Below are 57,305 nucleotides of genomic sequence, written 5' to 3'. Positions count from 1 at the left end.
AAGTCGGCGACTTGTGTGAAGTGAGCAAGGCCGACGGCAGCCTGTTATTGGCCGAGATCGTGGGTTTCACGCCCGATTGCACGCTGCTCAGTGCGTTGGGGGCGCCCGACGGGATTCAGGTCGGGGCGACGATTCGCCCGCTGGGCATTGCCCACCGCATTGGGGTCGACGACAGTCTGTTGGGCTGTGTACTGGATGGTTTTGGTCGACCTTTGCTCGGCGATGCCCTGGGCGCTTTCGCAGGTCCCGACGATCGCCGCACGACCTTGCCCGTCATTGCCGATGCCCTGCCGCCTACCCAACGCCCGCGTATCAGCAGAGCCTTGCCCACCGGAGTACGAGCGATCGACAGCGCCATCCTGCTGGGCGAAGGCCAACGTGTCGGCCTGTTCGCCGGTGCCGGTTGTGGCAAGACCACGCTTATGGCCGAGCTGGCCCGCAACATGGATTGCGATGTGATCGTCTTCGGTCTGATCGGCGAACGGGGTCGGGAGCTGCGCGAGTTTCTCGACCACGAGCTGGATGAAACCCTGCGCAGCCGCTCGGTCCTGGTCTGCGCCACGTCGGACCGATCGAGCATGGAGCGTGCACGTGCCGCGTTCACGGCAACCGCCATCGCTGAAGCGTTCCGTGAAAGGGGCCAGAAAGTGCTGCTATTGCTCGATTCCCTTACTCGATTTGCCCGTGCACAGCGTGAAATCGGCATTGCCTCAGGGGAGCCTCTGGGGCGCGGCGGCCTGCCGCCTTCGGTGTACACCTTGCTGCCACGTCTGGTGGAGCGCGCGGGCATGAGCGAGAACGGCTCGATCACTGCGCTTTACACCGTACTTATCGAACAGGATTCGATGAATGACCCGGTGGCGGACGAGGTGCGTTCGCTGCTGGATGGCCATATTGTGCTGTCGCGAAAACTGGCCGAGCGTGGTCATTACCCGGCCATCGACGTCTCCGCCAGCATCAGCCGAATCCTCAGCAACGTGACCGGTCGCGAACATCAGCGCGCCAACAATCGACTGCGCCAACTGATGGCGGCCTACAAACAGGTGGAAATGCTGCTGCGTCTGGGCGAATACCAGGCAGGGTCAGACCCCGTCACCGATTGCGCCGTGAAGCTGAACGAGGACATCAATGCCTTCCTGCGCCAGGATCTGCGTGAACCGGTGCCGCTGGAGGAAACGCTGAATGCGTTGCTCAGGATCACTTCACAGTTGCCGGAGTAAACGATGGACGACTCGCTTGAAGAAGATCCGCAGCGGGCCGCGTTCGAGCAGGTGATCGGCCTGCTGACCCCGCTGCGTCAACACCGTCAGGCCAGTGCAGAACGGGCGCAACGCCAGGCACAGGTGGAACTGAAATCCATGCTCGACCACCTATCAGTAACCAGAGCGTCGCTGGACCGGGAACGTGACCAGCAAAAGCAGCAACGCGAAATACTGGCGCAAGCCCATCTGGAAAAAACCATCTGCCGTCACGATGTGGATCGATGGCATGCGCGCGAGAACACCATGCTCGACTGCCTGGCCGCCATCCGTCAGGACATTCAGCAACAGCAACTGCGGATTGATGAACAGCAAGCCCTGGTACACGAGCGACAGCGACAAGCCAAGGCGTCTCAGCGTGCAGTCGAAAAACTGGCCTGCATGAGCGAGGCACTCAACGAAGAAGGTTAAGCGCCGATGTCCACTGCGATCAAACATGCACCAAAAGCACCGCCCACGCCTCAACGCCAGGACACTGAAGTACACGAGGCACCGGTATCGCCACGACGCCCGGTGCAGTCCTGTCGCGTACCTGCCGGGCCGGTTGAAAAACGTCTGGCTTCGGGAGGTCTCGGCCGTGGCGACTCGCTCTCCGGTCGATCATCAAGCAGATTCCTTGAAGACGACCCGATCAGCGCCGATGGTCTGTTCTTTTCCCAATTGCTGATACTGCCGGTGGGCGAAGAGCCCGACGCGCAGAGCTTTGCTGGCGGCAGTCTGGACCTTTCGGCGAAAACGGAGCCGATGCCAACACAACTGATTGATGAGCTGGCGCAGCGTCTGCCTGAGCAACCGCCGGGTCCGCTCAACTTCACGTTGCTGATGCCGAATCTGGGCAAAGTCCGCGTCAATGCCGAAAAGACCGACAATCGCTGGAGCATCCAAGTGGGATTCAGCCGTCGTGACGTCCTCAAGCGTGTCTACGGCCACTCACGGGCCTGTCGCGATGCGCTGTCGCAAGCCTTGGGCCACGACGTCGACCTCGACTTTCACGAAGACCTCCAGGCATGAGCGCGCTGCAACTGCGCAAGGTTGACCCGCTGCTGGCTCAAGCCACGCGTGCGCTGGGTGCCGGGCAGTCCCTCGCCTTCGAAGCACAGGGCCAGCGCGGCGAGCTGACGCTTCTGCCGCTGGCTTACGGGCAGGAAGCGCCCGCCAATGGCATCTGGCTCGACAGCGCCGCAGGGCCCATGTGCTTGAGCGACGCCGAAGCTGTGCTAAGCCTGTTGGGCGATGCGCCACTGACCTTGGGCGGCGAACATCAGGACTGGTACTGGCAATTTTTCAACCAGTGCCTGAGCCCATCCATTGCCGACGTGCTGGCCCCGCTCGAGCCGTTGCTCGATGCGCCCGACGACGCTTCGTTTGGCTGCCGGGTTCAGGTACGTCTAGGTGGGGAGTCGCTCCACGCGCACCTGCACAGCCCATCGCACACGTTGCTCAGGCTATTGCACTTAGCGCCCTGGCAGGCTCGATACAAGCCTGTGGATGACACCTGGCCAGTGACGACGCCGCTGATTATCGGCGAGCTGGTACTCACGCCCAATGAACTGGCATCGCTGCGCCCTGGAGACGTGGTGTTGCCTGCCCGTTGCCAGTTCGACAGCGCGGGACAAGGTCGCCTGGCACTGGGCGGACGGCAATGGGCCGCGCACGTCGACAGCCAGGCGCAACAACTTTTTCTGCGGCTCAGCCACGAGGAGCATGGTCACAATGAGTACTGAGGATCTTTACCAGGAAGAGGTCGACTACCTGGACGATGATGGCGAGACGGCAGGCGAGTTCAGCGAAGACGATCATGCCGAGCCCTCGAATGAACATTCCTGGCAGAACTCGGAAACAGCTGATGACGAACAATCGCAGGCTGTTACCGAACCGGCTGCATTCGAGAGCCTGACGCTGGACCTGACGCTACGCTGCGGTGAGCTCACGCTGACCCTCGCAGCGCTTCGACGCCTGGACGCAGGAGCGATCCTTGAAGTCGCAGGCATTGCGCCGGGACACGCCACCCTCTGCCACGGCGAACGGGTCGTGGCCGAAGGTGAACTGGTGGACGTCGACGGCAGGCTTGGTTTGCAGATCACCCGAATGGTGACCCAGCCATGATCATGGACGGGACGAACCCGATCATGCTGGCGCTGTTTCTCGGTTCGCTATCGCTGATACCGTTTCTGCTGATCGTCTGCACGGCCTTTCTGAAGATTGCCATGACACTGCTGATCACCCGTAACGCCATCGGTGTGCAGCAGGTGCCACCAAACATGGCGCTGTATGGCATTGCGCTGGCTGCAACGATGTTCGTCATGGCCCCGGTCGCTCATGACATTCAGCAACGGGTCCACGATCATCCCCTGGAACTGGGCAGCGCCGACAAACTGCAAGCCAGCCTGAGAACCGTGATCGAACCGCTGCAACGCTTCATGACACGTAACACCGACCCGGACGTGGTGGCTCACCTGCTGGAAAATACCCAGCGCATGTGGCCCAAAGAGATGGCCGACCAGGCGACCAAGGACGATCTGCTGCTGGCAATCCCGGCCTTCGTGATGTCGGAGTTGCAGGCAGGCTTCGAGATCGGCTTTCTGATCTACATCCCGTTCATCGTCATCGATCTGATTGTCTCCAACCTTCTGTTGGCGCTGGGCATGCAGATGGTTTCACCCATGACCATTTCCTTGCCACTCAAGCTGCTGTTATTCGTGCTGGTGTCGGGCTGGTCCCGCCTGCTCGACAGCCTCTTCTATTCGTACATGTGAGGCGGTCATGGAAGCGTTGGCGTTGTTCAAGCAAGGCATGTTTCTGGTGGTCATTCTCACCGCCCCACCTTTGGCTGTGGCGGTGCTGGTGGGGGTGATCACCTCGTTGCTGCAAGCGTTGATGCAGATCCAGGATCAGACACTGCCGTTCGGGATAAAACTGGGCGCAGTCGGACTGACGCTGGCCATGACCGGTCGCTGGATCGGCGTCGAACTGATCCAGTTCATCAACATGGCCTTCGACCTGATCGCACGGTCCGGGGTCAGTCACTAGATGCCCTTTGACGCGCAATACATTTATGAGCTCATGATGGGCATGGTGCTGGCAATGGCGCGTCTGTTGCCGTGCATGATGTTGGTGCCCGCCTTCTGCTTCAAGTACCTCAAGGGCCCGCTTCGCTACGCCATACTGGCGGCGATCTCGATGGTGCCTGCGCCCGCCATCAGCCGTGCGCTGGGCTCGATGGACGGTAACTGGTTTGAAATCGGTGGCCTGATCATCAAGGAATCGGTGTTGGGCACGCTGATGGGGTTGCTGCTGTATGCGCCTTTCTGGATGTTCGCCTCGGTCGGTGCATTGCTGGATAGCCAGCGCGGCGCATTGAGCGGTGGGCAGATCAATCCAAGCCTGGGCCCGGATGCAACGCCTTTGGGCGAGCTGTTCCAGGAAACCATGATCATGCTGGTGATTCTCACCGGCGGGCTGTCATTGATCACTCAAGTCATCTGGGACAGCTACACCGTCTGGCCACCCACCGCCTGGCTGCCGGGCATGACCGCCGAAGGCCTGGATGTTTTCCTTGAGCAGTTGAATCAGACCATGCAGCACATGATGCTGTATGCAGCGCCCTTCATTGCGCTGCTACTGCTGATCGAAGCCGCGTTTGCAATCGTCGGCCTGTACGCACAACAGTTGAACGTGTCCATCCTCGCCATGCCGGCCAAGAGCATGGCCGGGCTGGCGTTTCTTCTGGTCTACCTGCCGACGCTGCTGGAACTGGGCACCGGTCAGTTGCTGAAGCTGACGGACCTGAAGTCCCTGTTCGGCCTGCTGGTGCAAGTGCCGTGAGCGAAAAAACAGAAAAGGCCACGCCCAAACAGATACGTGATGCCAGGGAAAAGGGCCAGGTCGGGCAGAGTCAGGACCTGGGCAAGCTGCTGGTGCTGATGGCCGTGAGCGAGGTGACACTTGGCTTGGCCGATGAGAGTGTCAATCGTCTGCAAGCCTTGCTGGCCCTGTCCTTCAAAGGCATCGACCGCTCCTTCCTGTCGGCCGTCGAACACCTGACCAGTGAAGGTCTGTCGGTACTCATCAGCTTCACCTTGTGCAGCGTCGGCCTGGCGATGCTCATGCGCCTGATCAGCAGTTGGGTGCAGGTCGGCTTTTTGTTCGCCCCCAAGGCGCTGAAGATCGATATCAATAAAATCAACCCGTTCTCCCACGCCAAACAAATGTTCTCGGGACAGAATATCTCCACCTTGCTGCTGAGTATTCTCAAGGCCGTTGCCATCGCGGCAACGCTGTACAGTCAGGTAAAACCGGCATTAGGCACCCTGATCATCCTGGCCAACAGCGATCTGGTCACTTACTGGCATGCCTTGGTCGAGCTGTTCAGGCATATTCTGCGAGTCATCCTCGGTCTGCTGCTGGCGATTGCAATGGCCGACTTTGCGCTGCAAAAATACTTCCACGCCAAAAAGCTGCGCATGAGTCATGAGGACATCAAGAAAGAGTACAAACAGTCCGAGGGTGATCCGCACGTCAAAGGCCATCGTCGCCAGCTTTCTCATGAAATTCTCAACCAGGAACCCACGGCTGCGCCCAAACCGGTGGAAGACGCCGACATGCTGCTGGTCAACCCCACGCACTACGCAGTAGCCCTGTATTACCGCCCGGGCGAAACACCTTTGCCGTTGATTCACTGCAAAGGCGAAGACGAGGACGCGCTGGACTTGATCGCCCGGGCAAAGAGAGCTGGCATTCCAGTGGTTCAGAGCATCTGGCTGGCCCGTACGCTGTATCGCGTCCAGGTCGGAAAATACATCCCCCGCCCTACCCTGCAGGCCGTCGGTCACATTTACAAAGTGGTTCGCCAACTGGACGAAATCACCGATGAAGTGATTCAGGTCGAAGTCGAGCTGTAGATCCTTTCTTCTTAACCACCTCGCAGCCTGTATATCCGATACACCCCCAGGGCTGCTGCGCACCCCATCGCTGCCGTCGTAACCTCCGTGAGCTCCTACAGGCAGGCTCAAAACCGTAGGAGCGTGCTTGTCCGCGATCTGCCGGGCACCGGCAGCAAAACCGGTACACGCAGTGTGTCAGACAACAACAAGGGCCTGCTGCGCAGCCCATCGCTGCCGTCGTAACCTCCGTGAGCTCCTACGGGCAGGCTAGAAATCGTGGGAGCGGACTTGTCCGCGATCTGCCGGGTACCGGCAGCAAAACCGGTACACGCGGTGTGTCAGACAACAACAAGGGCCTGCTGCGCAGCCCATCGCTGCCGTCGTAACCTCCGTGAGCTCCTACGGGCAGGCTCGAAACCGTGGGGCAACCGGACGAAGCTATCGCAGCGAACGCGAATGCAAAAAAAACCGCTTCCACATGGCGGAAGCGGTCATCTTTCAGTCAAGCAGACGTCCTTAAGGGGCTAGGCCAAATGAACAAGTCCCGCCAGGATCAGCTCGTTGCGTCGGATGTCATCCAGGTTGGTGACTGAATCAGGCGCGTCGCTGACCGCATGCCACACCACAAAATCACGCTGTACATCCAGAAACAGGAAGTAGTTATTGAACCGCTCTGCCTCTGAAAACCTGAGCTGCAGTGCCTCTCGCAATTGTTCCGGGCGCAGCGCCCGGCCTTCGATGTGAAGTGCAATTCCCCAGTCGTGGTATTCACGACGGCTGACGAAAGCCACCCCACTTGCCACGGGCCATACGGCAGGATTTTGAGCGGCAACCTGACTGTAGAACGCCACTTTTTCCGTTACCTCAATCATCTTCAGTCCCTTAACTGCACAACGGTATAGTCCTGCTCGTGATCGCTTTCATCCACCCCCTGACGCATGTCTGGCGGCCACCAGATCACCAGTTCACGGTTGGTGGAGTCAGGCCGTTTACAGGCGTAACCCTTGCAGCCATTGGTCGTGCATCCTGCCAGGGTCGCGAGCAGAACGAACAATATGACAACACTGCGGCTTTTCATGGTGCGGTTCTCCTGAGCAGCGAAGGTCTGCTTTCCTTAGCCATTTTCGATAGCTGAGGCTGGCGCATAGCGATGTACACTTCGCTTTCCTCACCCGGCTGTACCCATGCATGAGGCCAGGCCGTGACGCCGATCACCCAGCGACCGCCACATCGGCTTTCGTCGATACGCACCGGCTTGTTGGTGTTGTTGTGCGCCACGACCACGGCAACGCCCCAGCCCTTCTGGACAAACCACTGCGAACGCGTCTGATCGAGTGTCAGCCCATCGCCCGGATCGCACAAGCTGTCGGTTTCGAAGGGCATGGTTTCGCCCGTATGCATACCGGGTGGCGCAACACCGTCGACCATTTGCGTGAAGACATTCTGAACATCGTTCCGGGTAGGCAGGTCTCCACCGTCACGACGCTCTTTGATGGTTTTCATCTGGGCATCGATGTCGTGCGGGTTACCGTTTTGTACGTAGCGCGCCGGGTTGACCTGATCGCCAATCAGTCGCGGCGTCAGGATGAACAACCGCTCACGGTGATTGATTTCACGGCTGCGCGACTGAAACAGCAGTTTGCCGATGTAGGGAATGTCGCCCAGCAGCGGGATCTTGTGAACTTTGTCATTGGCTTCAAGGCCATGAAATCCGCCGACGACCAGTGAACCATGCTCGGCGATGACCGCCTGGGTGCTGACGTTTCCTTTGCGTACGCTCGGCTGGTCGGCATTGATGTCCGAGACATCGATTTGACCGTCCTCGATGTCGACAATCAGCTGCACCTGAGGTTTGCCATCGTGATCCAGCGAGCGTGGAATGACCTGCAAGCTGGTGCCAGCGGTGATGGGCTCGATATTGGCCACACGCTCGGACGTCGCGGTGATGTACTCGGTTCGACTGAAGTCAATCACGGCGGGTTGGTTTTCCAGCGTCAGAATCGACGGATTGCCGATCACAGACGCTGAGCCATTGCCTTCCAGCGCGTGCAGTTCGGCAGAGAACTTGCCGGCATTCTGAATGAACAGTGTCGAGGTGGTGCCCGCGTCAAACATATTGACGCCGCCCGATTTGAAGTTCCAGCGGCTGGCCAGCTCAGCCAGTTCGTTACGGTCGATGTCCAGGATCACCGCATCGATTTCAATCAAATTGCGCGGGACGTCCAGCTCTTTGATCAGCTTCTCGTACATGGCCTTGCGGTCAGGCAAGTCATAGATCAGGACCGCGTTGTTACGAACGTCGGCACTGACGCGGATGTTCGCACGACCCCCCCCGGCTTTACCTTTGCCAGACTTCTTGCTGCCGTAGTTCAAGACCCGGTCAAGGCCTTGCTGCAGGGCACCGGTGTCGATGCCGTTGGCACTCAGGTTGTAAGGCACATTGGGTTCATCCGAACCGCCGCCCTCCGAGAGTCCACCGCCTGGATGACCATGCCCCAACAGGTTGACGCCGTTGATGGAATCGCCGCGAGAACGGGTGTCCAGCAACTCCTGAAGAATGCTCGCCACACCGGCGACGGTCAGTTGCTGATCACGATACCGAATGGTGCGATCCGCCGCGTTCGCATACTTGAGCGCAAACACGACCACGTCCTGCTTTTCGCCCTTGTCGGTCGAGTCGACTTTTTTACTGTAGTCACGCACCAGGTCGACGTACTTCGCAGGGCCGCGAACCAGCACGACCCCTTCGTTGGGCAGCGAGCCCCACCCGAAACGCTTGTCCAGCAGGCCCACATCAGTCAAGGCGGTCTGCAGGTCATCCACGGCATCGGAGGACACTTCGATGCGTGCCGAGGTGTGCTCACTGGCCGGGCTGATGTACAGCGTGTCGTTGTAGACAAACCATTGGAAGTGATACTCCTGAGCGAGCCGCTCAAGAAACTCCTGAGGGTTTTCGGCGCGGATCCGGCCGTCGAGTTTCCCCGAAATCGGTGCCATATCCAGCGCCATTCCGAACTCTTTGGCAAAGTCGCTCAAAGCCGTACTCAATTCAGTTTCCCGAGCATCATAGGCGTAGGCCGTGTGCTTCCAGGAATCGGGGATGGCCGCCCATGTCGGTGGGACCATCCCGATCAACAACAAAGGCAACCACATCAAGGCCTTGCGCATTTCACACTCCCGGTTGCCGGTGATTGAGGGTCGTGCGCCCGGAAAAGGCGGACACGTTAGTGACGAGGGTGGTATGCATCAGGCTGAGCAAGGCCGCACGCTGGTTGGCCAGGCTTTCCAGATAATTGAGCAGATCGTCGAGGCCACACGGATTGGGAATCCAGCAGACCAGAACCATGCAGCCCGTCTGCGGGTCAATGGCGAGCGCGCCGTCACAGGCGCAAGCCAGGCTTGCGCCACCTTGACTGAGCAACGCCTCGATGCGCTGGGGATCGTTGGCATCGAATGGATCGAGCAATTCAATGCTGCAGCGCACGCCGTCGCCCTGCACTTCCAGGCGCGCGTTGGCGTCGTCGACCCAGCAGTCCAGCGGGGTCAGCGGACGCTGAGCACACCACTGCCCGAGGACCGCCTCAAAATCACTGAAATCCATCGATGACATTTTTGGTCAGTTTGTAGCTGGCTTGCTGGCATTGGTCAGCAACGTTGGAGGCGACAGCCACCTGCTGGCTGGCTTCGCTGAATGCATCGATATCGTCGGCAGTGATAGGTCCGTTACCCCCGCCCAGAACGTCATCGATTTGGGACATGGCACGGGTCGTGGTGGTATCGAGGTTATTTTGCAATGACTTGAAACTGATCATGCGCGGGTGCTCCAGCAAAAAGGTTCAAACCTTGAGTGGAGCAAACCCCTAGAGCGGTTCCAATTTTGCTGCAACAGTGGTTTTCAGGCAGGCGACCCTTCACCTGCCAACCCATTGCGCAGCGTCGTCCACTCGATGTCGAACGCGCCATTGGCGTCGCTCAGACGCAGACTCTCGACCGCAATCGCAGCATCGCGCTTGAGCTGCCAGTGCTGGGCAAACCGACTGGCCGCCAACCATTCGGCGACCGTATCGGCAATGTCCGGATGCACGCTCAACGTGGCCACCGCATCATTGAGCTGGCTGGCCGCCAGATTTCTGGCCAGTGCCCGGGCCCGCTCGGCGAGCGAGGTTTGGTCCAGTAAATGCTTCAGTGAATCGCTCAATAACTGCTCAACCGTTTCCATCGCCTGTTGCTGCAGCGCTTCACGCTGCCTCTTGAGATCAGCCAGAAACACATTGGCCGATACCCAGAACTCGGCCAGTGCCCGCTGTTGAAGTCGGTCTGATTGCGCCTGCTGGCGAGTGATCATTTCTCGGACCTGTACCTGTGCCTCAGCCAGAATGTCTTGGGCCAACAGGCTCTCGGCGATGGTTTCACGGCGCACGATCGGTTCAGGCAACAGCGCAGCGGTCGTCAGCGCAATACTGCGTTTGGCAAGCATGGGAAGCTCCGGCGCGGATCATTCAGGAAAAAAATCGAATTCAGGCCGTCGAGATACGCCACATAACGGCCTGCCACAACGTTTGAAGTTTGTTATCCGGTGCTTCGCAAAGGTCGTCGATGACCGCTTCTGTCGGCCAGGCGAGGCGCAGCCGCGACCAGTAAGCGTAGCCCAGCCAGGCGCCCAACACGGTGCGTATATCCACCACCTCGGGAGCCAGCCAGACACCGGGCCGCAATGCTTTGGTCAAGCCCCAGCACCACTGCCCGTCAACACCCTCGGTTTCAGTCCGGGAGAAACAGATGAGTTGGGCCAGCACCAGCGCTTTGTCCCGCTGCGCAGGCGACAAGGCAATCCAGCTCATCAACGGCTCGACCGGTTCGGGCGGCTGGCTGGGCTCGATGCCGACGCTTTTGAGAAACACTGTGTGTCGACTGCTCATCAGTGAGTCACACGCCTGCATCGGGATGCCCTGCTGCTCGGCGAACCGTTGCTGCCAGGACGGATGGGCCCACCGCCACGGATTGCACCACCAGTGGACCCATAGATCCTGGGCGGTAGAACCCGTCATGTGCGTGCCGGAAGATTCGAGCTGCCACGCCGGCCCAGACCAACCCGCTGCAATACAGCGGCGCGCCAGTCACCGCGCAACAGCATGACCACGATCAACAGCACCAGTGCGACAGCCCCCGGCACCAGCCAGAGCATGAGGTTCCAGAACGGCAGATTGACGCTGTCCAGCTTGAACGGGCCAAAACTGACCCATTGGGTGGTTTCCTGAAATTCCGACGCGGGCACGAAGACGATGGAGAACTTCTTCGACTCCGCAGCCTGTGTCGACATGCCGGGAATACTGCTGGCAACCATTTGCTGGATTCGTCCACGCACGCTGTCGGGGTCCAGGGCCGTCGAGTGTTTGATGAACACCGCAGCGGACGCAGGCTGGACCGGCTCCCCTGGCGCAATGCGTTCAGGCAGGACAACGTGAACCCTGGCCACGATCACCCCGTCAATCTGCGACAAGGTCGCTTCCAGCTCTTGAGACAGTGCATAGATGTAACGTGCGCGCTCCTCAAGGGGGGTGGAGATCACCCCCTCTTTTTTGAAGATTTCCCCCAGACTGGTACGTGACTGGCGGGGTAGCCCCGCCGCATCGAGCACGCGTACGGCCCGATTCATGTCCTGGGTTGCGACCGTCACTACAACGCCGCCTTTCTCCAGACGCTTACGCGCATCGATGTGCTGATCGGCGAGGCGTGCGATCACCTCGTTGGAATCCTGCTCGGACATGCCGGTGAACAGATCGGTTTCGTCGCTGCACCCGCCGAGCATCAGCATGCACAACAGCAGCAGCCCTGCACTCAGAAATCTCACGGAGAACCTCTACTGCAGGTTGGTCAGCTTATCGACCGCTTGCGCGGTCTTGCTTACGACCTTGGTTGCGAACGCAGTCTGAAGTGAGCATTGCGAGAGTGTTCGGGTCATCGCCGCGATGTCCATTGCATCGGCACTGCCTGCTGCCTTTTTCATGGACCGCATGGCTTGCTGAGACATTTTTTCGGTTTCGCCCAGCCCACCGGAAATCGCACTGGCGATATGCTCGGAAAGCGGGGCACCTTTAGACACCGCATCGGGCCGCATGGCGGCGCTGAATAAATCGACATCCGCCTGGTCAGGCTCTGCAACGAGACCTTGGGGCACATCCTGCTCAAGCTCTGGCGAGAGGCTTTTAACTTTACTGAGATGGGAAATGGTCACGTTATTCTTCTCCAGGCGGATATCAGTCAGGCAACAGCCTGGTTCTGACGGCTTTGCATGAGGGTTTGGACGAGCATGCCTGCGATGTCTGCGGCACTGGTCTTCAGGTCACCGCCTGTATTACTGCCCAGACTGCCCTGAAGCGAGACTTCAAGCCCTTTTTCAAACAGGCCGCCCAATAACCGCCCCATGTCGAAGTCCGTCGCCACACTGTCGGGTTGACTGCCGGGCTGCCGGACCGGGAAAGACGAGGAGCCCAGACCGCCGCCGGACAAGACCGACTGCAACCCCAGATCCACCATTTCTCCCACCATTTTGCCGAGGCTGGAAGCACCTTCCCCCGACGAACCGCCATTGAAGCTGGTCGTCAAATCGCTCGCGGGATCCTGGAACGAATCCGTCGGGCTGCCCAGACCACCGCCTGTGCTCATGCCACCGGCTTCGTTCTGCTGGCTACCCAATTGCTGACCAATGATGTCCAGGGCGGCGCGAAACTGAGCGGTTTCGTCACCGTCCAGAAAATTGTCTTCGGTTAGTTCTTTGGCCCATGAGCCTGCATCCGGGGTGGGGAACTGGGCGGGGTTATCGTCCATGAATTGCGCGATCTTTGTCAGCATCGGCATATCATCTTCGGAAAAACTCGTTCCGTTGCTCTGCTTGGTCAACAGATCGTTAAGCGCCGCCTTTGCCAAACCGTTCAGCACTTGCGTCATCAGGTCGGGCTGTCCGGCTCCTGCGGCAGGACTGTCCGCGGAGGCACCAAAATTGTCGCCCAGCTTTTCATGGATCAACTTGTCCAGCGCGGCTTTTATGTCTTCAAGACCGCCGCCAGCAGTGCCATCCGCGTCCATCGCCTTGGCGAGCATTTTGCCCAGTGGCGAGCTTTGGTCCAGTTGACCGTTCTGCATCAGCTCCTGAGCCAATTGCGCGATGACATCCTGTAACGCCTTGCTGGACGTACTCGCGCTTGCTTCAGGCCGTATCAACACGAGCGCCATGGTTGGGCTCTGCAACGAGCTGTTAAGACTTAGACTCTGCATCACATTCCCCTCAAGGTAGCAGCCCCTTCACTGCGAAGGGGCACTCAAAAGTCAGAACTGAACGACAGAGTTTCTGATCTTGCTCGCAACGATCTGGTTTGAAAGTGCCTCTTTTTTGTCCTCGAAACCTGCCAACATGCTCGTCTCACGCAGCAGCCCGTTTTCGCTGTCAGCAGTGGTGTCCAGTTCGGCGCTTTTCTTGTCACCGCTGCGGATGGTGTCGCGGGTGGCGTCGATGCTGTCGGTGCTGCCAGTGTTCTTTGTCAGCGCGACGTTGCGATCAATTGCGCTTTTGCCGCTATTGATACCTTGGGCCACGCCACCGCCCGTGTTGATGACTTTGTTTGCAAAGCCGGAAAGTGAACTAGTGATTGTCATAACCTTATGCCCCTTCGTCTAAACAAGCGTAATTGCTTGGTACAGCTAGGTGGCGACGGCCAGTGAATCGGTTCCAGAGCGCTTGCAAAAAAAATCAGATCTGCAATTCCTTGAGGCGTCGATACAGCGTACGGCGCGGCATATCCAGCTCCTGGCTCACCGAATCGACGCAGTTGTCGTGGCGCTTGAGTGACTCTTGAATCAAGGCTTTTTCGATGGCGCGCAGTTGTGTCTTCAATCCACTGCCCTGGTGCTCATCATCGCAAGGCCCGGCCCCAAGCAACGGCAAGCCGAGCACGAAGCGCTTGGCTGCGGCCTTCAGCTCTCGAATATTCCCGGGCCAGTCATGCGTCAGGAGTTGCTCCTGCTGCAGCGGGCAGAGCCTGGACACCTGAAAGTCCAGCCCCAGTTCCTCGGCGACCGCATTGGCAAAGCGCATGAACAGAGGAACGATGCGCTCCTGTCTGGCACGCAAGGGGGGCAGCTTCAGGGTCAGCACATTGAGGCGAAAGTAGAGGTCGCGGCGGAAGGCGCCCTCCTCCACCGCGTCGTCCAGCGAGCGTTGGGCGGATGCAATCACGCAGACATCCAGCTTGATCGAAGAGGTCGAACCCAGCCGTTCCAGAGCACGGGTTTCCAGCACGCGCAGCAGCTTGGCCTGCAGGCTGAGCGGCATGCTATCGATCTCATCCAGATACAACGTGCCGCCTTGCGCTGCTTCGATGTAGCCGGCACGGGATCGATCGGCTCCGGTGTAGGCACCACTGACCACGCCAAACAACTCACTCTCAGCCAGCGACTCGGGGATGGCTGCGCAGTTCATCGCCACAAACCGGCCTTTTCGGCCGGACAACGTGTGGATGCGCCTGGCTATCGTATCTTTGCCGGTGCCGGTCTCCCCCGACAGCAGTACATCGATCCCCAGTTGAGAAATACTTTCAGCCACAATTTCCAGGTTTGGAACACGTTCGTGCAGGTCATCATCGAATCCGTCTTGAACAATCATCCATAGTCTCTACAGAGCAGTGGTGCGTTAACAAAAGAGAATCCAATCAGGGAGCAGTGATCTGCGCCGCAACCCCCAGTTCTTTCATGCGGTGATACAGCGTGCGACGAGGAAGCTCAAGTTCCTGGAGCACCGCGTCGACGTTGTGCCTGTGCCGCTTGAGTGCATCCTGAATCAGTCTTTTTTCGATCACGCGCAGTTGGGTACGCAGCCCTGTATCGCAGTCTTCAGGCTCCAGCAATTCGACGCCCAGTAACGGGAAGCCCAGAACGAAACGCTTGGCCGCAGATTTGAGCTCGCGAATGTTGCCGGACCAGTCATGACTCAACAGCAGCTGTACACGCCCGCTGTCCAGCACAGGCGCACTGCGGCCGAATTCGGCGGCAATAGCCTGGGTGAACTGGTCGAACAACGGCAGAATCTGTTCGCGACGTGTGCGCAAGGCAGGCAGCTGAAGCGTCAATGCATTGAGCCTGAAATACAGGTCGCGACGGAAAAGTCCTTGTTCCACCAGTTCATCCAGCGGCCGCTGGGCAGAGGCGATGACCCTCAGATCGACAGGGATGAACTCGGTGGAGCCGAGTCGTTCGACGCCACGGTTTTCGAGCACATGCAGCAGCTTGGCCTGCAGGCTCATAGGCATGCTGTCTATCTCGTCGAGGTACAGCGTGCCGCCATTGGACGCTTCGATGTATCCCTCACGTGAGCGGCACACCCCCGTGAAGGCACCGCTCGATACGCCGAAAAGCTGGCTTTCGGCCAGTGATTCAGGGATAGCGGCGCAGTTCATGCCCACGAAAGGACCCGTGCGGCTGGACAGGTTGTGAATGGTATTGGCCAGGGTGTCCTTGCCCGTGCCGGTTTCCCCGCACAACAGCAAGTCCATGTCCATGATAGCGCCATTCATTACGACTTGATGACCTTCCGACTGAGCGGTAATACCCCAACGCTCTCGAGCATCTGTAATAAATTTAGTGTCCATCGTTTACTCTCACCAGGGTGCCAGGCGGAACATTAATACCACGCCCTACAAGGCATACATATACTAATTTAGTTCCCGAACGAATGAGAAAAACATCACAACCTCGGAAATTACCGTCACGATGACATCATTCCCTCAGATACCTCTCCAACGTCACAGCCTTTAATAACAATCATTATCAACCACCTCATATTTCACCCTAAACACTCTAAAAACGCCTGTTTTTAAAGATAAAAACCCTGTATTAACCGGGACTTATGAGAAATTATGACGTCCGTCATACTACAAGCCTCCTGAAGAAACGCGATTCAAACGCCCCAAAAATGCGCAAACGTTGAATAAAACACTTTAAAAAGCGCGGGAAACACCACAACAAAGTTTAACTAACGCTTTCAAGAAAACACCCACTCACGCGGTATTAATAATGAGCGCATCACCTGAACCCGCCCGACTAAGTTCAACTATTAAATAACAGACTTTTTAAAGACACCGCGCAGCACCACGATTAAAACTTGCACAAAAGCTTTAAGTAAACGTTGCGGGTAGTGACAGTGAGTCCGCAGAGACGGTGAGACTTATGGGCAATTCGGATTTCCGAACAGGAAGGCGTCACTGTTCAGGACGGGCGTATGACGTCCGCAATCTATCGGGCCTGCGGGGACAAGAAATGGCGCTGAGTCCATTCGGCAATCCGAACGTCAGGCCAAGCTGGCGAAAATTAGCCAACGAAATGAGGTTAACGTGTCGGCGGAAATGATTCAGCGTAGGACAATCCGACGATGCTCAATAATAACCCTACGCATTTGGGATCCATAAATAGGGTTGATACCGACATATCACTGAAATTATTTCTAAATATTTGTATCAACCTATTTACAAGCTGTTACAAAAGTTCACACACATAATCATTAGCAGACATAGAAAACATGGCTCCGTGCCACAAGTCTGCAACAAAAAAACTGCTCGTTTGAATGCGAACACGTCGAATCGGATTGATCGGCGCAAGGTATTCACGAGAAAAAGCACCAGAAAAGAGCATTTTTTCAGGGGCTTTCAATTTTCCTGGGCGATTTGGACCGCACTTATTGGCGGGGGTCGCTGGCGAACACGACCACCCGTGGACCGGTTGGCAGCTCACGTGGACCCGCTCGATACTCACTGTCGTCCCGCTTGCGAGGCGACGAACGGTTGTCAAACGTTTGTATGATTCGTTTCGGCTTTGTTACAGAAGCCTGAGTGATTTCCGGGTTCGCTGTTGCAACCTGAGGCTCGGTAACAGGGTCGGCAAGCTTGCCGAGTTGTGCGGCCTGGACAGGTGCGGGCGCAAGGGCGGCGACCTGAGGCTGGGCAGCCGACTCGGCTGCCTGCACAGCCTGCACCGGTGCCGGTGCCCGGGTAACGTCCACCGGCTCAGAAGGCGGCTTACGCTCAGCGATTTGCACAGGCTGAACAGCCCTGATCACGGGCGTTCTCTCCACAACCTGAACAGGGCGTTCGGCCTTGGACGATGAGTCGCGCTCAACCACCTGGCTTTCCGGTCGTTGCGGGACTAAAGGAATGACAGGCGTCTCGCCGGTGATCCGTGTGATGCCCGCCGTCAGCACTTGCCTCTGCGCCTTGGGGATCAGCAGATGTCCCGGACCGTCGAGGGTCTTTTTGCGTATGAAAGCCGAGTTCAAACGAAGCAACTGACCTTCGTCCACCCCCGCTGTCGCCGCCAACAAAGGAAGGTCCACTGACCGATTGAGCTCAACCACATCGAAATAAGGTGTGTTGGCCACCGGGGTGAGCTTCACGCCGTAAGCCTCCGGGTCGCGCACCAATAATGAAAGGGCCAGCAGCCGTGGCACGTAGTCCTGGGTTTCCCTGGGTAACGACAGGTGCCAGTAATCAGTGGGTAAGCCACGTCGTCTATTGGCCTCGATCGCGCGCCCGACAGTGCCCTCACCTGAGTTATAAGCGGCCAGCGCCAGCAGCCAGTCATTGTCGAACTGGTCATGCAGGCGTTTCAGGTAATCCATGGCTGCCTTGCTGGATGCCACTACATCACGGCGGCCATCGTAGGCAGCGCTTTGATGAAGATTGAAATCACGCCCGGTAGACGGGATGAACTGCCACAGCCCCGCAGCGGCTGCAGACGAGCTGGCCATAGGGTTGTAGGCGCTTTCGATCATGGGTAGCAGCGCCAGCTCCATAGGCATACGCCGCTCGTCGAGCCGCTCGACGATAAAGTGCAGATAAGGACTGGCGCGCTCGCTGGCGCCACGCAAAAAGCCACGATTGCTCAACAACCAGTCACGTTGCCGAACGATCCGCTCGTTGATCTGCTGACCCTCCAGCAACGTGCAGCGCTGGGCAACTCGTCGCCACACATCATCGCCTGTGAAAGGCGGCAGATCACTGATCACTTCTCCACGCTGCGGCTTCGATACCGGAGCATCCGCCTCGGAAAACCATCCGGCAATAAGACGTGGCGTGCGCTCGCCGTGTGGCCGCGAGTAGTCCACCGACTGGCAGCCTGCACACGCAACCCCTAAAGCCAAGGCAGCTATCTGGATCGAGCGGGCTAGAAGGCAATGACTCGGGGGTGGATGAAAGGCTGGCATGAGCGGCGACGTCCTGATCGTGTATCCCTACGTGGCGTACTCGCCATTCCGGTTCCCTGCCACGGGGGCTTGATCAGGGCCAATTGTGCTGCCGAATCCTTTCAGCTACAGCAGCCACCAAGGGAACCAGGTGCCATGTCCAGACACTCAGTTCATTAAACATATTTAAGGATTGGGCCAGCTCAACCGGCTAGCCATCACACCGACAGGGAGAAGCAGCATGCAAACACCCTCAATCAATCGGACCACCGCAAACGCGGTACAGCCGCAGACACATACGTCATCTGGCACGGCTACCGATGTCCGGCAACACGCCAGACCAGTGAGCCAGCAAGCGTCCCATTCGCTCGGCAGCATTGGCAAGAGGATGGCCAAAAACGTCGGCAAAATGTTTCAAAAACCCAAGCCCGCTCGCCAGATCGTTGAAAACCAGCCCGTCGCCAGAGCGCCTCTCAGATCTGACTTGAAAAAACCGTCAGATGACCTGCAGATGCAGGCGGTGCAGTCGTCGGTGCCTGTACGCAAGGTTCGTTTCGATTTGCCTGAGAATCCGGTGGAGCAATCCAGTGGCTCGACCGGGCCAAAAGGCCCAAAAGGCAAGGGAAAAGCCGTTGAAGATACGAGCCTGACGCAAGAGTCAGAAGACCACCTTAAAAGCGACGATGACGTGCGTCAGTGGCCGCTACGCTCTCGTCAGAACGAAGCAAGTTCTTCGGGCACCACCGCGAATGAAACCATAGAGCCATCGGCGCCGCAGCCCGGCAGCCTGAGCCGCAGTAAAGCCGGACGTTTTGACGGACCGGCCGAAGAGCTGGTGCGGGCCGGTCAACAACAAAGCGCAGTTACTCTGGATACAAAAGGCAAACCGGACTTTTCAGCATTCCAGACACCCGGAATGGCACCCTTGCTGGACCAGATCCTCGCGAATGGCAAACAGACCTATCTGGCTTTACACAGTGAACCGGGTGCCGAGAACCATCTGTTGCTCGAGTCGAGCGGACATCTGTTGCACATGACGCAAAACGATGTGTCGCTGGCGGTGATCCGCAGCAGCCAGCAAACGCCTGCAGCCGGAGCCCAGAAGCATGCCGATGTCGGTCTGGAAACGAATGCCGGTCAGGCGCTGGTCACGGTCAATGGCGAAAGCGCAACACTCCAACTTCCGGGCAAAGCCCACCTGGCACAGATTACGGGCGTTCACCGCAACCCTGACGGTGAACAATTGCGCGTACATGAAGACAGGTTGTACCAGTTCGACACCGTCGCCCTGCGCTGGAAAATCCCTGAAGGTAACGAAGACAACGTCTTCAACAGCCTGACAACCGGCGGCAACGGGTCGATCTATGCAAAAAGCGACGACGTCGTCGTTGACCTCTCCAGCATGGAAATGCCGCACCTGGAGGTAGCCGAACTTCAATCATTTTCGGTCGCGCCAGACAACACGGTTGCCTGTCTGAGCGGCAAAGACACTCAGACGCTTCTGGTGGCAGACATGAGTCCGGGCATAGGCGGCCCACGGCATCAGAAGACGCTCAAGCTTGATGGGGGCAATGCACAGGCTGCATCGGTTGGATTGAGCGCTGACCATCTGTTTATCGCAGATACCCAAGGCAGGCTTTACACAGCCCCGCGCGATGCGCTCAAGGATGACGCCCCCCAGTTGAGCCTTGAGCCTGATCAGCAGTATCTACTTGAAGGCAAGCCGCCCGGCGGACACGACAAAGTCACCGGGTTTATCAGCGGTGATGATGGGCGCGTACATGCGCTGGTCAAGAATCGTCAGGGCGACGTTCATTCACATGCGCTCGACCCGCAAAGGTCGCGGCTGGAGAGCGGCTGGAACCTGACTGAAGCCCTGGCGCTGGACAACACCACCGGCATGCCAACGGTTGCGCCCCCCGAACCCGCCGCACGACTCAACCTTGACCGTTCGGGCCTGGTTGGCCTCAGCGCCGGTCGCCTGCAGCGCTGGGACTCAACGCCCCAATGCTGGAAAGACGCTGGAATCAAAGACATCGATCAACTGCAACGCGGTGCCGACAGCAACGCCTATGCGCTCAAGGGCGGGAAACTCCACAAGCTGACCGTCAGCCCCGAGCATCCCAATATAGTCTTCGGCGCCCACACATCGCTGGCCCAGACGGCGCGCTCTACCAAGGTGGAACTGGGCACGGAGATCGAAGGGCTTGAAGGCCGGGTCATCACCGCCTTCGCAATGGTCAGCGACAAACAGTTCGTCGCGCTTGACGACGAGAAAAAACTGACCGCCCATCGAAAGGACGGCGAGCCGGTCAGCTTCACTCACGAAGGATTGCAAGGCGATATCAAAACCCTGTCACTGGACGAAAAGCACAACCTTTATGCCCTCACCAGCACCGGTGGGCTGTTCCGTATGTCCAGGCAGGACTGGCAGGCGACCCGCCTGTCGGATCTCATGAAAGCCAAGTGGAACGCAGTCCCTGCACCTGATGGGAGGCCTGTCAAGGCGCTGTTCAGCAATGATGACAATATGCTGAGCGTGCAAGTCGAGGGGGCTGCGGATCAAAGCCTGATGCGCCTGAAGGGCGGTGAGTGGAAAACGTTTACGCAACGCCCTGTGGAAGAAAATGGCCTGAACGACACGCATCAAAGAATCAAGCGATCACACAAGAACTGGCGCATCCCTCTCACCGGACTGACTGTGAAACATGAGACAAATATAGGGGGGCGCGGCGGCATGGAGAAAAGCCATCGTGCGCCTGCCCGGGAATTCATACGCGCCAACATCTGGAAGAACACCCTGGAAACACCGCGCTGGATGAAGAACGTCGGCAACCACATACAGCATCGCTATCACGGCCGCGACGGTCTCATGGAGCTGTACAAGAAAGAGTTGATCGTGTTCAAGCAACTGGAGCTTATCCACGAGGCGGAAGGATCGGTGCCTGCGCCGGGCAAGGACCTCAAGACACGTATCGAGCAACTGAAAAACCTCGGGCCTCGAGGCGAAAAACTCGTCAAGGATCTGGAGTCGCTGCGCAAGGAACTGGAGGATCACAGCCATACAGCCCTGATTGCTATCGGACAAAGTTTCGGCACGGTGAAGAACCTTCACCAACAGGACGGTGTCCTCAATCAGCACGGAGAGCTGGCGAAATCGACCCGGCGTCTGAAACTGGGCAAGAAGCTTGAGAGCCTGGGTAAAAAGCTCAACTTCAAGAGTTCTGGCCACAATCTGATCAAGGAGCTGGATAACGCTCTGTCCCGCATCGCCCCCTCTCCCGCAAGCCCGACCGCCGAACTGCTCAAGACGCTCAAGGACAATGGCGTGAAAATCTCACACCAGAAAACCGACATGCCGCTGGGCCAGCGTCGCGATGCCGGCGAAGAGCAAGGGCTGAGCAAAGCCCGCCTGGCGCTTGATCTGGTAACGCTCAATGAACTGGGGAAATTGCTGGACCAGGCGGAATTGCTCACGCCCCAGAACGACCTTTCTGCCCTGGAGCAAAAGCTGGCAACGCTGCGCGATACAACCTATGGCGAAAACCCGATCAAGGTCATGACGGATATGGGCTTTACGGACAACGCAGCGTTGGAGACATCCTATGACTCGGTCAAAACATTCCTGAAGGCGTTCAAGAAACCCGACCACGCGGTGAGCGTCAACATGCGTGCGGCGACCGGCAGCAAGGACCAGATTGAACTGGCTGACAAATTCAAGTCCATGCTGAAACAGCTCGAACACGGCGACGATGAAATAGGCCTGACTCGCAGTTATGGCGGCAATCTCACCAGCCCGTTCGTCATTCTCGCCGACAACGCGACAGGGCCATGGCCGACAGCTGGCGCAACGGGCAACCGCAACTATATTCTCAACGCCGAACGCACCGATGGCGGCATTACCCTTTACCTGATCAGTGAGGCGGCAGGCAACGTCAGTGGCGGAGTAGGTGGGGGCAAGGATTACTGGCCGGCCTGGGTCGACGAAAACAACCCGGCGAGAAGCGTCGATATCGGTAACGACCGCAGAATGAACCCCGGCTTCCGTCTGGGTGGCGAGCTCACCGCCACTGCTGCGGGCAGCCAGCGCAATGGCGTGATCTTCAACGTGGCTGACGAGAACATCGACGCGTTCGTTGACGACCTGTTCGAAGGCAAACTGAACCCTCTGCAAGTCATGAAGAAGGCAGTGGATCATGAGACCTACCAGGCCCGACGCTTCAACTTTGACATCACTGCAGGCGGCACCGCCGAGTTTCGCCTCGGCTTCGACATTTCCGAGCAGGACAGCGATCCATTGTCTGCGGTGGCGCGCCTCGGCGTACTTGCCAATGTCACGGTCAACCTGATGTCTTACACGGACTACTCCCTGACGCAGAAAAACGAAAAAACCGAGCTGCGCGAGGGTGGCAAGAACCGCCCACGCTGGCTCAACAGTCTGATGATGGGGTTGCAGGGACGAACACAACTGAGCGGCACGCACACTAACCCGACTTCGACACCTGCCTCAGCCCCCGGCCCGACACCGGCCACCCAGTCTGCTGCCAACAACGTGGGCATCAACGCGACCGTCTCGGTAGAAGACAGAACCGTCAAACGGGTCAAATTCCGCTACAACGTGGCGACACCGATGACGGCCAAGAGTCTGGACAAACTGTCTGCCAGCCTGGGCAAAACCTTCCCGGACAACGCCACGAAAACCAGCCTGGCCGAACTGGCCAAGCTGACTGACGCTGCGTCTGGCGAAGCCCCGGACGCCGCCGTCAAGGCGCGGCTCGACGGACTGAAAGCGCTGTTCGCTGACAAAACCTCGCAAAACGACCAGCAATACAAAGCACTGCGTGATTTGAAGCGCGCCGTCGTTCAACATGAGTCATCGCTCAAGAAGCACAGCGTATTGGACAACGCCCGTTTCGAAACCAGCAAGACCAATCTGTCGGGGCTGGATTCAGAGAGCATGCTCACCAAAATCATGAGTAGTGTCAGAACGGCCAGCGCTCCGGGTAACGCGACCAGAGTTGCCGCATTCATGCGCAAGGATCCCAAACTCCGCGCCATGCTCAAAGAGATGCAAGCCAGTGACGGAACGCTGGCCCGTGTACGCCTGGAGCCCAAGGATTCGCTGATCGACAGGATCGACGAAGGCAGCCTCAATGGCGACATGACCCAGAAAGAGCTTTCCGGGCTGCTCGAAGATCGCAACCAGATGCGAATCAAGCGTCTGGTCGTTTTTCACACCGCCACCCAAGCAGAGAACTTCACCTTGCCGACGCCACTGGCCAGCTACAACAGTGGCACTTCCCTGAACGTCACCAAAGTCCTGGGACGCGTCAATTTCGTCTACGGCGAAGATCAGGACACACCGATTGGCTACACGTTTGACGGAGAGTTGTCGAGACCGTCGCAATCGCTTAATGAAGCTGCCGACCTGCTGAAGAAACAAGGGTTTGAATTCAAGACCTGATGGCCGCAAACGCAGAGCGCCGCATCAATGCGGCGCTATGCCCTACGTGTGATTCATTTACGCCTGCAGCAATGCCCGCGCCTCACGTGCCTGGATGATGAAACCACGGGCTGTATCGCAGAACTGCGCCTCATCCAGCACCGCCAGTTCACGCTGGGCACAAAGCCGAACATCACCCTGATCGACGGCGAACCAACTCCCGTGCATTCGAGCGACATCGAAGTTCAGGCTGAGCAGTTTTTGTAAATCCGCAGCGCGATCCGGAGAGCGCCCAACGCGGCAGTGAAAGATCACCATCTCGCTGTGATCCGGCATCTCGATCACGGCCGCTTCATTGTCCTGACTGTCATACAAGGCGCAGACGCCATTCTGAGCAGTGAGCGAAGTGCCCAGTTGTGCCCCCAGGGACTTGATGAGGCGGGAAAAATCAGTCGGTGAATTGTTCATCGTCAGCGTCCTTTAACGGTGCCATTGCGTGAGGAAAACCGCGCATCAGTGCCGGATGACCGGTGCGCGGGTAAGCGTTCAACGTGAAGGATCATTGCTTGGGGCTGGCTTTAAAAAGCCCGCTTCCATGGCCTCCAGCGGCGGGTCATAGGGAGGTGCGACTGGAGCAGATTGTTGCGCCCTGGGCTGAGGCGCACGCTGTGGCTGCGCCGTTCGTGGCGGCTGTGGCGTTCGTTGTTGCTGTGGCGTGCGCTGTGGCTGCGACGTTGTCTGCGGCAGGATCCCCTCTTCGAGCATTCGTAAAGCGTCGTCGTCGATCGCACCGTTTCTCGGCTGCTGAACGTTCATCATTTTTGGCCCTGGCTCAGGTTCAGGCGATACAACGGACTCTGTGACGACCGGGTTGTCGACAGCCGCTTCGTGGGGAGGTGGCGTCGCCGTCGTCTGGCGTTGAAACTGGCTCGTGAGTTTATCCTGCAGCGACGAGAAGCTGCTGCGCACGCCATCGTCAACAGCGCGCAGCACGTCGACAGCAATTTGACTGGGTGCTTGCAACACGCCCCTGGCACGGTGGTAGGTGTTCTCTGCCATACGAGGCAAGCCTACCAACTGATCAGAAGAGAACGTATGCGGGAGTGACTCTCTGTTCGGACGACGAACGTTGGTAAACGCGACTTCGGTACGCTCCAGAATCGGGGTCGCTCCGCCCTCGCCAGCGGCCTTCAACGCCTTTCCTTCAGCCGTAACCGACTGATTGGCGTACAGCGAGGACAAATAAGATACCGAACCCAGCGCGGCCAGAGCCATATTGCCCGCGATCCTGCCTGCACTCAGCCCACTATTGACGCCAGCCGCCGCTATTGCTGGCAGCTCTGCAGTCAACGCAGCACTCTGGATACCCGAAACAGCCTTGCTGTAGAACGAAGTCCGAACGGTGGCATCGCGCGGGTCCAATCCCTTGGCCAGTTCCTTGCCCAGTTCACTGGTGGCTTTGTCGGTGGTGAATACCGGAATCTGTCGCCCTTGCGGATCGGTGTAGGTGGCCTTCATCTGATAAAGCGCCTGAGCCGAGGCCGACACTGCACCGGCCATCCCTGAAGCCAACGCCCTGGCAGTGACCGTCTGACCGTTGATCTGATTGAAATCATGCAACAGTTGGCGTATTGCCTGACCGCCGCCAAAACTCATATAGGGGATCAGTTCGCCGAGCGGATGCGTAGAAGACACTTGAACCTTCTTCTGTTCAAACACCGCGCGCTGCGCTTTGACCTGCGCTTTCTCGGCCGTCAGTTCCTCGTCGGACTTTTTGACCATCACACCGTCTTGCGACTTGAATTCAAGCGGATCAGGAATCACCGATTCGGTATCGACGCCTTTGAGCGGCGCCATGCCCAGGCGCTTATCAAGGCCTGACGCCTGCAAGCCGGATTGCACCATCGGCTTCACCAGGTTGGTGACGCCTTCATGAGCGATCCCTGCGACCAGCCCTATCACAGTGGCTTCCAGCATACTGGCGTCGCTGCTTGAGCCTGGCACCGCCGCTCTGAACTCATCGTTGGTGGCAGAGCGGATAAAGCCCAAGTGCGTCATTGATGAAAGAAACTGGGGAATCGCAGCGGCTATGACCCGTCCCGAGCCTTGCAGAAATCCCATTCCGGCACGATCCGCGTTCAGCTCTTTGAGCTGCGCGTCGAATCGCGCATGAGCAGCAACGGATTTCAGATGCTTTGCCTGAGGCGATTTCGAAAAATCGTTCTGAATGTCGGCCAGCATGGTTTTGGCTTCGCCAAGCGTCTCTTTCTGGGTCAAAAGTCTGGATTTTTCCCCGCCTTCAGCCATACCCTCGAGCTGTTTGTCCACGTCCGCAAGGCGCTTGTCCAGATCTGCAGTTTTCTCGCTCAGTACGCTGGAAATCGCTTTGCTCGCACGTCCAGCGTATTCGCCCAACGCAGCCTGGCTGACTTCAAAGGTCTTTCGGTCGGGAGCCGAGCATTCACCTTGGTGCACGCTGGAAGCGTTGTGCATCAGCTGAAAATGCTCAAGTTGATCGGCGATCGCACCGGCATGGCCTTTGAGCAGTTGCCCGACCTCTGCCTTGTCCGGTATCTCGTCCTTATTAGTGAGCTTCTCGAGCAGGAGTTTGACGTCACTGGACTGGAAACTCTCCAGCGCAAGGTGCGGCCCGCACAAGCGCTCTGCCATGACCTCAAAGCCCACCTTGCCGGTTTCGGAAGCGTGACCGTTGGCCTCTTCGAGCATGCCTCCAATCAATAGCGCCGCATGCGCACTGACCTGTGGTGCATCGGTTGAGCGTGTGCTCGCCTGCTCAGCCTGAAACGTCGCCAGCAACTCAGTGTGGCGCAACGCTATACCCAGGTTCGCCGCATGCGACTCCAGAGAGGGCTCAAGGTGTTGACCCATTTGCCTTGGGAGTAACGGGGGATTGTTGCTGGGAGTGACCGCATTCGGGTGAGCAGAGGTAATGGACGGATTACCCTCCTCCGTTCTCACCGCAACCATTTGTATGTCGCCTGATCCCCCTACGCGTGAATTAATCATTGAAACCTCCCTTGCGCCGGACGCACGTCACGCTGCCCTGATGGCGGGACAGGTGCACTACTGCGAGCCGTATCGCCAGCGGCCTTCGCGATAAATCCGTGCTGACGCCATTGCCCGGCCAACTCGGCGAAGGACTTCATCAGGAGCAGAATGCCTTCGGCACTCGCCATCTCCAGCGCGACCGACCCCATCAACAGCACTCGCCCGGTTTGAGCATTAAAGGAAAATACCGGGCTGTGAGCGCCAGAAAACAGATGGAAGTTGGTGTCCATCAGAGCCAGCAACGACTGGTCACGATTACGCTCCGGCAACGGCCCCATATCGCCATAGATCAATACGGCACGGCCTTGCTCGCGGTTCTGATACTGGAGGGTGAAGTCGACATCGTCGATCTTGAAGTTGGCAGATTCGTAAAACCGTTCGGGCGACGAGATCAGGCTGAGGGCACAGATTTCATTGATGAGCGTTTTGTACTGTTCTTCGTAATTATTCATGGGTTGGCCTCTCCGTGGGCTAGCTGCGACGCCAGCCAGCTGCCAGCGTGTTCACTCTGAGTCGTAGCTGCGCGAATTCGGTTCCCTGCAACGAGCGCTTGATCGAGGTCGCCGTCAGCGCATTTACCACAGGTTCGCTCAACAAAACGGGAACCCCCGTGCCTGCGGTGCCACTCAACTAAAGCAACGTCAATGGACACCCACAATCGCGATTCAAATGACGGCGACACTGACACCCATCCTGATGCATTCAGGAGGCTCATCAGTGAACCTGTCCTCCAGGAGGTACGCGCCATGAGCATCGGTATTTCAGGCAATTCCTACCAACCCACAACGCCCGCGCTGGACTTTTCGGCACTGAACGGCAACGGACTCAAGCAGAGCCAGCAGCCCGGTCAGAGCGGTGATCAATCGATAGACCCAGGCGCTTTGCTGTTCAACACCGGCAATCAGCGCAACGTCAATTTCGGACAGCCCGCCGAAACCAAACCGCTGGACTCGACCAAGGACAGCGGCGCCAATGACGATCTGATGAGTATGCTTCAGCAATTAATGGACAACATTTCGTCCATGTTCCAGATGCTGGCAAAAATGCTCAGCGGACAAAACAAAGCCAATGAGCAAACCCAGGACCCAAATGAATTCCAGAACGACAGTGGCCTGGGTTCCGAGCCTACCGACAGCGGTGACGGTGGTGGCACCCCTGAGGCCACGGGCGGTAGTGGCGGTGGCGGCACCCCTGGGGCCACCGGCGGCGGTGGCGGCACGCCTGGGGCCACAGGCAATGGCGGCGGCACAACACACTCGGTAAATACCCCATCAGCCGGTCCTGGCCACACTTCAGGCACAGGATCGACGCCCGGCGCCAATCCTGTGCAGGTCCCCAAATCCTCCGGTGAGACAGTGGTGGTGAACGAAACCATCAAGGTCGCTGCGGGCAAGACATTTGACGGCGGCGGCAAAACTTTCACCGCCAGCAACAAACTGGGCACCGGCGACCAGAGTGAGAATCAGAAGCCATTATTCGAACTGGCCGAGGGGGCAACGTTGAAGAACGTCAACCTGGGTGAGAACGAGGCAGACGGTATCCACGTCAAAGCCAAAACCGGCGAGGCCGTGACCATCCAGAATCTTCATGCACAAAATGTGGGTGAAGATCTGATCACCGTTAAAGGGGAAGGCGGTGCCAAGGTCACCAACCTGAACATCCTCGACAGCAGCGCCAAAGGTGCCGATGACAAAATCATCCAGCTCAACGCTAATACTCACTTGAATGTCGATGGATTTAAAGCTGACGAATTCGGCAAGTTGGTACGCACTAATGGCACACCTGGCCACTCACAATTCAGCGATATGAGTTTGAAACTCAACAACATCGACGCGACCCATGGCAAAGCTGCACTGGTCCAGAGTGACAGCGAGGGTCTGAAACTGACCACAAGCAACATCAGAATGACCGATGTTGCCCATGATTATAAGCTCGCGTCTTCTACTGATCACGTTGAAGCTTGAGTAGGTTCATGTAAGCGGTAAGGGGGGCATGCCCCCCTACCTGATGCTTAACGTTTTCGGCGATTGACTAGCCTGCCGAACGGCCGCCTTCCTCAATATCAGGCTCACGCACAGTGCGATGACGCAACGTATCGAACGTCTGGCGCAACCTCTCACCTGTGTACGTCATCGCCTCCCCGCTCGCGCGCAAGCCGTCTGTAGCCAGCTTTGCCGTGCGCGCGGCAGCATAGTCCGCTGCACTCGACGCGGATGACTTCACGGTGTTCTGGATGAACGCCTCGGTTTTGTCCGTCAGCGTGTCACCGACGACATCCACCGTGGTCCATGCGGCAAACACAGGCGCCGAACCGGCCAGATTAGTGACCTGACTGACCAAGGCCTTGGTCACAGGATTACTGATAGTGCGGGTTCCCGCCTCTTGAACCTTACCGACAGCAGCAAAGCCACCCGCCAGTACCAGGCCGTTTTTCATCAGGCTGGTTCCGGTCATGTAGCCGGCGACCGCTTTTACTCCGTCAGTCATGGCATCCAGGGGCAAACCGGCCATCCGCTTGCCCGCATTTATCGCCGCGCCGGAGTAGCTGGCAGACTTGATCGCGTTATAGCCTTCGAGCCAATCCGTCTCCTCATCCAGTGTGGCTTTGGGTTGCTTGTCTTTAAGGCCCAGCACGAGCGCCGCGCCACGCTGATGGTCCCGCGCCTGAACACTGAGCATGCGATTGCCCAAGCCTGCGTTGGCCACCAGTCCACCTGCTGCTGAAACACTGATATCTACTGCACCCTGTATTTCGGGACGGGAGGCAAGCGCGGGAGCCAGAACAGTACGCAAGGCATTACGCGCCGTATAGGTCTGCACGGCAATGCCCAAGTCCAATGATTGCCGGGCAAGTCCTGGCGCATGACGTTTGACGGAAGCCGCAAGAACGTCGTGAAGATCTTCCGGTGCGGCTTTGAGGTAATGAATATCAGCGGTCGCCCTGTTCATCATGGCGGTGCCTATCTGGTCCATGGCACCGGACACTGCCCCTGAAATAAGAGGTGTCAGGGGCTTGAGCGAAGTCGGCAGCCAATCACCTTTGTTGATCGCGGGCTGCATGTATTGCAGTACAGAGGCCCCGGCGAACGGCACTGCCCGTAGTGCGCTTGAGGCAGTGGTGGCCAATCGATCCAGCATTTCTGCCTTGGCAAAGGTATCAGCGATCATTGCCTTGGTTTCGCCCATATCGACCAGAACTCTGGCACGACTGCTGACCAACGCATTGATCTTGTCGTTGTGCGCCTGATTTGCACGCAACTCATCGCCGTCCGCCGCGGAGACTGAACCGCTAACAGGCATTTTATGGACTTCGAAATAGCTATTCAGGTGTTCGACGATGTCCAGATGGTTCGCCTGATCCGTGACGCTGGCAGCCTCCACCGAGCTTGCGTCATTGGACGCACGAGAGGACTGCATGCGTGTAATTTCCAGGCTCTGAGCGCGCATGGAGTGATTGACAGACTGCATAAAACGTTCCTTTTCTTTGCATGAGTTGAGCGGCGGATAGCCGAGAAAGGGGGCACGCAAGATCGCGTGCCTGCCCACGGGCAGGTCTCAAGATGCCGATCTGATAGCGATGGATGACGCACAGATGAAAGGGCTCGCCCCGTTGTACGGATCGACATCCCCTGTGTGGTCACGAGCGGCTGTGGGGTTCCACCGGTTGTCGGGCGTTGGGCGATGAGAGACCGCTCAATGAAAATGTTCACTGCAGCAGCTAAATGATTAAGCCAATTAAGCGAGTGTTAAGGAGCGTTCCGTAGGTTTGTGTCATGGCTTGTTACAACTCGGTAAACAGCCGTTCCCCAATCCTGGACAGGAGTATCGCCATGACGGGTCTTTTTGAAAAAAAATGGAAGTGCTTCAAACGGACGCTGACTTACGTCGGCTGGTCGCTGTTGTGGTTGCTGTTGTGGGACATCGGCGTGACGGTGGACTTCATGCTAATGGAAGGGATTGGCATAGATCTCCCCCTGATGCCGTTGACGCTACTGTGTTCGGCTCTGATCGTATTGATCAGCTTTCGTAACACCAGCGCCTATAACCGCTGGTGGGAAGCGCGAACCTTGTGGGGCGCGATGGTCAACACTTCCCGCAGTTATGGTCGTCAAGTATTGACCCTGATCGACGGGCAAGGCACACGCCGGGAAAACCCGGTGAAAGGGTTATTGTTTCGCCGCCATGTGGCCTATCTGCGGGCACTGCGGGCGCACCTGAAAGGTGATGTCAGTACCGCAAACCTCGATGGCTTGCTCCCCGATTCTGAAATCGAGCGTTCGTCTGGCAGCCATAACTTTCCCAATGACATCCTGAGTGGCTCGGCGGCGATCATTGCTGACGAGTTCGTGGCAGGGCGACTGGACAGCATCCGGTTTTCCCGGCTGGAAACGACGCTGGTCGATTTATCCAATTGCCAGGGCGGTATGGAACGCATCGCCAACACACCGCTGCCCTACCCTTACATTTACTTCCCCAGACTGTTCAGCGCGCTGTTCTGCATCATCATGCCGTTGAGCATGGTGACGACCCTGGGCTGGTTCACACCGATCATTTCCACGGTCGTGGGCTGCATGCTGCTGGCCATGGAACGCATCGGCACGGATCTGCAGGCGCCGTTCGGCGACAGTCAGCACCGGATCCGCATGGAAGACCTGTGCCTGAACATCGAAAAGAACCTGTGCTCGATGTACAACGAGCCCGAACAGGGGCCGTTGCTGGCACACCTGAAAGCGATGATCGGGCCGATTGCGCCCCCAGTTCGTCAGGCGACGGCGTGAACTGATCGCAGGGTGGTTGTGCCCATAATCCTGTGAACGCTCCCCAAGCGCCCAACTCTAAATAGCAACTCGAAAACGCGCTCAAGGAGAACACATGACCGCTTCATTCAAGGTTGGCGATGCCGTGCGCTGGAATTCGGAAGCTGGCGAGATCCGGGGCAAGGTCACCAAGGTGCATGTAAAGGACGTGGAGTTCATGGGCAAGCATCGGCCCGCGTCGAAAGACAGTCCGCAATATGAAGTGAAGAGTGACAAGACCGGGCATCTGGCGATGCATCACGAGGATGCGCTGCACAAAGTCTGACGCCCGGCTCAGAACACGAACCCGTGCCCCAGTTCGCTTTCCATCCACTCCAGAAAGCGTCTGACCCTCGGAAAGCTGGAGTGGGCCTTGGGAAACACCAAGTGGTGCGCCGCGACCGGTGAACTCAACAGGTGCGGCGCGACTTCCAACAGCGCGCCGCTTTGCAGGTACTTTTGCGCCAGCAACGTGCTTTCCAGCGCGAAGCCCAGGCCATGACTCGCAGCTTCCAGCGTCATGTAGGAGCGGTCAAAACTCAGCGTGTAGGGTTTTTCAGGACGCGCCAGGCCGTGCTGGGCGAACAGCTCCGGCCACTTCAACAGCGTGGCTTCGGACAGAATCAGCTCGCCGTTCAGCAGGTCCGCTGCGCTGTTGACCGGAGACCGTTCCAGCAGATTCGGCGACGCCAGTACCGCAAAGGTCTCGTGGCGCACGGTGCGCACTTCGTAGCTTGGCCAGTTGGGCCGACCATGGCGGATATCGACGTCGATCTTGTCACGGCTGAAGTGCAGCGATTCGTAGGAACACGACAGGTTGATCTGTATATCCGGGTGGCTGATCCGAAACGCTTCCAGTCGCGGCATTAGCCACAACAGTCCAAAACTGGGTGACGAGTGCAGGCGCAGGCAGTCGAGGCTGACGTCGCTGGCAGCCCGCTCGGTCGCCACGGCCAGGCTGTGCAGCAACCCGGAAACCTCTTTCAGATACTGCTCACCCACCGGCGTCAGGGTGACGCCGCGAGCCGCCCGCACGAACAGTTGCCGTCCGATCATCGCTTCCAGTTTGGCGAGTTGATGGCTGACCGCCGAAGGCGTCAGGTCCAGCACTTCGGCGGCGCGGGCCAGGTTGCCGAAACGTGCCGTCTGCTCGAAGGCCTGAATGGCTTTCAGGGGTGGCAGGTTCGAGTGGGGGTCGTCATCGGCACGCATGGTTGCTCCGAAGCATCAGGAAGAGTGGGTTTTTGGCATTCAAGCACTGCTCGGCTGAAATGACGAGAGGTGAATTTTTTTCATCGACCAGTGAGGGTAGCGTTATTGCTCGCAGGCAGGACCGGGAACACTCTGAGCCCATCGATCACTTGAATCGAACCCATAAAAACAATCAGAGGACTCCCCTCATGCTGCTTCAAGGCAAAGTTGCAATCATCACCGGTGCTGCCTCCGAACGTGGAATCGGTCGTGCCACCGCCGTCACCTTCGCGCAACACGGTGCTCGCGTCGTGATACTCGACCTCGATGAATCCGCCGCACGCGACGCTGCCGCCGCGCTGGGCGAAGGTCATCTGGGCCTGGCCGCCAACGTGGCCGACGAATCCCAGGTCAAACAGGCCGTTGCGAAGATCATCGAGCACTTCGGCCGTATCGACGTACTGGTCAACAACGCCGGTATCACCCAACCGATCAAGACACTGAACATCCGCCCGGGCGATTACGACAAGGTGCTGGACGTCAGCCTGCGCGGCACACTGTTGATGTCGCAGGCGGTTATTCCGACCATGCGCGCGCAGGGTTCGGGCAGCATCGTGTGCATGTCTTCGGTATCCGCGCAGCGTGGCGGCGGCATCTTCGGCGGCCCGCATTACAGCGCTGCAAAAGCCGGCGTACTCGGTCTGGGCAAGGCCATGGCGCGGGAGTTCGGCCCGGACCAGATTCGTATCAACTCCATCGCGCCGGGCCTGATTCATACCGATATCACCGGCGGGCTGATGCAGGACGAGCGACGCCACGCGATCATCGAAGGCATCCCGCTGGGTCGCCTGGGCGCGGCTCAGGACGTGGCCAATGCGGCGCTGTTTCTGGCCAGCGATCTGTCTTCCTACCTGACCGGCGTTACGCTGGATGTGAACGGCGGCATGCTGATTCACTGACGGCCCATCGGCGGGCCGGTCAGACAGTGTGACGGCCCGCATTTGCTCTGGATCGATGACACGCCCGGCCGGTTTGCCTGGCGGTCTATAAAAACAAGAGATCAGACCATCATGATAACCACGATGCCCCTCGACGCGGTCTCGACCGCCCGTGCCAATGCCTACCGCAAGACCGCCTGGCGGCTGATGCCGTTCCTGATGCTGTGCTACCTGTGCGCTTATCTGGACCGGGTCAATGTCGGGTTTGCCAAGCTGACCATGATGAATGACCTGGCCTTCAGCGAAGCCGTCTACGGCCTCGGCGCCGGCATGTTCTTCATCGGTTATTTCCTCTGTGAAGTACCCAGTAACCTGATTCTGCATCGCGTCGGCGCACGCCGTTGGATCGCGCGCATCATGATTTCCTGGGGCATCATTTCCGCCCTGTTCGCCTTCGTCGAAACCGAATGGCAGTTCTACGCCCTGCGCTTTCTGCTCGGTGTGGCAGAAGCCGGTCTGGCACCGGGTCTGCTGCTTTACCTCACCTACTGGTTCCCGTCCTATCGCCGTGCGCGCATGACGGTGCTGTGGTTCATCGCCATTCCATTGTCCGGAATGATCGGCGGGCCGCTGTCGGGCTACATCATGGGCACCTTCGCAGGCTTTCATGGCTGGGCAGGCTGGCAGTGGATGTTTGTCATCGAGGCCATTCCCACGGTGATTGTCGGCCTGATGGTATTGGCGTACCTGAAAGACGGCGTGCATCAGGCAACCTGGCTCACCGATGACGAAAAAGAGCTGATCAAAAAGGAACTGGCCGAAGACAACAGCCAGAAGGTCGTGCATGCCTCGGTGGGTGAGTTCGTTCGCGACCGCCGTCTGTGGCTGCTGGCCTGTATCTACTTCTGCGTGGTGATGGGTCAGTACGCAATCACCTTCTGGCTGCCAACGCTGATCCGCAACGCCGGGCTGGCGGATCCGCTGCACATCGGCCTGATGACCAGCGTGCCGTACCTGTGCGCCATCGTCGCCATGTTGTTGATGGGTCGCAGCGGCGACAAGCACCGCGAGCGCCGCTGGCATCTGGTGCTGCCGATGATCGCCGGTGCGCTGGGCCTGAGCCTGGCGGCGGTGTTCGGCAACAGCCTGCTGCTCTCGGTACTGAGCCTGTGCCTGGCAGCAGCCGGCGTGCTTTCGGCGTCGTCCCTGTTCTGGATGCTGCCCACCACACTGCTGGGCGGCGTGTCCGCAGCGGCGGGCATTGCCGGCATCAACAGCTTCGCCAACCTCGCGGGTTTCTGCTCGCCTTACCTGATCGGCTGGATCACGACCACCACCGGCTCCAGCGCCATCGGCATGTACTTGATCACCGGCGTGCTGTTCATCGGCGCGTTTCTGGTCCTGCGTATCCCTGCCGCCTCGGTCAATCGTTGAGTTCACGGAGTCATCACCATGACAACCCAAGCGTTATCTGCCACATCCACGTCGCTGGCACAGCGTGCCCACAACATTCGTCGCCATGCCTTGCGCATGGGTCAGGTTCAGGGTCAGGGCTATGTCGGCCAGGCGCTGGGCGCAGCCGACCTGCTGGCGGTGTCCTACTTCCATGCTATGAGCTACAAGTCTGAAGACCCGGAATGGGAACAGCGTGATCGCTTTTACCTGTCGATCGGTCATTACGCCATCGCGTTGTACGCAGCCTTGATCGAGGCTGAAATCATCCCGCTGGACGAGCTCGAAACCTACGGTTCGGACGACAGCCGTCTGCCGATGTCGGGGATGGCCGCCTACACGCCGGGCATGGAAATCACCGGCGGCTCGCTCGGCCACGGTCTGGGCATCGCGGTCGGTGCCTGCCTGGGCCTGAAGCGTAAACAGTCGGCGTCCTTCGTTTACAACCTGCTGTCAGACGGCGAACTGAACGAGGGTTCGACCTGGGAAGCGGCGATGTCGGCCTCCCACTGGAAGCTCGACAACCTGATCGCGATCATCGACGTGAACAACCAGCAGGCCGACGGCCATTCCAGCGAAGTGCTCGCTTTCGAGCCCATCGTGGATCGCTGGCAGGCCTTTGGCTGGTTCACGCAACGGGTCGATGGCAACGACCTGCCAGCGCTGGTCGCCGCGTTCGACGCCGCCCGCCAGCATCCGGGCGCACAGCCTCGGGTGATCATCTGCGATACGAAAATGGGCAAAGGCGTGCCCTTTCTGGAAACCCGCGAGAAGACTCACTTCATCCGTGTCGACGAACACGAGTGGGACCTTGCACTGAACAACCTCGACGAGGGGCAAACCGTATGAGCACTGCCAACCAGAACCCTGCGGCGACACCTGCCGTGAAGAAGAAGCTCACCACGTCGGCAATGATCGCCTCGATTGCCTCTGAAGGTCAGGCCACCCGTTCTGCACCGTTCGGTCATGCGCTGGCGGCACTGGCCGACCAGCGTTCGGACATCGTCGGACTGTCGGCGGATCTGTCCAAGTACACTGACCTGCACATCTTCGCCAAGGCGCATCCCGAGCGTTTCTACCAGATGGGCATGGCCGAACAATTGCTGATGAGCGCCGCTGCCGGGATGGCCCGTGAAGGCTGCGTGCCGTTCGCGACCACCTACGCGGTGTTCGCCTCGCGCCGCGCCTACGACTTCATCTGCATGGCGATTGCCGAGGAGAACCTCAACGTCAAGATCGTCTGCGGCCTGCCCGGCCTGACCACGGGCTACGGCCCCAGCCACCAGGCCACGGACGATTTGGCAATCTTCCGCGCCATGCCCAACCTGATGATCGTCGACCCGTGCGATGCGCTGGAAATCGAGCAGGCCGTCCCGGCCATCGCGGCGCATCAGGGGCCGGTGTACATGCGGTTGTTGCGCGGCAACGTTCCGCTGGTGCTCGACGAGTACGGCTATCAATTCGAGATCGGCAAGGCCAAGACCCTGCGCACCGGCAACGACGTGCTGATCATCTCCACCGGCCTGATGACGATGCGCTCGCTGGAAGCCGCCAAGCAACTGCAGGCCGATGGCGTCGATGTCGCGGTGTTGCACGTACCGACCATCAAGCCGCTGGACGAACAGACCATTCTCGCCGAAGCCAGAAAACCGGGGCGGCTGGTGGTGACGGCGGAAAACCATTCGATCATCGGCGGTCTGGGTGAAGCGGTTGCGACCGTGCTGCTGCGCAATGGCGTCACGCCGACCTTCAGACAGATCGCGCTGCCGGATGCGTTTCTCGATGCGGGAGCCCTGCCGACGCTGCATGATCGCTATGGCATTTCCACACCAGCGGTCTGCGCGCAGATCAAGGCGTGGTTATAGCGGTCGGATGGTGAAACGGTGCTGAGTTCTGCTTTTGCCTGCGGGGCGTTGGAGCTCTCGGAGGTTACGACGGCAGCGATGGGCTGCGCAGCGGCCCTTGGTTGTATCTGGCACACCGCATGCGCAGGCCTTGCTGCCGGTTCCCGGCAGATCGCCGGCGAGCCGCCTCCCACGGTCCGGTGTTTGCTGCACGACCGCGCCGTGTCAAAGACATTGGGGCATCTTCAACAGCCCGGTGTCTGCTGCGCCTTTTGATGAGAATGAACGATGAATACCCACCACCTGCTCGACCCGGCCTACAAGGCTTTCCTCGATGAGCCTTCAAGCGTCTGGACGCTAGCTAACCTGCCCGCGATCAGACGCCGTGTAGACGCCGCCTGGAAACAGCCAGAAGAGGCGAGGCACGAGCAGTACTGGACACAGAAGAATCACATCAGGCTGTGCATCTATCGCCTGAAACACAGCCTCAAGCCTGCGCAAAAACTCGCCACGCTGCTGTACATCCATGGCGGCGGTTTCGTGCTGGGCCGTCCCGAAATGGTTGACGATTACCTTGCCGATCTGGCCAACGAGCTGAACGTCCTGATCGTGGCCGTCGATTATCGACTTGCGCCCGCACACTCCTTCCCCATCCCGCTTGAAGATTGCTACGCGGCGTTGGTCTGGATCTTCGACGAGGGTCTGGCACTCGGCGTGGATACGCAAAAGGTAATGGTGATGGGCCACAGCGCAGGCGGTGGTCTGGCTGCTGCCGTGTCGATCATGGCGCGGGACAGAAACGAGTATCGGCTGGCCGGGCTGTTGATGGTTTATCCGATGCTGGACCACCGCACCGGCTCGACCACTTCGTCAGCGGACAACCCCACCACCGGAACCCTGAGCTGGACTCGCGAAGCGAACCGGTTCTGCTGGGAATGCCTGCAAGGTGCATACGCACTGGACGATGATCAGGCGGCGCTGTTTTCACCCGCACTGACCAATGACCTGTCCAGGCTGCCGCCAAGCTTCATCAGCGTCGGTGCGCTCGACCTGTTTCTGGAAGAAGACGTCGCCTTCGCGCTCGCGCTTTCCAGATCCGGCGTGCCGGTGGAGTTGCATGTATACCCCGGCGTGCCGCACATGTTCGATCAGTATCCGGGCCTTCAGACCGAACAGCTCAAACAGGACATCACCCGCGCCCTCGCCTGCCTGTGCGCAGACGAGGACACGCTGTAGCCACTAAACCAGCGCTTCAGCGGGACCGAAGAACTCGTAATGACTCTGCTCGTCCGGAACACCCAGATCGTGCAGTGCCTGCTTGATGAACGCCATGAACGGCTTGGGACCAAGGAAATATGCCTCGACGTCCCGGTTCGCAGGCAACCACTGTTGCAGATGCTCCACCGCAGGCAGGCCGACAATGTTGGGTTGGGCAGGATCAGCAACCGTGTCGTTGTAGACAACATGGGCGCGGAGCTGCGGGTAGCGTGCCTGCCAATCCTTGAGCACTGCCTGAAATGCATGCGCCCCGGCATGGCGCGCGTAGTGGATGAACACCACGTCACGACCGCCAGCGTCCAAAGCCGCTTCGGCCATCGCCAGGGTGGGCGTGATGCCGACACCGCCACTGATCAACACCAGCGGCTTGCTGCCTTCGATCAACGTGAACTCGCCGGACGGCGGAAACAGCTCCAGCTCATCACCCGCTTCAACCTGTTCATGCAGGTAATTCGAAGCCACCCCGCCCACTTCTTTCTTGACGCTGATGCGATAGCCGATGCCTGTCGATGCAGCCGACAGCGAGTAATTACGACGGATTTCCTGCTCCTTCACTGTCAGACGCAGGCCAATGTACTGACCGGCCTTGTGCGCGATGACAGGCTGGCCGTCTGCAGGCTCGAGATAGAACGAGGTGATCTCGTCGCTTTCGGGTGTCTTGGCTTTAACCTTGAACATACGCCCGCCGCGCCAACCGCCTGGAGCGGCGGCGATGTTTTCGTACACCTTATGTTCGGCGCCGATGAGGATGTCAGCCAATTGCTGATACGCCTCGTCCCAGGCAGCAATCACCTGGTCAGTGGCCTTTTCGGCACCCAAGACTTCGCGGATCGCCTGCAGCAGGCACGCTCCGACGATAGGGTAATGCTCGGGCAGGATCTGCAACGCCACGTGCTTGTTGACGATCTGGCTGGCAAGCGGGCCGAGGTTTTCCAGACGATCAATGTTGCGGGCGTACATCAGCACCGCATTGGCCAGAGCGCGAGGCTGAGCACCGTTGGCTTGATTGGCTTGGTTGAACAGCGGCCGAACCTCAGGGTAGTCGCGCAGCATGATCTGGTAGAAGTGGGTGGTCAGGGCTTCGCCACCGACCTCCAGAATCGGGACGGTTGCCTTGACGATGTCACGTTGAATGTCGGTCAGCATGGGTCAGCTCCAGAACGTTTCGATACCTGGATAGAGCAACCCACGTGCCAACTGAAAAACCCAGTAAAATCAGCCGAAAAGCGATCATGACAGTCAAAATGACAGAGTCATAATGACTCCATTCAAGGCGAACAGGTCATTCGGACACGGTCCGTGGCTACGGGCCGCGTACGCGAACACCGGGAGCCCTTGAAGCACGTCTGAACATACTCACGTTTACGATGCAGACGGTTCAACGCAGGTAAGCCGCCCAGGCAGACACCAGCAGCAACACGGCCATGCTCCTGTTCAGCCATTGCAGGGCGCGCGCGGACTTGAGCAAGCGTGCGGACCCTGCGCCCAACAGCGCCCAGCAGGCCAGACAAGGCAGCGACACGAGAAAGAACGCCAGCGCCAGATGGGCCACGGTTCCCTGACTGAACACACTGACGACAGCCAGCGCCATCATCCAGGTCTTGGGGTTGACCACCTGCAGACCCGCCGCGCCGACGAATCCGAGGCGTGGACGGCTGTCATCGGGGCTCACGGGGTCAGCCGGGCTGTTGAAGATTTTCCACGCCAGCCAGGTCAGCCAGCCGACGCCGATGGCAGCCATTACGGGCTGTACGGCAGGCACCTGCATCAGCGAACGACCGACGCCGGTGCCCACCAGCAGCACCAGCCCTGCGGCGCCCATGCAGGCACCGAGAATGATCGGCAGACTGGCTTTCAGACCGTAACGGGCGCTGTTGCTCAGCACCAGCAGATTGGTGGGGCCGGGGGTGATCGAGGCAACGAAAGCGAACAGCAGAAACGAAAGCATGACCGGACTCCTGAATGACAAGCCGTCATGCTCGCGCAATGAACGACGTCAGTCTGGAAGGTCTGTGCAGCGTGTGCGATACGCCGCAGGCGTCAGGCCATAGGCGCGCAGAAACCAGCGGCCCAGATGACTCTGATCGGCGAACCCCAGATCGCTGGCAACTTCAACAGGCTGCGCGCCACGGGCCAGAAGCCTGCGCGCCATGGAAAGCCGCAACTGCACCAGATAGGCGTGGGGTGGCAGACCGAAGGCAGCCTTGAAGGCGCGGGTCAGCCTGAAACGGTCCACACCACAGGCCAGCGCGAGTTCGTCCAGCCCCAGATCACGCCGAAAATGGGCGTGCAGATAATCCCGGGCACGCAGGGCGACCAAGGGCAGTCGAGGGTCATGTTCCTGTCTCACCCGCCAGTGCACGTGGGCGGTCAGTCGTTCGAGCAGACCGTCCAGCGCACTCTGCCGGATGATGCGCGACTCCTGGCAATGCAGCGCCGAAAAGGCAAACACGATGGATTGGGCCAGCCGCGGGTCACGCACCAGCGTGCTGGCAAAACCCGGCTGAAAACCCTGCGGTGCGTCTTCGAATAACGACGTCAGTTCACGGCCTATCCAGTGCGGGTCCAGATACAGCATGCGGTAGGTAAAACCATCGGCATTCGGCGCGTCACCGTCATGAACCTCACCGGGTTCAAGCATGAACACCTGACCCGAGGTGCTGGCATGCCGTTGTCTGCGACAGTGAAACTGCTGCACGCCCTGCTCCGTGACGCCGACCAGATAACTGTCATGCCAATGCGGATCGTAGGCGTGCCCACGGAAATGGGCGCGCAACGTCTCGATCCCGGTATCCCGGTCCTGAGCGAGGTCGATCCAGTTGGCTGACTTCATGAGCGGCTTGATTGGCTTGAGTGAGCGTGTCTGCTTTTATCGCGCGGCAGAGGCGCAAAGTCTAGAAGGTTTGTGCGCAGGCACGGGGTCGTCTATATTTGCCCCCGGCGCCTCCACGCCTCCATCCGCGGAAAGGGCTGCGCCCAGGACACTGCTTCACCCTTTTGTCATCACGACTCCCGACCTTCAAGCGGACAAGGTTTGTACAAGGAGCTCGTATGTCCATCAATACCGATTTCTGGTCCCAGGACGGTCGCATCAACCTCGAGCAACAGCGCAAGCGCGCAAAGGAATTGTTGCAGCGCCTGAAGCAGGGCAATGCTCCCGATCAGCTCGCACTGCTCGGCACGTCTGGCCAAGCGCTTGCGCCCACGCTTTCCGACGCACAGTGGCTGATTGCGCGCCAGCTGGGTTTCAGCAGCTGGCCCAGACTGAAAGCCCATGTCGACGCCGTTGAATTTGCCGCGCAGCACCCTGACTTCGACGCCAGCGACGAGCCACGGACCGTGCACTGGCGGTGCGGCAACGACATCGCCCACAGCCTGCAACTGGCCGGTTTCAAAGGCTCGTTTCACATGCTCAGCGACCCGCTGTGCATGGGGCCTGTTCAGGACCTGCCGGATGCAGAATTTCGAGCGCAGCGCAGTGACTTCATCAGCGCAACCTTTGATATGAATCGCGCCGATGTCGCACGCAGGACAGACGAGGAATATGGCCGTCTCGAACAGTTGGGCAGCGATCAACACAATGTCCTGTGGTGCGAGGCCGATGCTTACGACCAGCTCTTTCTGATCAAGACCCTCGCGAGCCTGAAGCGACTGCCGCCACGGCTTGAACTCATCGAAGTGGACCGGGTGCCGGGGGTTCGGCGCTTCATCGGCATTGGGCAACTGGCACCGGACGTTCTTGCCTGGCTGTGGCCACAGCGCAAGCCGGTGACTCAGGCCATGCTGGAATGCGCTCTCGCGGCATGGAGAGCCTATTGCGATGCCTCGCCTGTTGCACTGGCCGCTCTGGCTCATGACCCGCAACTGCCTCTGCGACTGCTGGCTCCAGCGTTGTTGCGACAGCTTCAAGAGCTGCCGGGCAGCGAGGATGGATTGTCGCTCACCGAACGACTTTCGTTGCAGTATGTTCAGGAAGCAGGCCCGACCACTTTTGGTCGCGTCTTCGCTGAGCTGATGGACAAGCGCGACCCCCTGCCCTTTTTAGGTGACATGATGTTTCAGGCGCTACTTCGGCCCCTGATTGATTCAGAGGCTCCTTTGCTGAAAGAAACAGAAACGGACCTGAAATGGCCGCAGCGGACTTTGGCACTGACAGCCTTGGGTGAGCGAGTACTCGACGGGGGCGCCTATTGGCTGGATCACGCGCAGCACCTGCGTTGGGTCGGTGGTGTGTGCATCGTTCCGGGCGAGTCCCACTGGACCATCAACCCTGAAAACCGACCGATATGGCGCGTTTGAGGACGTACACAGGGTGAGTGGACGCAGGAAAACACGGCCGAGCCAGACGACTTTTTTGTGAAGAATTTGTGACAAAGATGGCAAATATAATTGGAAAATAAATTCCATTAACTGTATGAAGTGGAAGGATTCTGCGCCCGAAACACACTGGCATCGGGCGCTGAATTCACACCCCCTATCGACAGTTAACAAGCCTGAGGCTTTTTATGAATTCGTCCTTGTCACGCCGCAAGATTCTTCAGGGTGCCTGCTGCCTTCCGGCTGCCGCCGCACTGATGCAAATGCCTTCCATTGCTCAAGCCGCTTCGCCCACTTCGCCTCGCACCAATATGACTGCCGACCAGGCATTGAAAGCATTGCGCGACGGCAATGATGCATTCATGAAAGACACCACCATCAAGACCGAAGGCAACCGTGATCGCCGTCTGGAAATCGCCAAGGGCCAGACGCCGTTCTGCATCCTGATTTCCTGCTCGGACTCGCGCGTTCCGCCGGAGTTGCTGTTCGGTCGTGGTCTGGGTGAACTGTTCATCGTGCGTAACGCTGGCAACACCGTCGACACCACCGCACTGGGCTCGATCGAATACGGTGTCAGCCAGCTCGGCGTTCCGCTGGTCGTGGTCATGGGTCACGAAAAATGCGGTGCCGTGGCTGCTGCCGTTTCGGTGGTCGAAGACGGCACGGTCTTCCCAGGCGCTATCGGTCAGATGATCGAGCCGATCATTCCTGCGGTCCTGACAGCCAAGGGCAAGAAAAGCAAAGACCTTCTGGAAGATTCCGTCAAAAGCAACATCCAGCGTACCGTGGCCCGTCTGCGCTCGGCTTCCGAGCCAGCCCTGATGAACCCGATCAAGGCAGGCACCGTCAAGGTTGTTGGCGCCTATTACAGCCTGGAAAACGGCAAGGTCGATTTCTTCGACGTCTGATACCGGGTCCGCCGTATCGGATACAAATGCCGGATAGATTCAAGCGCATGGATTGCGCCACCCTCCTTGATGTGGCATTGAGCATCATCGCCAAAAGGAGTGTCGCGTGAGCAAGGATTATCTGGCGTTTTTCAGCGCTCTGTTTCTGTCACGACTGGCCGATCAGATTCTACTTTTCATCGTGCCACTGGTTGTCTTTCAGACCACCAACAGCGCGTCATGGGCGGGCCTGGCGTTCTTTGCCGAGTCGCTGCCACGCTTTCTGGCGTTTCCGATCTGCGGAGCGCTGTGCGATAAATTCTCTCCGGTCCGAATCCTTCACATCAGTCAGGTGTACCGGGCTTTTCTGTGCCTGCTGGCGATGCTGCTGTACATGGTTTTCGGCGGACTTGTCTGGCTTGTCCTGCTGTCGGCGTTATGCGGCGTGCTGACCACTCAGGGCGTGATGGCGCGTGAAGTGCTGATGCCGCACGTATTCCCGCGCTACAGCTATGCGCGCACGCTCTCCTACTCTCAGATTGCCGATCAGACAGGGCTGGTGCTTGGTCCGTTGGTGGCCGTGCTGTTGCTGAACGCGTGGGCATGGCACTGGGTGGTGCTGGCTTGCGCTGCTCTGTTTCTGCTGGCGGACCTGGCCACGCTGATCTGGCAACGCACTCGCTGTCTCGATCCCTGCGCATTCGAGCGAAGGGACGATAGCGTCTGGCAATCAGTGACCATCGCAGTGGGGCATATTCGGCGCCTCACTGAGCTGAAGAAAATCATCACTCTGGCGGCCGGAGTGAACCTGATCGTCGGCGTGACACTGGCGACCTCCGCTGCGATGGTTATCGGTGAATACGGCAGTGATCAGGAACGCTATGCGGGACTGCAGATGGCGGGCGCAGCGACGACCATTCTGATCCTGTTTTTCCTGGCACGGGTAGTGATGCCGATGCAGGTGCTCGGCGTGGTGTCGTACGTGATGATTACCAGTGCAGCCCTGGTCTGCGCCTTGAGTCCAGCCATGAGTGGCTACGTGGCGGGCTTTCTGCTCATCGTCGGCTTCGACAAGATGTTCAACGTCTACATGCGCAGCACCCGCCAACAGGTCATACCCCGGGAGGACTTCGGCAAGACCGTGGGCGTCATGACGCTGCTGAACAACCTGTCACAGCCGTTTGCCGGCCTGCTGGTCGCGCTGCTGGCCGGGCCGCTGGGCATTCGCGTGATCATCGTGGCACTGGGACTGCTGACCGCCCTGCTCGGCGGGCTGGCGCTTCGGTTGTTTGCAGGTCGTACTGATCTGAAGTGAGCGATGCTCACGCCGCTCCACAGCAAACAGTGGAATGTGGGAGGCGGCTTGCCGGCGATAGGATCTTACAGACAGAAAATCAGCGACTGAACTGACGCGATCGCGGGCAAGCGCGCTCCTACGGTCCTTGTTTACTGCGCGACAGCGCCAGACCTGCCACAAACAAACGCGTCTGCTGCAGGTCAGGCCGTTCTAACCAGAACTACGAAACCGCGATCAGATCACACCACAGGCAGCGCGATCACCACCACCGCCCAGAGGCTTTGGATGGTCGGAATGGTTGTCGCCACCGGCATGCACCATCAGCGCATGGCCTTTGATTTCGGAAATTTTCTTCAGGCGCGGTGCCAGAACCGGGTAGTTCGCAGTGCCATCGGCATTGACGTACAGAGCAGGCAGGTCGCCCAGATGACCGTCAGCGTATGGCCCTAGATGCTTGCCGGTCCTGGCCGGATCGAAGTGCCCGCCAGCGGCAAGCGCGGCGACTTTCACGCCATCCTTGGTGCCTGCATCGCAGCTGCCGTTTTCATGCACATGAAAACCATGAACGCCTGCCGGCAGGTCCTTGAGGTTGGGGGTGAACACCAGCCCGTACTCTGTTTCACTCACCGACACGGTGCCAATCGGCTTCGGTGCACCATCAGCGCTGACCAGATTGATCGGAACATCCAGCGATGCGGCCTGTACGCCGACGGAAAACATGCCCAGCAGGCCCAGCCAAAGATAAGGTTTCATAAAGTCAGTACGTCCTTGATGGAGGAATCGAGGTTGAACGCGGATGAGCGTGAAAAGGCATCGATCAAGCGGCCTTCTTCGCTGTGCTCCTCAGCGTTTTCGGATACGACATCACCTGTGACCACAGCCGGTGCGGTTTTGATGCAAAAACTTCGACGTGCGTGCTCTGCCCGGCGACCCGGCAAACCTCTGCAGCCTCGGCTAACCTGACACAAACTCTTTCATCACTTACGGTCGTAACACCTCATGAAAGCCCCCTACGCTTTCGGGTTCTACAGTGCCTGTTTTGCGCTGGTGGTCGTTGTAGCCGCAGTTTTTTACAGCGCAGCCGTCAGCACATCGCCGGGCAGTGCCGCCAACGCCTATTACATTGTCGAGGCGGCGTCTTCGCTGAGCGAAGCGCTGGCGGTGATCGGTATCGCGGGTGTGGTGTTCAAGGCCTACGGCTCGTGGAAGCGCGAGACCCGCCAGCAAAAGGCCTTGAGCATCATCTGGGACGCCAATGTCGCGTTCCGGGAGATAGAAATCGGTTTCAACGAATGGTTTTTCGGCCCGACGGCCAATCAGAAGTCCGGCCACGATGTCGGCAAGATCAATACACTGCTGGCGGCAAGCGCTCTGGGATCTGCACTCAGGGCCTTCAAGAAGCAATGCATTCTGCTCGACAAGGTGGTGATCAAGGACCACTGGCACTGGCTCAACCATGCCGCCCAACTGGATATGCTGGCCCGGGCGCTGAGCGCCGAGGCGTTCGGTGCCGTAGGCAAAGGCAAGGTCACGCACACCATCGTCGATTTCCTTTATGCCCACGAAGGTGAAACCTGGAAAAGAACCCAGGCCGACTGGGAATCGCAAATGACCCTTATCGAAGAACAACTGATGTCGCTTGAAGAGCTGTATACCTGACAGCCCGTTGCTTCTGAAAGGCGCATCTTTTGCACGCAAGGCCTTGTTCCTGCTTCACATCCGGCCTGCAAATGAAGCACTCTGTCGCTTCCAATAAAAACCGACGACACACGCGAGCCCTCACTCTCATGATGAAACTGAACTACAGCGTATCGGCTGCCCTTCTGTTGGGTCTGACAGGCATGGCGCAGGCAGACGAACCGTCTTCCCACCTGGACAAGGTGGTGCAGGCCGGCCAGTTGTCGGTATGCACCACGGGCGACTACAAGCCCTACACCTTTCATCGCGAAGACGGTGAGTACGAAGGTATCGACATCACCATGGCCCGCTCGCTGGCCAAGAGCCTGGGCGTAAACGTGCAATGGGTACCGACTACCTGGAAAACCCTGATGCCAGACATGATTGCCGGTAAGTGCGACATCGCGATGGGCGGCATCTCCGTTTCGCTGGAGCGTCAGAAGAAAGCGTTCTTCAGCAACACGCTGGATATCGACGGCAAGATCCCGCTGGTGCGCTGTGAAGACCAGGCGCTTTACCAGACCATCGAGCAGATCAACAAACCGTCGGTTCGCCTGATCGAGCCCGCTGGCGGCACCAACGAAGCGTTCGCTCGTGCCTACCTGCCTCAGGCACCCATCGCGTTCCATGACAACAAGACCATCTTTCAGGAACTGCTCGACAAGAAAGCCGACGTGATGATCACCGACGCCTCGGAGGCGCTCTATCAGCAGAAGCGTATGCCGGGGCTGTGTGCGGTCAATCCGACGCGGTACATGCAATACGGCGAGAAGGCCTACCTGCTGCCACGCGACGATGTGACGTGGAAGGCCTACGTCGACCAGTGGCTGCACCTGAGCAAAGCCACAGGCGCCTATCAGCAGGCCCTGAGTGAATGGCTGGCCGTACCCGCCCAGTAACCAACACCGTGGCCTGAGTCCGTCCGGCACTGATTGCATGACGGGCGCGGCTGAAATAGCGTGTTGCAGAATCAACTGTCTGGAAGGCAACTGCGAGCATGAAGCCCACTAAACCCATCACCCGCGCGTTCTGTGTTGAACTGCAGCAGGAAATGTCCATCGCAGGCGCCCGTCGCGAATACTTCTCTCAGGAGCCGCCCCGCAAGCGCTTCGAGTTCCTGTGCTCGAACGAAGCCTGCCGGGCAATGGGTGCGAAGGTGACCGGGGTTCGCTACGACGTGAAGCCTCAGGACAACCCGACCTTTGTCGCCGCGCACTTTCGCGCCAACCCGCATTACGACCATCACCCGGATTGTGAATGGGTGGATACGGATGCAGACGAACCTGTTGAAGAACCGGTCGAGGCCAATGATCCTCAAGCGGCGCTGCGCAAGGCCAAGCGCAAGCTGGACGACTATATCGACGTGTTCGACCCGACGATAAAGGAGCCCGCCAAGGAAAAGTCCGGCGTGGAAAAAGCAGGCAGCCCCGCCCCGGCACCGGCTGTCAGCACGGCGCCTGCTCCGCCTGCAGAATCGAAGGCGCCACGTTACAGCGAAACCCGCACCAATAACCTCGAACGTCTGGTGGACAGCTATCGCCAGGCAAAGGCCGAGCTCTCACCCGAGGAGTTCAAGCTGCTGAAACTGCGCATTCCGGGTCAGGGCGAGCTGTCACTGCGCTCGTACTTTCGCCACATCAAATACGCCCAGTTGGGCGACAACGGACGTGTGCTGTACGGCGGCGGGCTGGTGGAACAGCGCTACGGACAGGGTTTCAAGTTCAAGTTCTTTGACCGGCTGGAGGGCAAACTGGTGACGCTCTACGTGTCGCCTGCGCAAATGCAGGCCTATCGCTCCAGCCGCTACATCAGCGAACTGCTGAGCCATGCCGATCAAGTGAAGTTCTTTACGGTGTATGCACTGGGCACGCTGACCAAGAGCCCTTCAGGGAAGAGCTTCAGCGTTGAGGTGGATGACTTGCGGCACCTGGCGATTGTGTTGGGACCAGAGAAGGAGCCTGCGGCCTGACCGCTTCAAACCGCGCTCATCGTGATACGCACAGTCCGGAAGAGACGCAAAACGGGGCCAAAACAAAAGTATCTGACTGAATACGTACCCGTGGTCGCAGTAAGACTCGGGTATAACGCCGAGCAAAAGCATGGGCATGATCGGCGTGCTTGAGATCACGCTGATCGTTCCTACGCTCCGCGTGGGAATGCCGCTCAGGACGCTCCGCGTCCGCTCTCGAATATGGCGCAGAGTGTGCCCAAGCTCCAGCGTTATCCACGTCATGCGCTCGGCTCACTGAATCCTCAGTCTGTGCCATTTGTGACGGGGAGCGTCACGGGATGCATGCCCACGCGGAGCGATGGGCACGATCAGTGTCGAGGCAGACTTGTGCATAACGCCGAGCGCGCAGCGGTGGGCACGATCAACGCCAGAATCAGACCTTGACGATCCAGCCCGCTGGCGGCTCGATATCACCGGACTGAACGCCGGTCAGTTCCTTGTACAGACGCTGGGTAACCGGACCCACTTCGGTTTCGCTGTAGAACACATGCAGCTTGTCCTTGTACGAGATCCCGCCAATCGGCGTGATCACCGCAGCCGTGCCGCACGCGCCCGCTTCCTTGAACTCACCGAGTTTGTCGATGAACACATCGCCCTCTTCGACCGTCAGGCCGAGGCGGGATTTTGCCAGTTCGATCAGCGACAGACGGGTGATGCCCGGCAGCACGGACGGCGACTTCGGTGTCAGGAACACATCATCATTGGTGATGGCGAAGAAGTTGGCCGAACCCACTTCCTCGATCTTGGAATGGGTCTGCGGATCCAGGTAGATGCAGTCGGCGAAGCTGTGCTTCTTGGCTTCGGAGCCCGGCATCAGGCTGGCGGCGTAGTTGCCACCCACCTTGGCCGCACCGGTGCCATTCGGCGCTGCGCGGTCGTAGCCGGAGATCACGAAGTTATTCGGCTTCAGGCCGCCCTTGAAATAGGCGCCCACCGGAATGCAGAAGATCGAGAAGATGAATTCAGGTGCGGTGCGCACGCCGATGTTGTCACCCACGCCGATCACGAACGGACGCAGGTACAGCGCGCCACCGGAACCGTAAGGCGGGATGAAACGCTCGTTGGCTTTCACCACCTGCTTGCAGGCTTCGATGAACACATCGGTAGGCACATGGGGCATCAACAGACGGGAACAGCTGCGCTGCATGCGCTGGGCGTTCTGGTCGGGACGGAACAGGTTGATCGAACCGTCCTTGCAGCGATAGGCCTTGAGCCCCTCGAAGCACTGCTGACCATAATGCAGCGCAGTGGAGCCTTCGCTGATGTGCAGCGTGTTGTCTTCCGTGAGCGAGCCCGCATCCCAGGCACCATCGCGCCAGTGAGACAGGTAGCGTTTGTCGGTCTTGATGTAATCGAAACCCAGAGTGTCCCAGTTGATGCTTTCGTGACTCATAACGCCCTCTATCATTTAGCGACTGCCTGGACGAGTCAGGCCATTGCCGTATTCTGCCAGATCATTCGAAACCTGAGGCTTGAAATAAATACAAACCGGTCTGGCGTTTTTGCATCCGTTCGAACCCGGCCTTTGAGCGTGCTGTCAGAACTGCCATGCCGTCATCGGCAAAGTCGATTATCGATAACTCAACAACAACCGCTTGCACCGACGCCACGTGGTGCGATTCATGTGCTTCAGCGGGATAGAGAAAAGCAGTCTCCAACCGTGTCGCTTGTCCGAGACCGACGCGTATTTGAGGGCTTTGTTGACGATAAAGGTGCGGCCTCGGTGATATTCCCGGTGACTGCGATAAGGCTCGATAGTTTTGAGGTCTGCTTCGAGCAGCACCTTGTATTTACGTGACAGATTGTTGGGGTGGCGTCGATAACGTGTCACAACGACCGGAAGAACATGAATCTCGAAACCCTGAAACGCGATTCTCAGGGTCATCTGAAAATCCTGAACCCTGATCTCGGGGTCATAGCCGTTCGCGTCACGAATGGCCTGCATGCGGTAAAGCGCGACCGGTGCCCCCACGACCACGGCGCCGCGCAACACGTCGTCAAAACCAAGACGCTCGATGTAATTGCGGGACTGGCACTTGGTTTCGTTGCCGTCGCAATCCATGTAGCTGATGAGCGCGCCGACACAGCCCACTTTCGGGTGCTGATCAAGGTACCGGGCACGAACACTGACGGAGGACGGCAGCATGATGTCGTCCAGATCCGGCGTGGATACGTAGACACCCTTGGCGTACTTGAGCCCGTGATTGAGGGCAGCACTCACGCCCTGGTTCGGCTGGCGATAGAGCTGGAACGGATACTGGCTCTGCAGCGCCTCCAGCATCGCAATACTGTTATCAGTCGAACCGTCGTCGACAATGATGACTTCGAAGTTCTCGTAATCCTGAGCAAAAATGCTCTGAATGGCAGCGTCCAGAAATCGCTCGGCGTTGTAGCAAGGGGCGATGATCGACACGAGCGGTTTAGGGGCAGTGTCCTGAACAGTTGAGGACGTCATAGGGGTAACAGCCATAATTATTATCTAGCCTTGGGCTTTGAAATACAGGGCGTTGCGTAACAGTTTGAATACAAGGCGCACATGATGCGACAAGTGAACTCGCTTTTCCAAGGCCAGCCCATGAGCATTTGTTCACTCGCAAAGGCGCTGAACCGCCTGGCTGCGTGATCAGTATCACGGCGACACGTCTAAATCCTACCTCCGAGCCCGTTATCGCATCAGGCACCCCGAAACCCAGGCGAAAAAAAACCCCATTCGGATGGAATGGGGTTTTTCGTAAAACAGGCTATCGGTCAGAACGCGTAGGTGACCAACAGCTCTTTGGTGACCTGAAAGTCCACCGACATCATCACGCTCAGCGCAGTGATGGTGAAGATGGAGAACACGAAAAGCTTGCGGGCCCAGACAGTATCGTCAACGGCCTTGTAGCCCTTCCATGCCATGTACAACCAGTACATGCCCATGCCCGCCGCAACGGCGAGGTAGTTCAGACCTGCGTAGCCGCCCACCGTCAACATCAGGGTCGCCACGAGGAACGCCAGGATGTAGAGCAGGATGTGGCGCTTGGTGACCAGAATGCCGCGCTTGACCGGCAGAACCGGAATCTTCGCCGCACGATAGTCGTTGAAACGGAAGATCGCGATCGCATACGAGTGCGGCATCTGCCACAGGCTGAACATCACCAGTAGCGTGAGTGCTGCGAAATCGAAGCTGTTGCTCACTGCGCAGTAGCCGATGACCGGAGGCATCGCCCCGGAAAGGCTGCCGACCAGCGTGCCGTGAACGGATTTGCGTTTCAGGTACAGGCTGTAGAAGCCGACGTAGATGACAAAACCGATCACCGCGAACAGTGCAGCCAGCGGATTGGCCTTGGTATAGAGCAGGCTTACGCCTGCAATACCGAGTACGGTCGCGTAGAGCAGGGCCAGTTTCAACGAAACCAGACCCTGCACCAGGACCCGGTTACGGGTCCGCTCCATGCGCTGATCGATGTCACGATCAATGCAGTTGTTGAACACGCAACCGGACGCAACGACCAGGGAAGTACCGATGACTGCAGCCAGAAACACGCTGAAGTCGATATTCCCCTTGGAAGCCAGAAAAAAGCCACCTGCCACCGAAAGCACGTTACCGAAAATGATCCCCGGCTTGGTGATTTGGATAAAGTGCTTCAGTGACATCTGGTATTCCTCAATGCGCCATCATTTCGCGGTGGATGCTGAAGATGATCCACAACGACAGGCCAACCAGCAGAACGATAACCATCGTGGTAAAGGCGAAGGCCATCACGTTGTTGCGTTGCACACTCGTGAAATCCAGGTGCAGGAAGTAATGCAGGTGCACCAGGATCTGAATGATTGCGAACGCCAGGATGATCGCGATAGTCATGTCCTTCGGCAGCGAAGGAGACATGACCAGGGCGAACGGGATGGCCGTCAGGATGATCGACAGTACGAAACCGATGATGTAGGACTTCACGGAGCCGTGGCTATTGTCTTCAGCCGGGTGATGTGAATTCGACATTACAAAGCCCCCATCAGGTAGACAACAGTGAACACGCCGATCCAGACAACGTCCAGGAAGTGCCAGAACAGGCTCAGGCAGCTCAGGCGCGTCTTGTTGGTGTTGGTCAGGCCCTTTCTCTGGACCTGAATCATCATGATCGCCATCCAGATCAGACCGCTGGTGACGTGCACGCCGTGCAGACCAACCAGCGCGAAGAACGCTGACAGGAAGCCGCTGCGGCTAGGACCGTAACCTTCGTGGATCAGGTGATGGAACTCGTAGATTTCCATGCCGATGAACGCAGCACCACACAGGAAGGTCAGCGCCAGCCAGCCCAGTACCTGGCTTTTCTTGCCCTTGTACAGGGCCAGCATGGCGAAACCGTAAGTGATACTACTAACCAGCAGGAACGCGGTTTCCACGGCCACGAATGGCAGCAGGAAAATGTCCTGGCCCGACGGGCCGCCCGCGACACTGTTGACCATCACGGCATAGACCGCGAAGAACGAGGCGAACAACACACAGTCGGTCATCAGGTACAGCCAGAAGCCGTAAACCGTCATGCCACCGCTGTCGTGGTGATCGTCATGCCCGTGATCATGATCGTGACCGTGGGCTCCAGGGTTGATTGCAATATTCGACATGTTTAAACCTGTTCCAGCGAGGACTTGACAGGAGTGTATGCACCGTTGGCCGCCAGGACCTTGTGATGCTCACCTTCAATACGCGCTACTTCTTCGGCCGGCACCATGTAGCCCTGGTCGTCACGTGCAGCGTGAGCAACGAAGACCGCGATGGTCGCGACCAGGCTTGCGCCGACCAGCCACCAGATGTGCCAGATGAATGCGAAACCGAACACGGTCAGCAGCATGCCCATGTACAGGCCGGTAGGCGTGTTGTTAGGCATGTGAATCGCCGAGTACTTGGCCGGAACGCTGTAGGCAGTGCCTGCACGCTTGGCGTCAGTGAACGCGTCGATGTCGTCTGCCTTCGGCAGTTCGGCAAAGTTGTAGAACGGTGGCGGCGAAGAAGTCGACCATTCCAGCGTGTGGCCATTCCACGGGTCACCGGTCAGATCAGGGTTCTTGGCACGGTCACGGATACTGACGAACAGCTGGATCAGTTGCGAAGCGATACCGCAAGCGATCAGCACGGCGCCGAACAGCGCGACGTCCAGGTAGATGTTCCACTCTGGCATGTCGGTAGCGTTCAGACGACGGGTCATGCCCAGGAAGCCCAGCGCGTACAGCGGCATGAATGCGACGAAGAAGCCGACGATCCAGAACCAGAACGCTGCCTTGCCCCACTTCTCGTTCAGGGTGAAACCGAACGCTTTAGGGAACCAGAACGCGAAGCCGGCAATGTAACCGAACACCGCACCGCCGATGATGACGTTGTGGAAGTGAGCGATCACGAACAGGCTGTTGTGCAGTACGAAGTCAGCACCTGGAATCGCCAACAGAACGCCGGTCATGCCGCCGATCGAGAAGGTGACCATGAAGCCCAGGGTCCAGAGTACCGGTGCAGTGAAGCGCAGACGGCCCTGATACATGGTGAACAGCCAGTTGAATAGCTTCACCCCCGTCGGGATCGCAATGAGCATCGTCGCCAGCCCGAAGAAGGCGTTGACGTTGGCCCCCGCACCCATCGTGAAGAAGTGGTGCAGCCAGACCATGAAGCCCAGGACGCAGATCGCACCGGAGGCGAAGATCATCGACTTGTGGCCGAACAGACGCTTGCCCGAGAACGTGGAGATGACTTCCGAGAACACGCCGAAGGCCGGCAGGATCAGGATGTACACCTCAGGGTGACCCCACGCCCAGAACAGGTTCACGTACATCATGGGGTTACCGCCCATTTCGTTCGTGAAGATGTGGAAGTCCAGGTAGCGGTCAAGGGTCAGGAACGCAAGGGTAGCCGTCAGGATCGGGAACGAAGCCACGATCAGGATGTTTGCCCAGGTGCAGGTCCAGGTGAAGATCGGCATGTCCAGCAGTTTCATGCCAGGGGTACGCATCTTCAGTACGGTCACGAGGAAGTTGACCCCCGTCAGCGTCGTACCTAACCCGGATAACTGTAGCGCCCAGATGTAGTAGTCAACACCCACGCCAGGACTGTATTGCAACCCCGACAGCGGCGGATACGCGACCCAGCCGGTCTTGGCGAACTCACCGACACCCAGAGACAGGTTGATCAGCAGCATGCCGGCAACCAGCAGCCAGAAGCTCAGGGAGTTCAGGAACGGGAAGGCAACGTCGCGAGCGCCGATCTGCAGAGGCAGAACGATGTTCATCAGACCGGTGAAGAACGGCATCGCCATGAAGATGATCATGATCACACCGTGAGCGGTGAAGATCTGGTCATAGTGTTCCGGCGGCAGGAAGCCTTCGGCACCGTTCTGGGCCATGGCCAGTTGGGTACGCATCATGATTGCGTCGGCAAAGCCGCGCAGCAGCATGACCATGGCAACGATGATGTACATCACGCCGATTTTCTTGTGGTCGACGGACGTCAGCCATTCAGACCACAAGTAGGTCCACTTGCGGAAATAGGTGATCAACCCGACAACCGCGAGGCCGCCGAGCGCGATCATGGCAAGTGTCACCATGACTATCGGCTCGTGGAACGGCACCGCTTCCAGACTTAATTTGCCAAACATCGTTTACTCCTCTGCCCCAGCAGCTGAATTTTTGCTCTTTTCCGCGCCTTCGTTACTGGCGGTTTCTTTCTCACCTGCAACAAGCTTCTTGCCTGGATTCATACCTTCATACTTGTCGATGATGATCTGGAACAGGTTCGGAGTGACCGCAGAAAACAGTTCAACAGGATTACGCTCGCTCGGCTTGAGCAGTTCAGCGTATTCGGTCTGGCCCAGCTTCTTCGGCGAGTTCCTGACTTCGGTGATCCAGTTGTCGAAATCGGCCTGGCTCACGGAATTGGCCTTGAACTTCATACCGGTAAAGCCTGCGCCACTGTAGTTGGCGGAGATACCGTTGAATTCGTGAACTTCGTTGGCGATCAGGTGCAGCTTGGTGTGCATGCCCGCCATCGCGTAGATCTGGCCGCCCAGACCCGGGATGAACAACGAGTTCATCACGCTATCGGAGGTGACCTGGAAATTGATCGGCGTATTGGCCGGGAACACGATCTTGTTGACCGTCGCGATGTTGTATTCCGGGTAGATGAAAATCCACTTCCAGTCTACGGAGACCGCCTGAATGGTGACCGGCTTGACGTCGGACTCAAGCGGACGGTAAGGGTCCAGCTCGTGCGTCGAGACGTAAGTGTAGTAGCCCAGGAACACCAGCAGCAGCATGGGAACGCCCCAGACCGCGATTTCGATCTTGGTGGAGTGCGACCAGTCCGGCGTGTACTTGGCAGCCTTGTTCGTGGCGCGATACTTCCAGGCGAAGATCAGGGTCATCAGGATGACCGGGATCACGACGATCAGCATCAGCAATGTGGCGATAACGATCAGGTTACGCTGCTCGATACCCACCTGCCCTTTCGGATCGAGCAGAGGTACGCCGTCGCATCCACTGAGCAAAAGCATACAGAAAAGGGCCAAGAAGCCAAAAAACCTGGGGTACCTTTTTTTACTCATTTCACGACCTCTAAAAGCAGCTTGCGCGGTGCAGTTGGGTTTCGACCGCCAACACTTCACCCTGCCAGTGCCGGCAATTTTTTTTGAATTGAACAAGGGCCTGCCAGCACGCCAACGCGACGTATCGACAAATCCGGGTTTAGCTATGGATTCTTATTTTGAGCTGCTGGAACTGCCCGATGTGCAGGGCAGACGCCTTCAGCGGCCATTGTACGCCCTCGGAGGCAAGCATTGCGCTGCCTGTTCAGGGTACACAGGTGGCGCTAAAAGGCCTCAAAATTGCTGATCGTCAAGTGAAGCCTGACGACAAGTGACGGGGATTGTAGATACGTAAATTTTTAATGACTATGCCTAATTTTGTAACAGTTATTCTCCATATTGGTAACAATAACCGCTGATTGGCTTTCACGGCGCAAAAAAAAGCCCCGATTTCACGAGGCCATTTTCATGAAAGCCCTTGTATTCAGTAAGGTTTACGCCGATTGCGAAACACACAGACCGGGACCAGGATTGCAGTCAGAACGAAGGCTGCCAGTGCCCACTGCGCCAGCGACAGTCCCAGTACTGGCGGATAAGGCGTCGAGCAGAACCCGCCGACCTGGAAAATCGTGGGAAACAGATCCGCCAGCGGCAGACCATCAACGATTGGCTGCAGGGTATCGATCCCGCAGCTGACCTCAGGGTTGGCCAGCACCCAGGCGTGACGGCCGGCAGCGGCAATACCGCCCAGCGCAGCCAGGGTCACCAGCACTTCGAACAGGGTCACGCTGCGGCGGCCAGGCATGGCGGCACCGATGAAGGCGAAGATCGCGATGAACAACAGTGCGTAGCGCTGCAGGATACACAGCGGGCATGGCGCTTCGCCCAGCACGATCTGCATGTACAGGGCACCGCCGATCAGGGACAGGCAGATAATCCCCAGCAGGACCAGAAAGCGTTTCTCGCGTCGCAGGTACATCAGGTTGTCGCTCATTCACACACCTTACTGAACTGATGAAGTGGCTGAAGGGCCCGAACGCCCGACATGCTCAGCCACCTGAGGATGGGGCGCGCAGTGTAGAATCGCCAGCCCCGGATCGCACGCGATAATCATCTCCCGGCCCCGCCAACTCAAGGGCGCAACGGCCGTACGGCTGAATCTGCCTGCCGGATGGTTGTGCACAGGCGAAGTC

55 protein-coding genes (1 of these 55 only partly in view) are annotated in these 57,305 nt (G+C 58.4%); 24 read left to right on the top strand and 31 right to left on the bottom strand.

Features of this window, described 5'->3' with window-relative positions; all coding sequences use genetic code 11:
* The 9 genes in view from AC0IXS_RS20915 to sctU are tightly spaced (at most 7 nt apart) and all read left to right on the top strand, a layout consistent with a single transcriptional unit that may run on beyond the window.
* Positions 1–1,220 carry the 3' portion of a FliI/YscN family ATPase gene (locus tag AC0IXS_RS20915; protein ID WP_122667675.1) on the top strand. The gene continues 130 nt to the left of window position 1, outside the view, so 1,220 of the gene's 1,350 nt are visible here — the last part of the coding sequence; its start codon lies off the left edge, out of view; its stop codon occupies positions 1,218–1,220.
* A 3-nt stretch (positions 1,221–1,223) separates the two neighbouring features.
* The gene (locus AC0IXS_RS20910; protein ID WP_057409074.1) at positions 1,224–1,670 is read left to right on the top strand and encodes a hypothetical protein; all 447 of its coding nucleotides are present in this window, start codon (positions 1,224–1,226) and stop codon (positions 1,668–1,670) included.
* A 6-nt stretch (positions 1,671–1,676) separates the two neighbouring features.
* A complete protein-coding gene (locus AC0IXS_RS20905; protein ID WP_122667677.1) occupies positions 1,677–2,270 on the top strand; it encodes a type III secretion system HrpP C-terminal domain-containing protein in 594 nt (197 codons plus the stop codon).
* A complete protein-coding gene (locus AC0IXS_RS20900; RefSeq protein ID WP_471825581.1) occupies positions 2,267–2,983 on the top strand; it encodes a type III secretion system protein in 717 nt (238 codons plus the stop codon). Before AC0IXS_RS20905 ends, AC0IXS_RS20900 begins: the two co-directional genes overlap by 4 nt.
* Complete coding sequence (locus tag AC0IXS_RS20895) at positions 2,973–3,365, top strand: FliM/FliN family flagellar motor switch protein (RefSeq protein ID WP_449125090.1); 393 nt, start codon at positions 2,973–2,975, stop codon at positions 3,363–3,365. The genes AC0IXS_RS20900 and AC0IXS_RS20895 overlap by 11 nt, the downstream gene beginning before the upstream one ends.
* Positions 3,362–4,015, top strand: a complete 654-nt coding sequence (gene sctR / locus AC0IXS_RS20890) for a type III secretion system export apparatus subunit SctR (RefSeq protein ID WP_057409078.1) — start codon at positions 3,362–3,364, stop codon at positions 4,013–4,015. Before AC0IXS_RS20895 ends, sctR begins: the two co-directional genes overlap by 4 nt.
* A gap of 7 nt (positions 4,016–4,022) precedes the next feature.
* Entirely contained in the window at positions 4,023–4,289 is a 267-nt protein-coding gene (gene sctS / locus AC0IXS_RS20885) for a type III secretion system export apparatus subunit SctS (RefSeq protein WP_007248486.1), read from the top strand.
* Positions 4,290–5,084, top strand: a complete 795-nt coding sequence (sctT, locus tag AC0IXS_RS20880; RefSeq protein ID WP_057409079.1) for a type III secretion system export apparatus subunit SctT — start codon at positions 4,290–4,292, stop codon at positions 5,082–5,084. It begins immediately after the preceding gene.
* The gene (gene sctU, locus AC0IXS_RS20875) at positions 5,081–6,160 is read left to right on the top strand and encodes a type III secretion system export apparatus subunit SctU (RefSeq protein ID WP_122667680.1); all 1,080 of its coding nucleotides are present in this window, start codon (positions 5,081–5,083) and stop codon (positions 6,158–6,160) included. The genes sctT and sctU overlap by 4 nt, the downstream gene beginning before the upstream one ends.
* Positions 6,161–6,666: 506 nt before the next feature.
* Here the strand turns inward: sctU and AC0IXS_RS20870 are convergent.
* From AC0IXS_RS20870 to AC0IXS_RS20805, 14 genes are all read right to left on the bottom strand, one after another.
* Positions 6,667–7,014, bottom strand: coding sequence for a hypothetical protein (locus AC0IXS_RS20870; protein WP_057409081.1), 348 nt, complete (start codon positions 7,012–7,014; stop codon positions 6,667–6,669).
* 2 nt (positions 7,015–7,016) lie between these two features.
* Positions 7,017–7,220 (bottom strand): HrpT family type III secretion system protein, encoded by a 204-nt coding sequence (hrpT, locus tag AC0IXS_RS20865; RefSeq protein ID WP_057409082.1) that lies wholly within the window; start codon positions 7,218–7,220, stop codon positions 7,017–7,019.
* Complete coding sequence (sctC, locus tag AC0IXS_RS20860) at positions 7,217–9,310, bottom strand: type III secretion system outer membrane ring subunit SctC (RefSeq protein ID WP_057409083.1); 2,094 nt, start codon at positions 9,308–9,310, stop codon at positions 7,217–7,219. The genes hrpT and sctC overlap by 4 nt, the downstream gene beginning before the upstream one ends.
* Before the next feature lies 1 nt (position 9,311).
* Entirely contained in the window at positions 9,312–9,743 is a 432-nt protein-coding gene (locus AC0IXS_RS20855) for a type III secretion protein (RefSeq protein WP_161987274.1), read from the bottom strand.
* The gene (locus AC0IXS_RS20850) at positions 9,730–9,954 is read right to left on the bottom strand and encodes a type III secretion protein (protein ID WP_057409085.1); all 225 of its coding nucleotides are present in this window, start codon (positions 9,952–9,954) and stop codon (positions 9,730–9,732) included. Before AC0IXS_RS20850 ends, AC0IXS_RS20855 begins: the two co-directional genes overlap by 14 nt.
* Positions 9,955–10,037: 83 nt before the next feature.
* Positions 10,038–10,619: a type III secretion system stator protein SctL gene (gene sctL, locus AC0IXS_RS20845; RefSeq protein ID WP_057409086.1), complete on the bottom strand. Its 582-nt coding sequence runs from the start codon at positions 10,617–10,619 to the stop codon at positions 10,038–10,040.
* Positions 10,620–10,659: 40 nt separating this feature from the next.
* Positions 10,660–11,190 carry a hypothetical protein gene (locus AC0IXS_RS20840; protein ID WP_057409087.1) on the bottom strand — a complete coding sequence of 177 codons (531 nt, stop codon included), beginning with the start codon at positions 11,188–11,190 and terminating at the stop codon, positions 10,660–10,662.
* Positions 11,187–11,993, bottom strand: coding sequence for a type III secretion system inner membrane ring lipoprotein SctJ (sctJ, locus tag AC0IXS_RS20835; RefSeq protein ID WP_057409088.1), 807 nt, complete (start codon positions 11,991–11,993; stop codon positions 11,187–11,189). The genes AC0IXS_RS20840 and sctJ overlap by 4 nt, the downstream gene beginning before the upstream one ends.
* Positions 11,994–12,002: 9 nt before the next feature.
* Positions 12,003–12,377 (bottom strand): type III secretion system inner rod subunit SctI, encoded by a 375-nt coding sequence (gene sctI / locus AC0IXS_RS20830; protein ID WP_057409089.1) that lies wholly within the window; start codon positions 12,375–12,377, stop codon positions 12,003–12,005.
* Positions 12,378–12,403: 26 nt separating this feature from the next.
* Positions 12,404–13,417: a type III secretion system effector HrpZ gene (gene hrpZ / locus AC0IXS_RS20825; protein ID WP_057409090.1), complete on the bottom strand. Its 1,014-nt coding sequence runs from the start codon at positions 13,415–13,417 to the stop codon at positions 12,404–12,406.
* A gap of 51 nt (positions 13,418–13,468) precedes the next feature.
* Positions 13,469–13,795 carry a type III secretion system major pilin HrpA gene (locus tag AC0IXS_RS20820; protein ID WP_057409091.1) on the bottom strand — a complete coding sequence of 109 codons (327 nt, stop codon included), beginning with the start codon at positions 13,793–13,795 and terminating at the stop codon, positions 13,469–13,471.
* A 94-nt stretch (positions 13,796–13,889) separates the two neighbouring features.
* Positions 13,890–14,801: a sigma 54-interacting transcriptional regulator gene (locus AC0IXS_RS20815; protein WP_057409092.1), complete on the bottom strand. Its 912-nt coding sequence runs from the start codon at positions 14,799–14,801 to the stop codon at positions 13,890–13,892.
* Positions 14,802–14,847: 46 nt separating this feature from the next.
* A complete protein-coding gene (locus AC0IXS_RS20810; protein WP_081021732.1) occupies positions 14,848–15,783 on the bottom strand; it encodes a sigma 54-interacting transcriptional regulator in 936 nt (311 codons plus the stop codon).
* Between the two features lie 1,082 nt (positions 15,784–16,865).
* On the bottom strand, positions 16,866–18,389 hold the full coding sequence (locus AC0IXS_RS20805; protein WP_191957172.1) for a transglycosylase SLT domain-containing protein: 1,524 nt from the start codon (positions 18,387–18,389) through the stop codon (positions 16,866–16,868).
* Between the two features lie 220 nt (positions 18,390–18,609).
* On the opposite strand from AC0IXS_RS20805, the gene AC0IXS_RS20800 reads away from it, so the two are divergent.
* Entirely contained in the window at positions 18,610–23,832 is a 5,223-nt protein-coding gene (locus tag AC0IXS_RS20800) for an AvrE-family type 3 secretion system effector (protein ID WP_471825575.1), read from the top strand.
* A gap of 57 nt (positions 23,833–23,889) precedes the next feature.
* Here the strand turns inward: AC0IXS_RS20800 and AC0IXS_RS20795 are convergent, their stop codons facing one another.
* From AC0IXS_RS20795 to AC0IXS_RS20785, 3 genes are all read right to left on the bottom strand, one after another.
* On the bottom strand, positions 23,890–24,279 hold the full coding sequence (locus AC0IXS_RS20795; RefSeq protein WP_057409095.1) for a type III secretion system chaperone: 390 nt from the start codon (positions 24,277–24,279) through the stop codon (positions 23,890–23,892).
* Positions 24,280–24,357: 78 nt separating this feature from the next.
* Positions 24,358–26,700, bottom strand: coding sequence for a restriction endonuclease (locus AC0IXS_RS20790; protein ID WP_191957174.1), 2,343 nt, complete (start codon positions 26,698–26,700; stop codon positions 24,358–24,360).
* A 134-nt stretch (positions 26,701–26,834) separates the two neighbouring features.
* Positions 26,835–27,332, bottom strand: a complete 498-nt coding sequence (locus AC0IXS_RS20785; RefSeq protein WP_057409096.1) for a CesT family type III secretion system chaperone — start codon at positions 27,330–27,332, stop codon at positions 26,835–26,837.
* A 294-nt stretch (positions 27,333–27,626) separates the two neighbouring features.
* Between AC0IXS_RS20785 and AC0IXS_RS20780 the strand changes: the two genes are divergently transcribed.
* Entirely contained in the window at positions 27,627–28,844 is a 1,218-nt protein-coding gene (locus tag AC0IXS_RS20780) for a pectate lyase (RefSeq protein WP_471825572.1), read from the top strand.
* 67 nt (positions 28,845–28,911) lie between these two features.
* On the opposite strand, the gene AC0IXS_RS20775 is transcribed toward AC0IXS_RS20780, so the two are convergent.
* Positions 28,912–30,261 carry a type III effector gene (locus AC0IXS_RS20775; protein WP_471826275.1) on the bottom strand — a complete coding sequence of 450 codons (1,350 nt, stop codon included), beginning with the start codon at positions 30,259–30,261 and terminating at the stop codon, positions 28,912–28,914.
* A gap of 449 nt (positions 30,262–30,710) precedes the next feature.
* Here AC0IXS_RS20775 and AC0IXS_RS20770 point away from each other — a divergent pair, with 449 nt between their 5' ends.
* Positions 30,711–31,658 carry a bestrophin family protein gene (locus AC0IXS_RS20770; protein WP_057411120.1) on the top strand — a complete coding sequence of 316 codons (948 nt, stop codon included), beginning with the start codon at positions 30,711–30,713 and terminating at the stop codon, positions 31,656–31,658.
* A gap of 94 nt (positions 31,659–31,752) precedes the next feature.
* The gene (locus AC0IXS_RS20765; RefSeq protein WP_249582592.1) at positions 31,753–31,962 is read left to right on the top strand and encodes a hypervirulence associated TUDOR domain-containing protein; all 210 of its coding nucleotides are present in this window, start codon (positions 31,753–31,755) and stop codon (positions 31,960–31,962) included.
* Positions 31,963–31,970: 8 nt separating this feature from the next.
* On the opposite strand, the gene AC0IXS_RS20760 is transcribed toward AC0IXS_RS20765, so the two are convergent.
* Positions 31,971–32,888: a LysR substrate-binding domain-containing protein gene (locus AC0IXS_RS20760; protein ID WP_122691041.1), complete on the bottom strand. Its 918-nt coding sequence runs from the start codon at positions 32,886–32,888 to the stop codon at positions 31,971–31,973.
* Between the two features lie 188 nt (positions 32,889–33,076).
* Between AC0IXS_RS20760 and AC0IXS_RS20755 the strand changes: the two genes are divergently transcribed.
* From AC0IXS_RS20755 to AC0IXS_RS20735, 5 genes are all read left to right on the top strand, one after another.
* On the top strand, positions 33,077–33,826 hold the full coding sequence (locus AC0IXS_RS20755; RefSeq protein ID WP_122691040.1) for an SDR family NAD(P)-dependent oxidoreductase: 750 nt from the start codon (positions 33,077–33,079) through the stop codon (positions 33,824–33,826).
* 111 nt (positions 33,827–33,937) lie between these two features.
* Entirely contained in the window at positions 33,938–35,239 is a 1,302-nt protein-coding gene (locus tag AC0IXS_RS20750) for an MFS transporter (protein WP_025995056.1), read from the top strand.
* Positions 35,240–35,257: 18 nt separating this feature from the next.
* Complete coding sequence (locus tag AC0IXS_RS20745; protein ID WP_191957178.1) at positions 35,258–36,106, top strand: transketolase; 849 nt, start codon at positions 35,258–35,260, stop codon at positions 36,104–36,106.
* Complete coding sequence (locus AC0IXS_RS20740; RefSeq protein WP_320470476.1) at positions 36,103–37,122, top strand: transketolase family protein; 1,020 nt, start codon at positions 36,103–36,105, stop codon at positions 37,120–37,122. Before AC0IXS_RS20745 ends, AC0IXS_RS20740 begins: the two co-directional genes overlap by 4 nt.
* A 267-nt stretch (positions 37,123–37,389) precedes the next feature.
* Positions 37,390–38,337 carry an alpha/beta hydrolase gene (locus AC0IXS_RS20735; RefSeq protein ID WP_471825568.1) on the top strand — a complete coding sequence of 316 codons (948 nt, stop codon included), beginning with the start codon at positions 37,390–37,392 and terminating at the stop codon, positions 38,335–38,337.
* Positions 38,338–38,340: 3 nt separating this feature from the next.
* Here the strand turns inward: AC0IXS_RS20735 and hmpA are convergent, their stop codons facing one another.
* The 3 genes from hmpA to AC0IXS_RS20720 form a co-directional block, all read right to left on the bottom strand.
* Positions 38,341–39,525 (bottom strand): NO-inducible flavohemoprotein, encoded by a 1,185-nt coding sequence (gene hmpA, locus AC0IXS_RS20730; RefSeq protein WP_471825566.1) that lies wholly within the window; start codon positions 39,523–39,525, stop codon positions 38,341–38,343.
* A gap of 232 nt (positions 39,526–39,757) precedes the next feature.
* Entirely contained in the window at positions 39,758–40,327 is a 570-nt protein-coding gene (locus AC0IXS_RS20725) for a LysE family translocator (RefSeq protein WP_029241743.1), read from the bottom strand.
* Between the two features lie 48 nt (positions 40,328–40,375).
* A complete protein-coding gene (locus AC0IXS_RS20720) occupies positions 40,376–41,212 on the bottom strand; it encodes an AraC family transcriptional regulator (RefSeq protein ID WP_122573884.1) in 837 nt (278 codons plus the stop codon).
* A 218-nt stretch (positions 41,213–41,430) separates the two neighbouring features.
* Here AC0IXS_RS20720 and AC0IXS_RS20715 point away from each other — a divergent pair, with 218 nt between their 5' ends.
* The 3 genes from AC0IXS_RS20715 to AC0IXS_RS20705 all read left to right on the top strand — a co-directional run bounded on the left by AC0IXS_RS20715 (position 41,431) and on the right by AC0IXS_RS20705 (position 44,898).
* Positions 41,431–42,678 (top strand): DUF1835 domain-containing protein, encoded by a 1,248-nt coding sequence (locus tag AC0IXS_RS20715; RefSeq protein ID WP_471825564.1) that lies wholly within the window; start codon positions 41,431–41,433, stop codon positions 42,676–42,678.
* Between the two features lie 206 nt (positions 42,679–42,884).
* Entirely contained in the window at positions 42,885–43,604 is a 720-nt protein-coding gene (locus AC0IXS_RS20710; RefSeq protein WP_057411109.1) for a carbonic anhydrase, read from the top strand.
* Between the two features lie 106 nt (positions 43,605–43,710).
* Positions 43,711–44,898: an MFS transporter gene (locus AC0IXS_RS20705; protein WP_122691034.1), complete on the top strand. Its 1,188-nt coding sequence runs from the start codon at positions 43,711–43,713 to the stop codon at positions 44,896–44,898.
* A gap of 216 nt (positions 44,899–45,114) precedes the next feature.
* On the opposite strand, the gene sodC is transcribed toward AC0IXS_RS20705, so the two are convergent.
* Entirely contained in the window at positions 45,115–45,633 is a 519-nt protein-coding gene (sodC, locus tag AC0IXS_RS20700; protein WP_057411107.1) for a superoxide dismutase family protein, read from the bottom strand.
* A gap of 246 nt (positions 45,634–45,879) precedes the next feature.
* Between sodC and AC0IXS_RS20695 the strand changes: the two genes are divergently transcribed.
* From AC0IXS_RS20695 to AC0IXS_RS20685, 3 genes are all read left to right on the top strand, one after another.
* Positions 45,880–46,539, top strand: coding sequence for a hypothetical protein (locus tag AC0IXS_RS20695; RefSeq protein WP_057411105.1), 660 nt, complete (start codon positions 45,880–45,882; stop codon positions 46,537–46,539).
* 128 nt (positions 46,540–46,667) lie between these two features.
* On the top strand, positions 46,668–47,456 hold the full coding sequence (locus AC0IXS_RS20690) for a transporter substrate-binding domain-containing protein (RefSeq protein WP_057411104.1): 789 nt from the start codon (positions 46,668–46,670) through the stop codon (positions 47,454–47,456).
* A gap of 98 nt (positions 47,457–47,554) precedes the next feature.
* Positions 47,555–48,526 carry a hypothetical protein gene (locus AC0IXS_RS20685; protein WP_057411103.1) on the top strand — a complete coding sequence of 324 codons (972 nt, stop codon included), beginning with the start codon at positions 47,555–47,557 and terminating at the stop codon, positions 48,524–48,526.
* Positions 48,527–48,941: 415 nt separating this feature from the next.
* Here AC0IXS_RS20685 and AC0IXS_RS20680 read toward each other — a convergent pair whose 3' ends face one another.
* The 8 genes from AC0IXS_RS20680 to AC0IXS_RS20645 all read right to left on the bottom strand — a co-directional run bounded on the left by AC0IXS_RS20680 (position 48,942) and on the right by AC0IXS_RS20645 (position 57,106).
* Entirely contained in the window at positions 48,942–49,961 is a 1,020-nt protein-coding gene (locus AC0IXS_RS20680; protein ID WP_057411102.1) for a branched-chain amino acid aminotransferase, read from the bottom strand.
* Positions 49,962–50,138: 177 nt separating this feature from the next.
* Positions 50,139–51,023 (bottom strand): glycosyltransferase family 2 protein, encoded by an 885-nt coding sequence (locus AC0IXS_RS20675; RefSeq protein ID WP_057411101.1) that lies wholly within the window; start codon positions 51,021–51,023, stop codon positions 50,139–50,141.
* A 293-nt stretch (positions 51,024–51,316) separates the two neighbouring features.
* Complete coding sequence (gene cyoE, locus AC0IXS_RS20670; RefSeq protein ID WP_004878634.1) at positions 51,317–52,204, bottom strand: heme o synthase; 888 nt, start codon at positions 52,202–52,204, stop codon at positions 51,317–51,319.
* Between the two features lie 10 nt (positions 52,205–52,214).
* Entirely contained in the window at positions 52,215–52,547 is a 333-nt protein-coding gene (cyoD, locus tag AC0IXS_RS20665) for a cytochrome o ubiquinol oxidase subunit IV (RefSeq protein ID WP_004878631.1), read from the bottom strand.
* Complete coding sequence (locus tag AC0IXS_RS20660; protein ID WP_191957183.1) at positions 52,547–53,173, bottom strand: cytochrome o ubiquinol oxidase subunit III; 627 nt, start codon at positions 53,171–53,173, stop codon at positions 52,547–52,549. The genes cyoD and AC0IXS_RS20660 overlap by 1 nt, the downstream gene beginning before the upstream one ends.
* Before the next feature lie 2 nt (positions 53,174–53,175).
* On the bottom strand, positions 53,176–55,188 hold the full coding sequence (gene cyoB, locus AC0IXS_RS20655) for a cytochrome o ubiquinol oxidase subunit I (protein ID WP_025995040.1): 2,013 nt from the start codon (positions 55,186–55,188) through the stop codon (positions 53,176–53,178).
* A 3-nt stretch (positions 55,189–55,191) separates the two neighbouring features.
* A complete protein-coding gene (gene cyoA / locus AC0IXS_RS20650; RefSeq protein ID WP_043303141.1) occupies positions 55,192–56,133 on the bottom strand; it encodes a ubiquinol oxidase subunit II in 942 nt (313 codons plus the stop codon).
* Positions 56,134–56,596: 463 nt separating this feature from the next.
* Positions 56,597–57,106: a disulfide bond formation protein B gene (locus AC0IXS_RS20645; protein WP_122409537.1), complete on the bottom strand. Its 510-nt coding sequence runs from the start codon at positions 57,104–57,106 to the stop codon at positions 56,597–56,599.
* Positions 57,107–57,305: the final 199 nt, after the last annotated feature.

The sequence above is a fragment of the Pseudomonas sp. AC016 genome (genome assembly GCF_979253365.1).
The sequence above is the reverse complement of the archived record's forward strand: the minus strand, read 5'-3'. Positions and strand labels throughout refer to the sequence as shown.

Bases quoted from the DNA above. Each gene is read 5' to 3' on its own strand.
- AC0IXS_RS20870 (WP_057409081.1), bottom strand. From the start codon at position 7,014: ATGATTGAGGTAACGGAAAAAGTGGCGTTCTACAGTCAGGTTGCCGCT.
- AC0IXS_RS20910 (WP_057409074.1), top strand. From the start codon at position 1,224: ATGGACGACTCGCTTGAAGAAGATCCGCAGCGGGCCGCGTTCGAGCAG.
- AC0IXS_RS20785 (WP_057409096.1), bottom strand. From the start codon at position 27,332: ATGAATAATTACGAAGAACAGTACAAAACGCTCATCAATGAAATCTGT.
- AC0IXS_RS20765 (WP_249582592.1), top strand. From the start codon at position 31,753: ATGACCGCTTCATTCAAGGTTGGCGATGCCGTGCGCTGGAATTCGGAA.
- AC0IXS_RS20740 (WP_320470476.1), top strand. From the start codon at position 36,103: ATGAGCACTGCCAACCAGAACCCTGCGGCGACACCTGCCGTGAAGAAG.
- hrpZ (WP_057409090.1), bottom strand. From the start codon at position 13,417: ATGCAGAGTCTAAGTCTTAACAGCTCGTTGCAGAGCCCAACCATGGCG.
- AC0IXS_RS20755 (WP_122691040.1), top strand. From the start codon at position 33,077: ATGCTGCTTCAAGGCAAAGTTGCAATCATCACCGGTGCTGCCTCCGAA.
- AC0IXS_RS20805 (WP_191957172.1), bottom strand. From the start codon at position 18,389: ATGCCAGCCTTTCATCCACCCCCGAGTCATTGCCTTCTAGCCCGCTCG.
- AC0IXS_RS20645 (WP_122409537.1), bottom strand. From the start codon at position 57,106: ATGAGCGACAACCTGATGTACCTGCGACGCGAGAAACGCTTTCTGGTC.
- AC0IXS_RS20690 (WP_057411104.1), top strand. From the start codon at position 46,668: ATGATGAAACTGAACTACAGCGTATCGGCTGCCCTTCTGTTGGGTCTG.
- AC0IXS_RS20675 (WP_057411101.1), bottom strand. From the start codon at position 51,023: ATGACGTCCTCAACTGTTCAGGACACTGCCCCTAAACCGCTCGTGTCG.
- AC0IXS_RS20745 (WP_191957178.1), top strand. From the start codon at position 35,258: ATGACAACCCAAGCGTTATCTGCCACATCCACGTCGCTGGCACAGCGT.
- cyoD (WP_004878631.1), bottom strand. From the start codon at position 52,547: ATGTCGAATTCACATCACCCGGCTGAAGACAATAGCCACGGCTCCGTG.
- AC0IXS_RS20820 (WP_057409091.1), bottom strand. From the start codon at position 13,795: ATGACAATCACTAGTTCACTTTCCGGCTTTGCAAACAAAGTCATCAAC.
- hmpA (WP_471825566.1), bottom strand. From the start codon at position 39,525: ATGCTGACCGACATTCAACGTGACATCGTCAAGGCAACCGTCCCGATT.
- AC0IXS_RS20810 (WP_081021732.1), bottom strand. From the start codon at position 15,783: ATGGACACTAAATTTATTACAGATGCTCGAGAGCGTTGGGGTATTACC.
- cyoA (WP_043303141.1), bottom strand. From the start codon at position 56,133: ATGAGTAAAAAAAGGTACCCCAGGTTTTTTGGCTTCTTGGCCCTTTTC.
- cyoE (WP_004878634.1), bottom strand. From the start codon at position 52,204: ATGTCACTGAAGCACTTTATCCAAATCACCAAGCCGGGGATCATTTTC.
- AC0IXS_RS20855 (WP_161987274.1), bottom strand. From the start codon at position 9,743: ATGGATTTCAGTGATTTTGAGGCGGTCCTCGGGCAGTGGTGTGCTCAG.
- AC0IXS_RS20735 (WP_471825568.1), top strand. From the start codon at position 37,390: ATGAATACCCACCACCTGCTCGACCCGGCCTACAAGGCTTTCCTCGAT.
- AC0IXS_RS20725 (WP_029241743.1), bottom strand. From the start codon at position 40,327: ATGCTTTCGTTTCTGCTGTTCGCTTTCGTTGCCTCGATCACCCCCGGC.
- AC0IXS_RS20710 (WP_057411109.1), top strand. From the start codon at position 42,885: ATGAATTCGTCCTTGTCACGCCGCAAGATTCTTCAGGGTGCCTGCTGC.
- sctR (WP_057409078.1), top strand. From the start codon at position 3,362: ATGATCATGGACGGGACGAACCCGATCATGCTGGCGCTGTTTCTCGGT.
- sctS (WP_007248486.1), top strand. From the start codon at position 4,023: ATGGAAGCGTTGGCGTTGTTCAAGCAAGGCATGTTTCTGGTGGTCATT.
- AC0IXS_RS20900 (WP_471825581.1), top strand. From the start codon at position 2,267: ATGAGCGCGCTGCAACTGCGCAAGGTTGACCCGCTGCTGGCTCAAGCC.
- AC0IXS_RS20780 (WP_471825572.1), top strand. From the start codon at position 27,627: ATGAGCATCGGTATTTCAGGCAATTCCTACCAACCCACAACGCCCGCG.
- sctL (WP_057409086.1), bottom strand. From the start codon at position 10,619: ATGCTTGCCAAACGCAGTATTGCGCTGACGACCGCTGCGCTGTTGCCT.
- sctT (WP_057409079.1), top strand. From the start codon at position 4,290: ATGCCCTTTGACGCGCAATACATTTATGAGCTCATGATGGGCATGGTG.
- AC0IXS_RS20720 (WP_122573884.1), bottom strand. From the start codon at position 41,212: ATGAAGTCAGCCAACTGGATCGACCTCGCTCAGGACCGGGATACCGGG.
- AC0IXS_RS20685 (WP_057411103.1), top strand. From the start codon at position 47,555: ATGAAGCCCACTAAACCCATCACCCGCGCGTTCTGTGTTGAACTGCAG.
- AC0IXS_RS20815 (WP_057409092.1), bottom strand. From the start codon at position 14,801: ATGATTGTTCAAGACGGATTCGATGATGACCTGCACGAACGTGTTCCA.
- AC0IXS_RS20750 (WP_025995056.1), top strand. From the start codon at position 33,938: ATGATAACCACGATGCCCCTCGACGCGGTCTCGACCGCCCGTGCCAAT.
- sodC (WP_057411107.1), bottom strand. From the start codon at position 45,633: ATGAAACCTTATCTTTGGCTGGGCCTGCTGGGCATGTTTTCCGTCGGC.
- cyoB (WP_025995040.1), bottom strand. From the start codon at position 55,188: ATGTTTGGCAAATTAAGTCTGGAAGCGGTGCCGTTCCACGAGCCGATA.
- AC0IXS_RS20795 (WP_057409095.1), bottom strand. From the start codon at position 24,279: ATGAACAATTCACCGACTGATTTTTCCCGCCTCATCAAGTCCCTGGGG.
- sctC (WP_057409083.1), bottom strand. From the start codon at position 9,310: ATGCGCAAGGCCTTGATGTGGTTGCCTTTGTTGTTGATCGGGATGGTC.
- AC0IXS_RS20695 (WP_057411105.1), top strand. From the start codon at position 45,880: ATGAAAGCCCCCTACGCTTTCGGGTTCTACAGTGCCTGTTTTGCGCTG.
- AC0IXS_RS20660 (WP_191957183.1), bottom strand. From the start codon at position 53,173: ATGTCGAATATTGCAATCAACCCTGGAGCCCACGGTCACGATCATGAT.
- AC0IXS_RS20760 (WP_122691041.1), bottom strand. From the start codon at position 32,888: ATGCGTGCCGATGACGACCCCCACTCGAACCTGCCACCCCTGAAAGCC.
- AC0IXS_RS20800 (WP_471825575.1), top strand. From the start codon at position 18,610: ATGCAAACACCCTCAATCAATCGGACCACCGCAAACGCGGTACAGCCG.
- AC0IXS_RS20715 (WP_471825564.1), top strand. From the start codon at position 41,431: ATGTCCATCAATACCGATTTCTGGTCCCAGGACGGTCGCATCAACCTC.
- AC0IXS_RS20680 (WP_057411102.1), bottom strand. From the start codon at position 49,961: ATGAGTCACGAAAGCATCAACTGGGACACTCTGGGTTTCGATTACATC.
- AC0IXS_RS20895 (WP_449125090.1), top strand. From the start codon at position 2,973: ATGAGTACTGAGGATCTTTACCAGGAAGAGGTCGACTACCTGGACGAT.
- hrpT (WP_057409082.1), bottom strand. From the start codon at position 7,220: ATGAAAAGCCGCAGTGTTGTCATATTGTTCGTTCTGCTCGCGACCCTG.
- AC0IXS_RS20770 (WP_057411120.1), top strand. From the start codon at position 30,711: ATGACGGGTCTTTTTGAAAAAAAATGGAAGTGCTTCAAACGGACGCTG.
- AC0IXS_RS20850 (WP_057409085.1), bottom strand. From the start codon at position 9,954: ATGATCAGTTTCAAGTCATTGCAAAATAACCTCGATACCACCACGACC.
- AC0IXS_RS20905 (WP_122667677.1), top strand. From the start codon at position 1,677: ATGTCCACTGCGATCAAACATGCACCAAAAGCACCGCCCACGCCTCAA.
- AC0IXS_RS20790 (WP_191957174.1), bottom strand. From the start codon at position 26,700: ATGGGTCAACACCTTGAGCCCTCTCTGGAGTCGCATGCGGCGAACCTG.
- AC0IXS_RS20840 (WP_057409087.1), bottom strand. From the start codon at position 11,190: ATGACGGGTTCTACCGCCCAGGATCTATGGGTCCACTGGTGGTGCAAT.